A 52,081-nucleotide genomic window follows, 5' to 3' on the forward strand; every position below is an offset into this window, starting at 1 on the left:
GAACGATTAAATACATGCTATGCCATTTAGTTTTTTAACATATCTACAACCCACCCATTATTTTCGCTTAGTTATAAACACAGGAAAGACGGTCTTTCCTATTGCAAAAGAATTACCAGATAGGATTTTAGAGCAACTCATGGTAGATACAGACTACAAGTCGAAGGAGGCTCAGGATTATGATCTGTCTTGGCAGGCTGTGCAACAAGGCTATATAGGGGCTGCTGAAACCTATAGTAGCTTTAAAAAGCTTCCCATTAAAGACGAATACCATTTTATTAGAAAACAATTTCATCCGGCCTGGGTGTTTTATGTGTTATTCATGCGTTTGGTGACCTTTCATAACCCGATACAAGAAATTCAAGGCTGGTTGTCAACCACGCATATCAAAAAGCAAGCGAATGATTTAACGCCCATAGCTTACCCGAAATGGGACGCCTATCCTTCTGAACTAATTGCACAAAAACCTCTGGTAACTGTGGTGATTCCCACCTTAAATCGCTATACCTATTTAAGGAATGTCCTAAAAGATTTTGAAAAACAGGAGTATCCCCATTTTGAAATCCTTGTGGTTGATCAATCGGAACCCTTTCAACCTGAGTTTTATAAAGAATTTAATTTAAACCTTCGTGTGATTCGTCAGGAAGAAAAAGCCTTATGGCTGGCACGAAATACAGCTATTAAAGAAGCCAAAGGGACTTTAATAGCCTTATCAGAAGACGATGTACGTATTCAACCCGATTGGTTATCTACCCATCTAAAATGTTTAGATTTTTTTGATGCGCAGGTGTCTGCAGGCGTCTTTTACCCCGAAGGACAAAGCATCCCAAAAGACCGGTCATTTTTTGCTTTGGGGTCTCAATTTGCTACAGGAAACGCCATGCTTTATAAAGATGTTTTTAAGCAGGTAGGCTTGTTCGATAGACAGTTTGAAAAACAACGTATGGGCGATGGGGAATTTGGATTGCGCGTGTATTTAGAAGGAATGAAATCGGTGTCTAATCCGTTTGCCTCCTGTATAGATGTCAAGGCAGGCACAGGAGGCTTGCGAGAGATGGGGTCCTGGGATGCTTTTAGACCTTCTACATTTTTTGCACCTAGACCCATTCCAAGTGTTCTGTATTATTTTAGAACCTATTATGGCAAGGCAGCAGCCCGATGGGCCTTATGGCGCACCATTCCCATCTCTATCTTGCCTTATCAGTTTAAAAAAAATAAACCCATGTTGCTGCTTGGTGTATTCCTGAGTATCTTGCTGACGCCAGTAATCCTGTTTCAGGTGTTTAAGAGTTGGAGATTGGCTGGTAAAAAATTAAAGCAAGGCCCATTAATTGAAAAGTTAGAAGTGAGAGGTGAGAAGTGAAAAGTGAATAGTGAAAAGTGAGAAGTGAAAAATAAACGTATTTTAATAGTGACTTCTGAATTTCCGCCACAACCTGGGGGCATAGGAAACCATGCCTATTATTTAAGCTTGTATTTGGCTAAGAATGGCTTTGAGGTCTCAGTGATTGCCGATCAGCGCGATGTAGATAATGAGGAAGAAAAACGCTTTGATAAGGCTTTGCCTTTTAAAGTCACACGTATTGCTTTAAAACGTTTTAGACCCTTTATGTATCTAAATCGCATCATTAAAACCTTGAAAGCCTTTAAACAAGCCGATTTTGTGATTGCTACGGGGAAGTTTTCTCTTTGGAATGTGGCCTTTTGTTCCTTGTTTTTTAAGCCCAAGACTTTGGCAGTGATTCACGGTTCAGAAGTGAATTTTAAATCGGCTGGCTTAAAAAAAGCTGTTGAACTTTCTTTAAAACGTTTTGATACGCTTGTGGCCGTATCGGAATATACCGCTCAGTTAGTGGCTCATTTAGATCGGGATATCCATGTCATCCCCAATGGGATTGAGCTAAAAGCATGGGATCAAACCCATATAAAATCCAGCTCTTTAGAAGGCAGTCCGGTCTTAACCACAGTGGGTCGGGTTAGCAGCCGTAAAGGGCAGTTACAAGTGATTAAACTTCTGCCTGAATTATTAAAAAGCTTTCCCAAGGCACACTACCATTGTATTGGGATTCCTACCGAAGCTCCTGCTTTTATTGAAGAAGCTAAAGCATTAGGCATTGATAATCGGGTGACTTTTCATGGAGCCCTTCCCGATGCAGATTTAAAAGCGATGTTATTAGCAACCGATATCTTTGTCATGTTAAGTACCGAAAGTATGTCTGGAGATGTAGAGGGCTTTGGGATTGCTATTTTAGAAGCCAATGCTCTGGGTGTTCCAGCCATAGGCAGTACAGGTTGTGGGATAGAGGATGCGATTAACCATGGGGTTTCTGGTTTTTTAATGGAGTCGCATAACGGACAGCTGTTTACGGAACATATTAGGCATATTTTAACGGATAAAGAAACCTTTAAATTACAAGCCAGAACCTGGGCCCAACAGCACGATTGGAACCACATTATTAAACAATATATTTGTCATATCTCATGAGACGTCTCTGCATCATTTCGCATACCGAGCATTATTTATTACCCGATGGGAGCGTGGTGGGCTTAGGGTCTACGGTCACAGAAATCAATGAGCTTCTGGCTGTTTTTGATAGCATTATTCATGTGGGCATGTTGCATAAAACCGAAGCACCACCAGGTGCCTTAGCCTATGTTTCAGATACTATTAGCTTTGTGGGCTTGCCGGCTGTTGGCGGCTCTGGTTTAGCAGATAAAATGACCATCGTTTTTAAAGCCCCTAAAATTATCAGAATTATAAAAAAGGCTCTTGAGCAAACAGATTATTTTCAATTTCGAGCGCCTACTGGCATCGGTGTTTTTGTGATGCCTTTTTTAATGCTGTCCAAGTCTAAAAAAGGCTGGTTTAAATATGCAGGGAATTGGAAACAGGAGCATGCGCCATTAGCCTATAGTTTTCAAAAATGGCTCTTACTAAAGCAAGCCCGACCAGTTACTATGAACGGCTTTTGGGCAGATCTACCCAAACACTGTCTCCCTTTTGAAAACCCCTGTTTAACCGATCAGGAAATTCAAATCGGACAGCAAGTAATTGCCGCTAAAACCTTTCATTTGCCCCTAGAAATTTGTTTTGTAGGACGCTTGGAAGCTGCTAAAGGGCTGGATTTAATTTTGGACGTTTTGGCAAGTTTAGAACCTAAGATGCTTGAAAAAATAGGAGCTGTACATATAGTAGGGTCAGGAAGTCACTTAGAAAGGTATCAAAAACAAGTAGCAACCATAGGGTTACCCGTAGTATTTCACGGATACTTGTCTAGAACTTCTGTACACGATATGTATAAAAAATCTCATGCCATCTTATTGCCATCGGCTTCTGAAGGCTTTCCTAAGGTGATTGCTGAAGCCATGAATTATGGTTGTCTGCCTATAGTATCTCAGGTGTCCTCTATAGGTCATTATATAAAAAATGATGAGAATGGGATTTTAATACCCTCCCTAACGGCCTTATCCTTGGAAACATGTCTTAGCAAAGTTTTGGAGATGGATGAGGCAAACTATAAAGAAATGATTTCGACTCCTTTGCCATTTATTCAACGCTTTTCTTATAGGTATTATAACGAGCGAATTGAGCAGGACATCTTATAAATAGGTTTTTTTTAGAATATGTATCTCCCATTAAAAAAAAAAATGATATTTTTAAACCAAACAAATTCATTCTGACGTCTTTAATGCTACTTAAAAAATTACGCTGGACCTTCAAGCGACACCCTTTCTTGTATATGACCCGCTTTCGGTTGTTGTCTAAAAACTCCAGTGTGGACGCCATTAATGCCATGTCTTATAATACCTGGAATAAAAAAGAAGAGATACCCGGTTATTTTCAGGAGATGAATGCTAAAATCTTTAAAGATGGGCAGCCAGATTCAGATTTAGAACTTGTAAAACATTTAGTATCCTGGTTGTATGCGCACACAAGAGTAGGTCCGGGTTTAAGTGAGCCCTCAGATATAGCTTTAAAAACCATGGTCTATGGGAAAGGAGGGGTCTGTTCGGATATGGTACAGATTTTTAATAATTTCTGTGTGATTAACGATATTCAAGTGCGGGAATGGGGTACCACCAGCGCGCCCTTTAATCGAGAAAATGGTGGACATTCCTTTAATGAGGTCTATATCACTGAATTGCAAAAATGGTTGTTGATAGATCCCTCTTGGGGCATGTTGTTTTACGATGAACAGGAAACCCCGTTATCGGTTGTTGAGCTATACCAGAGGCTTCGTGCCGGAAAAAAAATCCAGTACCGGTCTTTTATTAAAGACAAACAGATTGATGCTTACCAGGTAGATAAAAATTATTTAAATGCCGATATCATCCCTTTTTTAATTTGCGACTATCGGAATAAAACCTATGATGCCTATTTAAAACTGGCAAGACCTCATGTGCCGGTTTTTATCATCCATTTTGTGGTGTATGTCTTTGGTAGAAGTTATCATTATAAGTTTCCCTTAGACAATTATAAAAAAATATTTTCCTAAGAATTTAGTTGTTATTTTTTTTGCAACTGAATGATTAATTTTATACTACCTTGCAACCTCATATGAACTTTAAACTTCAATACATTCTAGTTTGAAAACCAATATCACCTACATCTCTGCTGTTGGCTTCCATATGGCTTTGGGGTTTTTGATTTATTTAAATGAAAGTCTGGCAAAGGTCTATTTTTTTATTGCGGTCTTTTATTTTATGTACCGGATTATTTCGGTAGCAGACTCCAAAAAAACCTATGAGGTTTTAACAGCCTGTGCCTATTTTGTAGGGGCAGAAGTGTTTTTTAGAACCACCAAAGGCGCCATTTCCTATGAGGCAGGAAAGTATATGGTGATTGTGTTTGTTTTGATGGGGATGTTCTATAGGGGGTTATCCGGGAAGGGCTATCCCTATTTTATTTATCTGATGCTGTTAGTGCCTTCTATCTTTGTGGCTTCTACCACCTTGAGTTTTGATGCCAATTTCAGAACCAATATTGCCTTTGTACTAAGTGGTCCCGTATGTTTGGGCTTATCCGCCTTATTTTGTTATGACAAAAAAGTGACATTTAATCAGATGTCCCAGATTTTATTATTTATGCTACTTCCTATCATAAGCCACGCTGTTTATATTTACTTTTATGTTCCTGAATTAAAAGATATTTTAACTAGTGCTGCTTCTAATAGGTCAGCGGCAGGAGGCTGGGGTGCCAATCAAGTGGCGGCAGCATTAGGTTTAGGAATGTTTATTATGACTATTAGATTGTTCACAAAATCTCCAAGTGCAGCTCTTAAAATATTTAATGCAATTATATTAGGTTTTATTTCTTTTAGGGCTGTTACCACCATGAGCCGAGGAGGTGTTTTAGCTGCAATTCTAGCAATTTTGATATTTTTGTTTTATTATTATAATAAAGTTAATTACTCAAAAAAGAATGAAGTAATTATGGTTTTGGCTCTAGTGTTTTCAAGTTTGGCTATTACTTGGGTAATAGGAGTCAATAAAACCGATGGGTTAATTAATTTGCGTTATGCTAATAAAGACCATTTAGGACGTGAAAAACAAAGTTTGACAACCGGGCGAGCAGAACTTTTTGAAGAAGAATTGGAAGGGTTTATTGCAAACCCATTTTTAGGAATCGGCTCGAGTAGGGCTAAAGATCAACGTATTGAAGTTGATGGGCAGGGCGTTACCTCCCATAGTGAATTTAGTCGCACTTTAGCAGAGCATGGTTTACTTGGAGTGGTTATTTTATTAATTCTTATTTTTAAACCCTTAGAGATACGTTCTGGGAATAAAGGGAATTACTACTTTTATGCCTTTTTGGCCTTCTGGTTTTTAACCATCAATCACATGTCCATGCGTATTGCCATGCCAGCTTTTATATATGGACTCGCTTTATTAAATGTCACACATGAAAAACCTCCTCTACATAGGAAACCACTTAAAGCAACAGACAGCTAATATCTCGGCCATTGGCATCCTTGGTCCCAAGTTGGAGCAGGAAAGCTATATACTAAGGTATGCGTCTTCCAAACCCCATAAAGTGGCTAGACTGCTGGACATGCTTTGGTCATGCTTTAAACATAGAAAGTTAACAGATTTGGTGTTGATAGATACTTACAGCACTCAGAACTTTTATTATGCTCTTTTGGTGACTCAGCTATGTCGGTTTTTAAATTTAAAATACATTCCCATACTTCATGGCGGGAACTTGCCCCAACGCTTAAAAACCCACCCCAGGTTTTCCAAAGCTATTTTTAAGCATGCCTACAAACTCGTGTCGCCTTCCATCTATTTAAAAGAAGCCTTTGAATCTTTTGGCTATAAAAATGTGGTATATATCCCTAATAGTTTAGAGATGTCGCAGTATCCCTTTCATGAGAAACAATTAGATGAGGTAAACCTATTATGGGTACGGTCGTTTTCGAAGATTTATAATCCCCTGTTGGCTGTAAACCTTTTGAAGGCATTACAAGATCAGGGCATAAAATCTAGTCTGTGTATGGTGGGCCCAGATGCAGATGGCTCTTTAGAAGATGTAAAACAATTGGCTAAGAACTTAAATGTTTCTGTAACCATTACCGGAAAACTCCCTAAACAAGACTGGTTGGCTTTATCCAAAGACTATAACATCTTTATCAATACCACCAATTACGATAACATGCCCGTAAGCGTGATAGAAGCCATGGCCTTAGGCCTGTCTATTGTTTCTACCAATGTGGGTGGCTTACCATACTTATTAAAACATGAAAAAGATAGTCTCTTGGTGCCACCAGATAACACAGAAGCTTTTGTGGCAGCCATTAAGAAGCTTCTTGATAACCCCGAAGCCACCTGTGAAATGGCAGTTCAGGCTAGAAAAAAAGTAGAACTATTTGATTGGGAGCTGGTCAAGCATCAATGGTTTGAGCTGCTTTCTTAATTTTTGTTTTTAAGTATATTTGAAGCAAATACCCCTTTCTTTACCTTCGTTGATACTTTATAAATGGAATAGCAGATTTCATTGCTATTCTTCAAACTCCGTCTGTCCACGCCTTCGCGCCAACTCGCACCTTCGCTAAAATAGTCCACAGGACTATTTTTATATGCTCGGTCGTAACTAAAGAGGGGAGCCGTGTAGTTATTATTCATTTCTATATGTATATTAATATTAACAATCTAAGGCTCCTCCCTTCAGATGAAGGGAGGTGGCTAGACTGACGCAGGAAGTCTAGACGGAGGGTTTGAAAGTAGTCCAGACATAAAAACAAACTCCCCTTTCTTTACCTTCGTTTCTCTTCGGTAAATTTTGCCAACGCGCCAGCTCGCACCTTCGCTAAAATAGTCCACAGGACTATTTTTATACGCTCGGTCGTAACTAAAGAAGGGAGCTTGGTGTAGTTATTATTAATTGAAGTTTGGAATTTGTTTTAAAGTGTTCAAGAATTAAAATTATCCCGTATTTCTTTTAAAACAGAAGATAGGAAATCAAAAACCATGTTATTTTCAAACCGGATGACTTTATAGCCCTGATTTTCTAGATAGCTACTTCGTTTTCTATCATATTCTTGAGCTTCAGGCTTGTTATGTACCTCTCCATCCAATTCAATAATTAATTTTTCAGAAGCACAATAGAAGTCTACTATAAAATGTCCAATGCTATGTTGTTTAGTAAATCGTCTGTTGTCTAGTTGCCTAGATTTTAATTGTGTCCATAAATAGGCTTCTGCAGGAGTTAAATTTTTGCGAAGTTGTTTTCTACGTTCCTGAAATTCTTTTTTGTTATGTAAGTTTTGTTTGGACATGTATTAAAAATAGGCAATATTTTAATACATATAAAAAACAATAACAATCTAAAGCTACTCCCTTCAGTTGAAGGGCGACCAAGCGTAAAGAAATAGTCCTGTGGACTATTTTAGCGCAGGGGCGAGCTGGCGCGTGGGCATTTAAGCGAAACGCAGAGAAGATGAGACGGAGCCTGCCCGAATGCCGAACAGAATGTGGAGGCAGGCAGGGGTTTGTCTTGTTATAATAAGATTGTTTATTACTTCTTCAAATAAAAATTACCCCGTACGTCTTTTAAAACAAAAGTCAGATAGCATTTGCGAAGGCGGAACCGAAAACTGACAACCGCCCATGCCCGTCCGTAGCAATAGCGAAGGCAGAACTGATAACTGAGAACTGATAACTGAGAACCGACAACGGATAACCCACCCCTCACAACCAATTAAACCAAAAATACTTGCATAAATTACTTAACTTATTATCTTTATCACATAATTAAAAGAAATGCCCAAATACGATATTCATTTTAATATTTCTGAGCGTAAGATTTTATTAAGACTGGTAGATATCTTAGCTATTCTGGGCATGCTATACCTGGTAAGTTCCACCTTTGCATTCGATTATTTTAGCGTGACTCATGAAAACTGGACCTGGGTATTGGTGCTTATTATTTATGTGACTGTTTTTGGAACCGTATTTGAACTCTACGATTTGCAAAAAGCCTCCCTGCAATATAAGGTGCTCAGTAATATTGTGTTAACAGCCTCTATAACGGTGCTGTTCTATTTATTAACCCCGTTTTTTACTCCTTTGCTTCCTAATAACAGGATGCAGATTGTCTATTTTTATTTGGCTATTATTACGGCTCTTGTAATCTGGAGATTGATTTATATTCAGTTTATTGCGTCTCCTAGGTTTTATAAAAAAGCGCTTATTATTGGGGAAACATCCAATATCGAAACCATTGTAGATGCTTTTAAACAGGCAGATCCTAACTATAAGATTATCGGGTTTATTAACTGCGAAACCCCTCTTCATGAAACGGTAAAATACCAGGGGATTCCAGAATATGATTGTAAGGATTTACACCATCTCATTGCTAAAGAAAATGTATCCGAAATAATTGTGGCAAGTTATAATGCTGAAACCATTACTGCAGAGATTTATAACAATTTAATCCAGCTTTTAGAACGCGGATTCCCTATTAAGGAGTACACCCAAGCTTTTGAAGACATGACCTATCGGGTACCTGTCCAGTTTGTAGGAAAAGATTTTTATAAGTACTTCCCTTTTAGCCGAAGCAATCACAACAAACTCTATCTGTTTTTTCATCGCTTATTCGATCTTCTGTTTTCTTTTGTCGGACTTATAATAGGATGTGTTTTTGTCCCGTTTGTACTCTTAGGCAATCTCATAGCCAATAAGGGCCCCTTGTTTTATTATCAGGATCGGGTGGGAAAGAATGGCAAGCTGTTCTCTATTGTAAAATTTCGAACCATGGTGGTCGATGCCGAACAAAATGGTGCTGTATGGGCACAAAAGAATGATGTGCGTGTTACACCGTTTGGAAGGTTTTTAAGAGGCTCTAGAATCGATGAGTTTCCTCAGTTTCTAAACATTTTAAAAGGGGATATGAGTTTGATAGGTCCCAGACCCGAACGTCCACATTTTGTAAACGAACTCTCGCAGGTAATACCCTTCTATGAAACCAGACATATTATCAGACCAGGCTTAACAGGATGGGCTCAGGTAAAAGTGCGTTACGGCTCGACAGTTGAAGATAGTCTGCTAAAACTACAATATGATTTGTATTATATCAAACACCGAAGTTTCTTTTTAGATGCCAATGTGATTGTAAAGACCTTAAGTACCATGTTGTTTTTTAGGGGGCAGTAGGTTGTCGGTTGTCGGTTAACGGTTTTCGGTTTTTAAAAAAGAAACTTTTTATTATCAAATATAATTTTTAAATTTCACTCACAACTCACAACTCACAACTCACAACTCACAACTCACAACTCACAACTCACAACTCACAACTCACAACTCACAACTCACAACTCACAACTCACAACTCACAACTCACAACTCACAACTCACAACTCACAACTCACCTAGAATAATACCAAATCAAAAACACATACCTCAATCCCAAGGCAAGAAGTAGTGGGAGTAGGGCGGTGGCAAACACTTGAATGCCTACAAGCCAATGGAAGCTCATGAGACACAACATAATCACTAAGAATTTCAGGTATTTAATAAACCACAACTTAGGAGTTGGTTTAATAAGCTGTCCAATAACAAAAAGGTTTAAAACAAAGGCCCAAAGCAGGTTGTAATTTTGCGCTGTTGCGTCGTGGTCTGTGGCAAACCAAAGCAGTAAGATAAGCACTCCAATAAGTCCGGTGATTGAAAATATAAGGATATCTAGAAGCCTGGTTCTACGTTGGTTTTTATAATCTAAATAGGTGATACTAACGATGATAAGGCCCAGAATACTAAATATCACATAGGGACTAAACAAAAACTGGTTAGAAACGGGCATCTCTCTTTTTTCAAATACCACACGATTTTGTTGTACCAGACTCTGGTTGCTATTAGCTAATGTGGCTTCTCCAAAGAAGGTGTGAATATATTCAGGTAGGAACATATGTTCTTCTGGAGTTGCCGGTCTGTCTATCACAGAGCCTAAGGCCAAATCGATACCAACCCCACCCCAGGAGTTTGTAGGAACTTTTTCGCGAATCAGGCGCCTAAAGGTTTGTGGTTTAAAGTCTTTAGGAATATTAAAGACAACTTCAGAGTTACTGTTTTTTACTAAAACGTCTTTGATTCTCGTGGCACAATTGTCATAGAAAAAATCGTAGAGATAGGCTCTGTTTTCTGGCTTGATATTGTTTAATAAATAATCGTAAAGCTGTTGTTTTTCTATTTGAGTCAGGTTGAGTGTTTGCTCTTCAATGGTTCTGTTTTGATAGACATAAGCATTATAGAAATCTTCGTAAGGATTCTTTCCTATTAAATAATGCAATTTCCCCTGTGCAAATTTCAGATAAAAATTAGGGGTGTTAAAGTCGTAAATACCATAGTTATAGACGTCATCTATTCCAAAACGTCGGTCTTTAATTCTGAAGCCACTATGTCCGAAAGCATCGTTTAAGGAGGTTCCTGGACCAATAGTTAAGACGCTAATCTCAGCATCTGGCGAGAGACGTCTTGTTTGTGAAAATGAGGAAAGAACAACAAAAAGGCATGCACTGAAGGCTAAAACAATTTTTTGCATAAGGTGGTTTTATTTGCTTCAAATTTAGTGAAAACTATGTGATTTGATGAAGCTTGTTTGAGTTCTTTGTACTGCTTTATTTCAGAGTTAGGGAGGGGGGCTTTTTTTCGGTGTGATATGTATTTGAAACAATTGTTTTATATGTTCATTTTTTCCATTGATGAAAAAACGAACCAAAAAAATCTAGGCTGATTTTAATTTTCTTGAAAACCACGTAAAATCTCTATCATGCGGATGGCAATCGCTTCGCTAGGACATCCTCCTTCATCCACCGCTTCAGATTTCACCTTGTTTTACTACGAAAATAAAAATAGGCCGTTTGTCAGTTAAAGAAGCAAGAGCTTTATTTTACCATTTGAATAGATATAATAAATAGTAATTATCTAGGCTTGTTGTTTTAAGAGGGGGAGCCTAGTAAGGTTAATGTTAATTTCCTTTTTATAAATCTTAGAATTTATCTAAAAACACTAAAATCTATTTTTAAAGAAAACACATTGGAATACAAGGCAATACTTTGGTCGCCAATATCTGTAAAGGCATAATCTACTTGAATGCCTTTGTATTTAAAACCAACACCCATGCTGGGTTGGAAACTCACACGCTCGTTATTGTCTATTTGTAATTCGTTTTGAAAGTTCCCGATGCCTGTTCTTAAATAAATCATATCAATATAACCAAATTCCAAACCTAAAGCAGGATTGATACTAGCAAAAGAGGTGGAGATAATATCGTTGTTTTCTTCAAAGCGAATGTTTAAATCTACTTCGGCTAACAGGGAATAATCGTATCGAATAATAAACTTTTTAGAGACTCCAAATTGTAGTTTTGGAATGGTAAGCTCGGTTGTTTCTGGTAGTTCCTGGTTTTCTCCTTCTACAGCATCTTGTATGGTAGCAAAGGCTTCTTCGTTAATAGCCCAGGTATTAAACGTGGTGGTAATATCTCTTGCCATAATCCCAAACTTCCACTCGTCTCTGGTTTGAAATTGAACAGCTGCATCTAGTCCAAAACCCCAGGAAGAGGCAAAGTCGCCAATGACACGACGAATGACTTTGGCATTAATGCCATAGTTTAAACCATCTAAGGGTAATTTTCTGGCATAGGAAAAGGTCACGCCATAATCGGCTGTTGAAAACAGACTGATTCTATCGTAGTTGATATTTCCTTCGTCGTCTATAAGTTGTGTGGTATTTAAAATATCATCGACTGCAAATCGGATGAGAGAGATTCCAATCGCACTTTTGTCGTCTATAGGCATGGCAAAACCAATATAATCGTAGTTGGCAATGCTTTCAAAATAACTGGAGTGCATTAAGGCCAATTGTTTGTCTTCCAGATGCACTAAGCCAGCAGGATTCCAATATCCGGAATTTACATCTGCTGTGTGAGCCGTTACGGCATTACTCATGCCTAATGCAGCAGCATCCACCCCAATATTCATAAATTCGTTGGAATATTTCCTGGCTTGTCCAAAGACTGCCATAGTAATTAATAGAAGTAAACTTGTTAGTTTTGTTTTCAAATGTGAATTTATTTCTGCAAATATGCTATAATTTTTCAACATATTAAACTTCAAAATACGGTACTTATTGTGTATTTGTAGTCCTTTGCCATATAAATGTCAAAATAATCGTTGAAAGTTGTTTTTGTTTCGCTAAAGCTACTTCGTCAGTTGTTGGTATTTGGATTGTTAATATTAGAATTTTAAAAATGGTTCTTAAAATCTGTTTGGTGACATATAAAGGCACAAAATACACTCGAACAGACTAAGTTTTTATTCATCATTTTAAAACACATATGGTATTAGACAAAAATAGTTTGCTATTTTTACATCACAAAAGCATTATTTAATGAAAAAACAGATTCCAAATATCGTTACCTTATTAAATTTATTCTCTGGTTGTATAGCCGTTTTATTTGCTGTAAACAATCATTTTATTGCAACAGCAGGCTTTGTTGCCTTAGGTATTTTCTTTGATTTCTTTGATGGCTTGTTGGCTAGAAAGTTAAACGTGCAAAGTGCCATTGGAATTCAATTAGATTCTTTGGCAGATATGGTTACCAGTGGTTTGGTGCCAGGGATTATCATGTTTAAATTGTTGGTGATGGCCAGTGATACAGAAGATTTAATCTCTTTTTCTAACGATTGGAACAGTGCCATGCATTGGCAGGAATTTCAATTTGCACCTATAGCCCTCATAGGGTTTTTTATCACCTTGGCTTCGGCCTATAGATTGGCTAAATTTAATATAGATGAAGATCAGCAGTCTTATTTTAAAGGCTTGCCAACTCCTGCAAATACCTTAATGATTTTGTCCTTGCCACTCATCATGGAGTTTCAAAACAACGATGCTATGAATTCAATGATTTTAAATCCATGGTTTTTAATTGTTCTAACTTTTGTAAGTGCTTATTTAATGGTGTCGCCCATAAAGTTATTTGCATTAAAATTTAAAGATTGGAGCTTTAAAAATAATGCCATGCGTTATATCTTTATCATTTTATGTGTGGTCTTATTAGTTGTGTTGCAGTTTGCAGCCATTCCTTTGATTATCTTGATTTATATTTTGTTGTCATTGGTTGGACAGAATGGGATTAGATAAGTTTTCTTGCAAAGAGCTTATTTTTCTCGAAGGTCTCAAATGCATCTATTCTGTCAGTCTGAGCCTGTCGAAGACCATATAATTAACCATTTTTAATACATCATTTGATTTTTGGATAGCACTTCGACAAGCTCAGTGTGACAAAGATTATGTTTTATTGAAATTTTGAAATTGGATTTTCTTTTTTTAAATATTGAATAATAAATATAAAATAATAAATAAACGATGGCATCAGGATTTTTTGCATTACTAGACGACATTGGCGTCCTTATGGACGATGTTGCAGCTATGAGTAAAATTACCACTAAAAAAACAGCTGGTATTTTAGGAGACGATTTAGCAGTGAATGCGGAGAAGGCTTCCGGTTTTGTCTCTTCCAGAGAGCTGCCTGTTCTTTGGGCCATTACCAAAGGCTCTTTTTTAAACAAGCTGATTATTTTACCAGTCGCATTTTTATTCAGTGCTTTTTTACCCTGGGCCGTAACCGTTATTTTGGTGTTAGGTGGTATTTATCTGGCTTTTGAAGGCGCTGAAAAAGTTTATGAGTATTTAGTACCACATAAAGATGTTACAGCTACTTTGGAAGCTGAACCTCTTTCGGAAAAAGAAATTCTAGACCAGGAGAAACAGAAAATTAAATCGGCTATTCTAACCGATTTCATCTTATCGGTTGAAATTGTCATTATTGCTTTAGGAACCGTAGTAGGTAGAGATCTTTTATTTCAAGTATTGGTGGTATCTGTTGTCGCCATAATTGCCACCGTTGGGGTGTATGGTATTGTAGCTTTTATCGTTAGAATGGACGATTTTGGTTTGCGCTTAATACAATTAGGAAATGGGAAGGGGTTTTTAAGATGTATTGGAAACTTTTTAGTGCAGGCCCTGCCTAAAGTGATCAAATCGCTTTCCGTGATAGGAACCATTGCTTTATTATTGGTTGCTGGAGGTATTTTTTCACATAATATAGAATTCCTACATCATGTTTTGGAATCTTGGCCAAGTATGCTAAAGGATTTTGTAATTGGACTAGCAGTTGGATTTATAGCCCTTTTGGTTTTTAAGCTTATTATGAAAGTTGTGGGAATGATTCGTGGATGATGTTCTTATTTTCACGCAAAGACGTAAAGGTTTTTTTATCTTGTAGGTTTGTTATTAGTTTACAGACTAACTGTTGTAGTTGTAGTTTAAGTTGTTTTTTTCGGAAACCTGGCTACTGTCAGGCGGGCGGACAGCCCCGCTAGAACACACTTTTTCGGCACAGGTAAGCAGTTGTAAATTGGTTTCGCAGAGTTGCACGGAGGCATTAAAGAGTTGCACAGAGCGTATTGCTAATTGAGGATTTTCCTAGATTATGATATAAGGTCTTTGCTATGGTAAGTTCCTAAAACCTATTACCTCATTCCTAATGCCTATTAGAAGAAAGCTTACTCTCTAATCTTCTTTTTACGCAGTTCAAAATTCTGACCTAAATAGACCTTTCTCACCATCTCATCATTAGCTAATTCTTCTGGCTCTCCTGCTTTAAGAATGCTCCCTTCAAACATTAAATAGGTTCTATCTGTAATGGCTAAGGTTTCTTGAACGTTATGGTCTGTAATAAGTATTCCAATATTCTTCTTGGTTAGCTGGGCTACAATACGCTGTATGTCTTCAACAGCTACTGGATCGACCCCGGCAAAAGGTTCATCCAATAAAATAAAACTGGGATCTGTCGCTAAAGCTCTCGCTATTTCGGTACGTCGTCTTTCTCCACCAGATAATAAATCGCCACGACTTTTACGGATATGCCCCAAGCCAAACTCGTCGATTAAAGATTCCATTTTATCTTGCTGTTCTTTCTTTGTTAATTTGGTGAGTTGCAGCACACTTAAAATATTGTCTTCGATACTTAATTTTCTAAATACGGAAGCTTCTTGCGCCAAATATCCAATCCCATTTTGAGCACGTTTGTACATGGGATACTTGGTAATATTTGTTTTGTTTAGATGAATACTACCTCCATTAGGTTTAATTAAGCCAACAATCATATAAAAGGAGGTTGTTTTTCCTGCCCCATTAGGGCCTAAAAGTCCAACTATTTCACCTTGATTGACTTCCAGGGAAACATCTTTTACTACTTTTCGTCCACTGTAGGACTTCATTAAATTATCGGCTCTTAACTTCATATCATCAGGTAATAGGTGCTAAAATAGTAAATTAGCTAGACACTCTAAAGATTCTACTTTTATTTATTATAAGTTTAACGGCAATCCTGTTAGACACATATTTTGTATACTCAAAACTTTTAATTCTTTCTTTTTTGCATTGCCCAAAAAAGAAACAAAAAAGTCTAGGCTTACGAAGCTTTATCTAAATTGATCATTCGACACCTAAATTTTAGGAACTCGCTTGAAAAATCTTTATAAATTAGAGATCTTGCTAGCTCAAACAGCCTAAAATTTCACGGCGTTTTCATTTCCAATTTTACAATAAATCTTCGATAGGCCGAAATTATGAGTTTTTATAAACAACTATAAAATATTGAACCTATTGGAACACCAATAAAGATTATAGATGTAAAGAGGATAAGGGTGTGTTAGGTTTAACGTGCCTCCTCTAAAGCGTCCCAAAACTCGTAGGCACGACGTAAATGAGGAATTACAATGGTGCCACCAACCAAGGTTGCAATGCCTAAAGCTTCTACCACTTCTTCTTTCTTTAAACCTATTTTATGACTGGTTTCCAGGTGATACTTTATGCAATCGTCGCAACGCAACACCGTAGACGCTACCAAACCTAATAATTCTTTGGTTTTAACATCTAGAGCCCCTTCTTGGAACGCATTGGTGTCTAGATTAAAAATACGCTTGATGATTTTATTATTATCCGCTAAGATTTTATCGTTCATTTTAGAGCGATAATCATTGAATTCGTTAATTATGTCTGACATCTTTTTTCTCTTGTTTTTCTTTTTTCTTTTGATTTCTGACTACTATTTTAGAAATATAGATACTCACTTGATAAAGTATTAATATAGGAATAGCCACGATAACCTGACTCGCAATATCCGGAGGTGTAATAACGGCTGAAACAATTAACACGATAACCAGTGCGAACTTTCGATATTTTTTTAGAATTTGTGGGGTTACCAATCCTATTTTTGTTAAGAAATAAATGATAATTGGTAATTCGAAAATGAGCCCAGAAGCTAATGCCGATGATCTTACTAAGGAAATATAAGAACTGATATCAATTTCGTTTGAAATTTCGCTGCTCACACTATAGGTCCCTAAAAAGTTAATAGATAAAGGAGTGACGATATAGTATCCAAATAACACACCTAAAAAGAATAAAAATGAAGAAATAATGATAAACCCTCTGGAGTGTTTACGTTCATTAACATGAAGTCCAGGACTTAAAAACTTCCAAAACTGATAAATAACATATGGAAAAGCTATAACCAAACCGGCATAAATAGACGTCCAAATATGAGCAGAAAACTGTCCTGCCATGGTTCTGTTTTGAATTCTAAAAGGAAACTCGTCTAAACAAAAGCTGGTGTCCACCCCAATAAATTGCGACATACGGCAAAGCCACTTATAGGTTGGGAAATCCATTCTTTTAGGACCGAAAATAATGGTATCGAAAATAAAATCTGAAAATATAAACGCGCCAGCTCCACAAATTAGAATAGCCATGGTGGCACGAATTAAATGCCAGCGTAAATCTTCCAGATGATCGAGGAAAGACATCTCGTTCACATTCTTTTTTGTCATTATAAAATGCCTTCTTTAATTAAATCGTGTACGTGAACCACTCCAGCATAACGCCCTTTTTTCTCTACAAGTAGTTGCGAAACACCATGCTTTTCCATCAGTTCCATAGCATCTACAGCCATGGCATTGGAGTCAATTCGTTTGGGGTGTTCGCTCATAATATCTTTGGCCGTCAGTTTTGTAAAGTCGTCTGTTTTACTTAACATACGTCTTAAATCCCCATCTGTAATAATTCCTATTATCTTTCCATTTTCGACTACAGCTGTTACTCCCAGCATTTTTTCGGTAATCTCAACGATAATATCTTTAATCCCAGTTTCTAGGCTGACACTTGGTTTTTGGTTTACCTCAGACATGTCGCTAACACGTAAGTATAATTTTTTCCCTAAAGCTCCACCTGGATGATACTTGGCAAAATCTTTACTTGAAAAACCTCTTAATTGTAACAAACAAATAGCTAAGGCATCACCTATAACTAATTGTGCTGTGGTGCTGGTAGTTGGAGCTAGGTTATTAGGACAGGCTTCTTTTTCAACATAGGCATTTAATACATAATCTGCCTGTTGCCCTAGAAAGGAGTCGATATTACCTGTAATGGCAATCATTTTGTTTTTGGCATTCTTAATAAGAGGGACTAAAACTTTTATTTCAGGAGTGTTTCCACTTTTAGAAATACAAATAACCACATCATTTTCAAGAATAAGCCCTAAATCGCCATGAATGGCGTCTGCAGCATGCATAAAAACAGCAGGTGTTCCTGTAGAGTTTAAAGTGGCTACAATTTTAGTAGCAATAATGGCACTTTTACCAATTCCGGTAATGATGACACGTCCGGTAGAGTTGTAAATTAACTCCACTGTAGCTGCAAATTCTTCGTTAATATAACTGGAAAGGTTAAAGATGGCTTTGCTTTCCATCTCAATCGTTTGTTTTGCAGTAGCTATAATAGAATTCTGGTTGTTCAAAATTTATTATTTTTTTGGGTTGATGCTTTTAAAGAATTTATTATCTTTAAAGTTATTCAAACTCACGTAAGTTTTTATTTGTTTAAATATGCTACAAAGCTAACGAAAAAAAATTGTGGGTTTCTAAATACATTAGGATAATTAATAGCATTTAATTTTAATGTATGATATAATAGTGTAAATTAAAATTAAAAGATTCATGTCTATAATTGAAAAAGACTTACATAAGGCCTTAAAAACATTTTTTGGATTTAGTAAGTTTAAAGGATTACAAGAAGAAGTGATTTCAAGCATTTTGTCTCAAAACCACACATTTGTAATTATGCCAACAGGGGGAGGTAAATCTTTATGTTACCAACTACCTGCCCTCATGCAAGAAGGAACAGCCATTATTGTTTCTCCATTAATAGCTTTAATGAAAAATCAGGTAGATGCCATAAGAGGTATTTCTAAGGACGAGGGAATTGCTCATGTTTTAAATTCGTCTTTAAATAAAACTGAAATAAAACGTGTCAAACAAGACATTGTAGATGGGGTTACTAAATTGCTCTATGTGGCACCAGAATCGTTAACAAAGGAAGAGAATGTCGAATTTTTACGTTCTGTAAAAATTTCCTTTATGGCTGTGGATGAAGCCCATTGTATTAGTGAGTGGGGTCATGATTTCCGACCAGAATACCGAAATTTAAAACATATTATCCAACGTATTGGCGATAATATTCCAATTATTGGCTTAACGGCAACGGCTACTCCAAAAGTTCAGGAAGATATTTTAAAGAATTTAGCTATTCCTGATGCCAAAACGTTTAAAGCGTCATTTAACAGACCTAATTTGTATTATGAAATACGTCCTAAAACCAAACAAGTAGATGCCGATATCATTCGTTTTATAAAACAAAATAGTGGAAAATCGGGGATTGTATATTGTTTAAGTAGAAAACGTGTGGAAGAACTGGCGCAGACACTTCAGGTAAATGGAATTAAAGCGGTGCCTTATCATGCAGGTTTAGATGCAAAAACAAGATCGAAACATCAGGATATGTTCCTTATGGAAGATATCGATGTGGTTGTTGCCACCATTGCTTTTGGTATGGGTATAGATAAACCAGATGTGCGTTTTGTTATTCATCACGACATTCCTAAAAGTATTGAAAGCTATTATCAAGAAACAGGTCGTGCCGGACGCGATGGAGGAGAAGGGCATTGCCTTGCTTTTTACGCCTATAAAGACATAGAAAAATTAGAGAAATTTATGTCTGGAAAACCTGTGGCTGAGCAGGAAATTGGTCAGGCCTTATTACAAGAAGTTGTAGCCTATGCCGAAACCTCTATTTCTAGAAGAAAATTTATTCTTCATTATTTTGGAGAAGCCTTTGATAATGAGACGGGTGAAGGTGGTGATATGGACGACAATATGCGTTTTCCTAAAAAGAAACGGGAAGCCAAAGACGATGCCAAACTGGTTTTAGAAACGGTTGAAGCCACCCACGAAAAATATAAGGCTAAAGATTTGGTACATGTTATTGTAGGAAAAGCCAATGCCTTAATAAAATCTCATAGAACAGATGAACTATCCTTTTTTGGAAAAGGAAAAGATAAAGATAAAAGCTACTGGATGGCTTTGGTTAGACAGGTGCTTGTAGCCGGCTATTTAATGAAAGACATTGAAACCTATGGGGTGATAAAAATCACTAAAAAAGGAAAAGACTTTATAAAACACCCGGAATCTTTTATGATGACTGAAGATCATGTGTTTGATAGTTCTGGTAACGAAAACATCATTACTTCCAGCAAAGGAGGTGGCGCAGTAGCTGATGAGGCTTTAATGAACATGCTTAAAGATTTACGTAAAAAGAACGCTAAAAAACTGGGGGTGCCCCCTTTTGTTATCTTCCAAGACCCTTCTTTAGAAGATATGGCTCTTAAATACCCATTAACCTTAGAAGAGTTGAGTAATGTTCATGGCGTAGGAGATGGAAAAGCTAAAAAGTACGGACAAGATTTTATCAAACTAATTTCTAATTATGTGGATGAAAACGAGATCATTCGTCCAGATGATATGATTGTAAAATCTACAGGAACCAATTCCTCTTTAAAACTCTATATCATTCAAAATATTGATAGGAAATTGCCTCTTAACGATATTGCTTCTGCCAAAGGCATGGAGATGAAAGATTTTATAAAAGAAATGGAAGCCATTGTGTTTTCTGGAACCAAACTGAATATCAATTACTGGTTAAATGATCTTTTGGACGAAGACCAACAGGAAGAAATCCACGAGTACTTCATGGAAGCACAAACCGATAAGATAGACGAAGCTATTGATGAGTTTGATGGCGATTATGATGATGAAGAACTGCGTTTGTACCGTATTAAGTTTATTAGTGAAGTAGCGAATTAGATGGATTAGGCATTAGGGGTTAGGTGTAAGAATTGACGTGTTAGGTGTGAGGGGATTAGGTTTGTGATTGGAAGGAATTTTGAACGTTAAGGACCTTATTTTCTAAAAACCTTTTAGAGATAGTTAATTTTTATAGAAGTCTGTCTCAGTCTATCTCATTAAGTACTAACATTATTAATTTTTAATTATTCATTCTTAATTCCATTGATTATCTTTGCACTTTCATTAAAAATATAAAAAATGCAAGACGGTTTATACGCAAAATTCAACACCAATAAAGGAGAGATATTAGTTGCTTTAGAGTTCAAAAAAACACCTGGAACAGTAGGTAATTTTGTGGCTTTAGCAGAAGGAAATATGGAGAATTCCATAAAACCTCAAGGCAAGCCTTATTACGATGGGCTTAAGTTTCATAGGGTAATTCCAGATTTCATGATTCAAGGTGGATGCCCTCAAGGTTCTGGAACAGGAAATCCAGGCTATAAATTTGACGATGAGTTTCATCCAGATTTAAAGCACGATGCGTCAGGAATTTTATCTATGGCTAATGCTGGACCTGGAACCAATGGTTCTCAATTTTTTATTACACATGTTGAAACTCCTTGGTTGGATAATAACCATACAGTTTTTGGAAAAGTTATTGAAGGACAAGACGTGGTGGATGCTATTGCTCAGGGAGATGAAATAGAAACTCTTGAAATTATTAGAGTAGGAGCAGATGCAGAGGCATTTCATGCCATAGAAGCTTTTAGAACGTTTGAAGGAGCACGTGAAAAACGTATTACAGAAGAGCGCGAAGCTAAAAGAGCAGAATTAGATAAGTTAGCAGAAGGTTTTGAAGAAACTAAAAGTGGTTTACGCTATCAAATTTTACAAAAAGGTACAGGAACAAAAGCCGAAAAAGGTAAAACCGTATCTGTACATTATAAAGGACAATTAGCAGATGGAACCGTATTCGATTCTTCTTACAAACGCAAACAACCTTTAGAGTTCCCAATAGGTATGGGACAGGTAATAGCTGGTTGGGACGAAGGGATTCAGTTATTACATGTTGGAGATAAAGCCAGATTGGTAATTCCTAGCGATTTAGGTTACGGAAGTGCTGGTGCTGGTGGTGTTATTCCTCCAGATGCGACATTGATTTTTGATGTGGAATTAATGGATGTTAAGTAAAAGAGAATATGAGATAATAGCGTTTATAAAGCAAAAAGCCTTGAAGTTTTAGATTTCAAGGCTTTTTTTATTATGTGTTTTTATTCTTTTTTACCCTTTTGGGAACATCAATACAAATTGTGCTCTAAAGCCCCAGTCTGCAGTGTTTCCGTTTCCATAAGGAACTCTAGGACCTACAGCTATTTGTGCAGGTTGTTTCCCCATTTTTATAACTTTAGCTCCAATGAGATGAATATTACCAGAAGTAGAATTGTAATCCCAGCTTTGAGTAAGTTCGGTATTTAAGGCTAAGCTATAACCTCCTTTAAAGTTTTTGGCAATAAAGGGCTGAACAAAAGTGCTGTTTACATCGGCTCTATCAGAAGCGCCTGCAACAGACCATATATGGTTTACTAGGGCTCCTATAGTTAATTGCCCAACTTGTTTTAGAGCTACAGCGGTAGGACCAACACCAAACTTGCCTGAGCCCAATAGATTATCCGTGCTAGTTGGCACAAGTAATACTGGCCCAGCTCCCCAAATAAGACCTCCAGACGTAGGAGCCTTAGGAGAGAAGAAAGCACTAACTACAGCATCTCCGAGCCCTGTTTGATTGCCACTATCTCCAAAGACATCCGATTGAGAAATGATAGGTAAAATTACACGAGCAATTAAATTCCAGTCTTCACTAATACTTAAAGGTATGACTGGTTGGACGTTTAGTGTAAATCGCGTGCCATCTGCTGCACCAATTCCAAAATCTGTATTTGCTTGGAAAGGAACACTAATAAGGCTAGCGATTGGGTTTAAAAGTTGTTTTGCCAATTGATCAGAACCTGAAGTTTCTTCCTGTTGTAATTCAGCTTTATCACTAGTAGTTATTTGAGCATTAGCCAAAGTTGTTACTAATACGAATAGTAAAATTAGCTTTATTTTTTTCATTTGTAATTATTTAGTTGGTTTCTCCATGAGGAGCTGTTTCTACGTCTTGATGTTTTTTGTTTTTTCCACTACCAATTGGAATACCAACGCCTAAATATATGGATCTGTTATATTGCTTTCCTTCAACTGGGTTTTTATTGATATTAACCAAACCGTAATAATATTTTAGGTTAATATTCATTCCCATTTTAGACATTAACTTGTAATTAATACTTCCCATTAATCCGGCATCTAGTGCCGTGGTTTGGTCTTTTATGTCTAACTTATAGCTTAAATCCTCTTTATCAATCACTCTGTTAGTAAAGAGATCATGTGCTTTGTACCTTAAGCCAAGCATGGTTCCAGCTCCTAAATAAAAGCGGTCTCCAAACTTTCTCTTAATAACAAGAGGGACATTAAAATAATTAATTTTACGTTGTACAGAACCCCCTTCGAAAGCAGCATCTAAATCGGGATTGTTTAAGCTGTAAACGGCAATATCTTCAGCTCCCATAGTGGATTTTACAATCACACCTGTATTGAAAATCCAATCGGGACTTTTCTTGATATTCATGTCGAAGTAAAACCCTAAATAAAAATTGGGACCCATATTAGAGGAAATCCCCTCTAAGCTAGAGAAATCTGCTCCTCCATCTAAACCAAATTCAATGTATTCCGAATTTAATTTATCTCCAAATAACAGAGATATTAATACTTGTGATTGAGCCTGGTAGCTTGCTAGTAAACATAGGGAAAGGAGAATAAAATATCTCTTCATTTTATTAAGATCTTTTTAGAGGGTATATTAAACTTCATGGCTTGAATGAGGTATTTTTTTAGCCATAAATAATTATGTACAACCTAAACAAAAGTAATTTTATTTTAATATAAATTAACCATTAAGATGTTTTTTTTAGATTGAATTGTTGTCATGGATTAATAATTATAGTTTGTCGTTTTTTTTTAGATAGATAATTCTACCTTTATACTTTAAGACATCCTAAATGATCTATACATTTATTGAGCACATGATAACAGCTATAACTAAGACTTTTTTTGTGAGTTTGATTTATAGAAAGACACGTTTTTTATTTCCCTGTCTGTTTAGCTTATATCTTATGCTTCCTTTAAGCCTTTTTGCTCAAGACGACATTCAACCTCAAGTAAATAAAAAGCCTAAGGTCGCCTTAGTTTTAAGTGGAGGTGGTGCAAAAGGCATTGCTCATATTCCTGTTTTACAAGCTTTAGACAGCTTGGGAATTGTACCAGATTTAATAGTTGGTACCAGTATGGGGGCTGTTGTTGGAGGCATGTATGCCATGGGGTATACTGGAGATAGTATTGCTAAAATTGCTAGCCAGGCAAAATGGGGCGAACTTTTAGGAGGAGATGTGTCTTTAAAAGATGTAGGTGTAGAAGAGAAAAGTGAATTTGGACGTTATTTGGTTAATTTAGATTATATCAATGGAAAACCTAAAATTAAAGCCTCTCTTTTAAAGGATCAGAATCTTAGAGAATTTTTGTCAACCGTTATGTACCCTGTTTATAATGTGACGGATTTTGACGATTTAGCCATCCCTTTTCGAGCGGTAACTACAGATCTTGTCAACGGTCATGCAGTGGTTATTAAAGAGGGATCGCTTGCTCAAGCTATTAGAGCCAGTATGTCTATTCCAAGTGTGTTTCAGCCTGTGCCTTATAATGAAACCTTATTGGTGGATGGTGGTGTAGTAGATAATTTTCCAACAGGTATTGCCAAAGAATTGGGAGCAGACATTATTATAGGAAGTAATGTTGGAGGAGGCTTACAACCCAAAGAGAAATTAGATAATATAGCGACTATTTTGTTTCAAATGTCTATGTTGACTAGTAATCTGAAAGACCCTGCAAATAAAGCCTTATGTGATATTTTAATAGACCACGTTGGAAACTTAAGTTACTCTACACAGGATTTCGAAAAAAGTGATGCTATTTATAAACAAGGTTTAATAGCAAAATCTGCCAGTATTGATTCATTAGCTATTTTGGCAAAACAGCTAAACACCTATAAACAAAGAGAACATGCATTGCCCGAAATGAAAAACAACATTGTTTTCGATAGTATTCAATATCACAACATAAGCAAAGAAAACTTAAACCTGTTAAAGGCGAGAATGCAAGTTTTTGCTCATAAAAGGTATGATATCAACGAACTATTAGCGGCTACAGACAGAGCTATGGGGACAGAACTTTTCTATCAAATTAACTATCATGTTGAAGTCGTTGAAGGTAAAAATATCCTGCATTTAAATGCTGTTGAAAAAGCAAAAAATCAAATAAGTGGCGCCTTACATTATGATACCCAGCAAGGGGTAGGTTTGGTGGTTAATTATACAGGAAGAAATATATTAGGCTATTATTCCAGATTGTTAATTGGTTTAGATATTGCCGAACAACCTAAATTTAGGATCCAATATCAGCAAAATGTTGGAGACACTAAAAGCTGGTGGTGGCGGGCAGAAACTTTTGGGCAGCGCGTGAAACAGAACTTCTATTTGCAAGGGAATAAAGGGGAAGAATTAAAAAACAGCTATTTTCAAATGTATGGACAGATAAATAAAAACCTGTCATCTATATACAATTATATAGGTCTAGATTTAATTTATAGTTATACCAAATTAAAACCATCTGTAGATCCTTCTTTTAACGACAATGTTTACGATTTAAGAAAGTACACCTATGGTAATTTGGAGGTAAACTTACAGTTTCAGCACAACTCTATGAATCAGGTTTTCTTTGCAACTTCCGGAACATATTTTAATACAAGAATAGGTAGAACCTTAGCAAGTAAGGTGGAGGTATCTTTAGATGTTAATTCCCAAAATGATGTAGAGGGAATAACAAACGGATTTTCGAAATTTAGTTTCTTGTTTGAAAAACGGATGCCCATAACCGAAAAAACATCACTTATTACAGGACTAAGTACTGGGTTTATGTTTATGGACGATGTAGATGCAAACGACATATCTGTTTTAGAATACGGACCTACAGCTAAATATTTTTTAGGTGGAAATTTAGTAAGACCTATTAGAGATGCCATAGTTTTTCAAGGCCTGAAAGATTCCGAATTAATCGCTTCGCAGTATATGAAATTGCATATCGCAACACAATTCAATCCATTAAACAACATCTATTTAACACCTTATGTTAACTTGGCTTCCGTTGGATTTGGTGATTTTGACGATTATATGACAGATGCCTTTTCACCTAAGGGAAACTGGGTTAATACTACAGATACAAGTCTACTTTTTTCAGCAGGAACTACCATTTCCTATAATTCTATTTTAGGACCAGTAAATTTTGATATGGCTTATATAAATGATTTAAATAAAGTGAAGCTCTTTTTTAGTGTTGGACTAAAATTGAGTATTCCATATTAATTGATAAGTTGTTTTTTATATAAACTTTTAGTCTTCGACCTCCGACGTTTCTGGGTCTTTTTTACTTGCTAAGCGTAAAATGATATAGCCTACAATTCCAGAAACTAAAGAACCGATGATAATTCCCACCTTCGAGGAGTTTATAAACACCAGATTGTTACTAAAAGCCAAGTTGGCAATAAAAATAGACATGGTAAACCCAACACCTGCAATGCAGGCAATACCTACTATTTGTTTAAAATTGATGCCAGAAGGGAGTTCGGTTATTTTTAGTTTAACGCCTAAATAGGAGAAGAGACTAACACCTACTAGTTTCCCAACAAACAAACTAATAGCGATATAAGTAATTAAGTCAAAATTTAAATCGGAATCCGTACTTAATACCACTCCTGCATTAGCAAAGGCAAAAACAGGCAGAATAAAATAGGCTGTCATGCTATGGAGTTTATGTTCTAAATGCTGTAATGGCGATCTGACTTCAGAAATTAAATCGTCTAAATCATCTATATACTGTACTTCCTCTTTTGTTAATAAGTGATGATCGTTGTCGTCATACTCTTCTAAGATGTTTTTTGAAACAGAGGTCAGGTTTACCGAAAAGGAGTTGATGTTAATTCTTCTTTTAATAGGAATAGTGAAAGCTAGTAGCACCCCAGCAATGGTTGGATGAATTCCCGATTTTAAAAATAAAAACCAGATAATAACAGCCAATACTATTCCAATTTCAAAGGAATAATGTTTTTTATGATATAGGGTTGCTAATAAGCCTATTAATCCCAAACCAATAAGGATAAATGTCCAATTGATATCGCTGCTATAAAATATAGCTATAACCAGTACTGCCGCAATATCGTCTATTATAGCAAAAGCTGTAAGGAATATTTTTAAACTTAAGGGGACTCTTTTTCCTAAGGTAGCAAGAATAGCCAAGGCAAAGGCAATGTCTGTAGCCATAGGTATTCCCCAACCACCTGTTGTATTTGGGTCTTGATTTAAAAAGAAATATAACCCAACAGGAGCCAGAACACCTCCTAAGGCAGCTACAAATGGAAAACTTGCTTTTTTAAGCGTATTAATTTCACCTGTTAATAGTTCCCGTTTTAATTCTAAACCAATTAAAAAGAAAAATATAGCCATTAGACCATCGTTAATCCAAAGGATTAAGGGTTTTATTAATTCAAAATCTTGAAATGTTACCCCAATCTGAATTTGCCATAAGCTTTCGTATGTTGAACTATAAGGGGAATTTGCCCAAATAAGAGCAATTATTGTAGCGCCAAATAGTAAATTTCCAGCGAGGCTTTCAAATTTTATAAACTTTTGAAATGGAGAAAGAAGGACTTTTTTTATCATTAATTATATGTTCTAGGTTGTTAAAAGTAAACAGCCTTCATAACATGAAAACAAGTGCCTACTAGCTAAAAGAATCATTCAAAAATAATATTTCTACTTTTAAATTCATACGAATTAAAAAAAAAGAATTAGTTGTTTTTAAAAATGTAGCGCAAGTCCTAAATTAGAGGGTCTTAGCTGGGATTTATCAATTTTTATTTTTAAACTATTCAAAATCATTGCCATATATCAGATCCAGGAATTCTGATTTTGTAAGCTTTCCAAAATAGTCTTCAAGAGACAAACTTTTTAGTTTTTTGTCAATTTCGGTTTTATCATAGGCGACACCTATTAAAAGATTTTCAATATCTGCAACAGGTTTTTTGCCAAAAAAGTCACCAAAAATAGTTGCTTCTGTAATATGTCCCTTTTCCACAAAAATGCGTAAATCTATTTCTCCAACAGAAAAACGCTTGTTGCGTTGGATGTTAAATTTAGGCGAACGTCCAAAATTCCAATCCCATAAATCGTATTTCTCAGCCTTTAATTGGTGCACGCCTTGCCATTCGGCTTCAGTTAATTTATAGGTTTCAAAAGGTTCACTGGCTTCGTATAAACCATGAAGGAGTTGTTTTTTGAAATCGGACATTGTTATTGGCGAACTTAAAAACTCACTAATGTTAGCTACGCGACTTCTAACAGATTTATGACCTTTAGAAGCTATTTTGTTCATTTTAACTTGTAGGGCTTTCACTACTTCACTCATGTCTGTGTCTAAAAGTAAGGTGCCATGACTTATCATCCGTTTTCCAGTTGAAAATTGGGCTGTACCAGAAATTTTCTTGTCGTTAACCAAAATATCATTTCGTCCTTTCAATTCAGCTGAAACCCCCATGCTGTTTAATACCCTAATTACTGGTGCCGTAAATTTTTTAAAGTTACTAATGCTTTTCCCATCATGGTTGGTTATAAAACTAAAATTTAAATTCCCTAAATCGTGATAAACAGCGCCACCACCAGAAATTCTACGGACAACATGAATGCCTTTTTCGTCGACATATTCATAATTAATCTCCTCTAATGTGTTTTGGTTTCTGCCAATAATAATAGCAGGTTCGTTGATGTAAAATAAGAGGTAATCTGTGGTTGCATCAAAATGTCTCAGCGCATATTCTTCTAATGCCAGATTTAATTTTGGATTGGTGTGGCCTTCATTATCTATAAAAATCATTGGGATGTCTTGTTTAGTCTTTTACAAAGATAAAAAAATGGAATGGAAGCTATTTGGTTCTTGATAAAAATTCCATTTCAACCATTATTAGTTTTGGAGGTCAATTTAACTACCGCTTTTACAACTATGTTCATACATGACACAGCATGTCATACACTAAACTAATGATGTGAATTATATTTGTACCATGAATTAGAAACATATATGATTTCTAAATAAAAGTTTTTTAAGTGTTATAATAAAAGTAAAGCCAAGTTTGATTAATAGCGTTTTTTAGATTTTTGGTTATTTTTTAAAGGGTCTTGCAGCAATGTGAGACCCTTTTTTGTTTAGCAGGATATTATTGATTTGGTATATTTAATTTTTTATTTACGTTAAGTATTCGATCTAAGATTATTTTAAATGAACAATGTGCTATTTAAAATGATAGGTTTTTATGTCTTTATAGTGAGAAAGTAAAACGCATGTGTTTTAAATTTGACAAAATACATCTAAAGGGTATTCTGTTAAAAATCAATTACTTAAAAAAATATAGGTTTTATTTTTATAACTTGTAGTTTAATCTAATTTCGAAGCTCATGAAAATAATTACTTTTTTACTTGTCTTAGTAACTTTTGGAATACAAGCTCAGACCTTTCCAAGTCCATACTGCAGCATGGCAGATGCTGCAAGTACTACGGTTGAAGAATTTACGGCCCTTCATTTTGCAGATTATGGCATCACAAATACAGATACCTCTTCCGTGCTGATAGATAAAACCACGACCGTAATTGATGTGACACGAGGTACGGTTTATTCGTTTGATGCAAGTGGAAACACTTATGGTGATTTTGATAATAATATCGTTGCCTTTATCGATTGGAACCACAATGACGTTTTAGATGATGCAGGCGAAATCTATGAGGTAGGAACCCTTACCAACTCTTCAGGAGATGATGGTGTCTACGTGAGCATGAATATTTCAGTACCACCAGATGCTGCTATTGGAAGCACCAGAATTAGAATAACCAAGGTATATACAGATGATTATACGACAGCAGTAATAGATCCGTGCGCGATTTCTATGGAAATTCCTGGCTATGGTATTTTTCCAGGCTATGGACAAGCTTTAGATTTTATTTTGGAAGTCAATGGGAATTTTCCAAGTCCGTATTGTGCAATTATTAATGCTACCGATGTGCCTGTTGAAGAGATTACAACCGTTAATTTTGCCGGAACTAGCATTTCGAATACCATCACATATACTGTTTTAATAGACGAAACGGCTAGTGTTGTTGATGTGGCAGGAGGTGAGACCTATACTCTAGAAGTATCTGGAAACACTCATGGGGATTCAGAAAATAATATCGTTGCTTTTATTGATTGGAACCAAAACTATATTTTAGATGATGCCGGTGAAATATACGACATAGGAACTCTTAGCAACTCCACCGGAAGTGATGGCATTTCTGTTTCTTTAGATATTACAGTGCCCACGGATGCCGTTTTAGGAACTACACGAATTAGAATCATAAAATCAGATACAAACGAGACATATCCTATAGATTTTGATCCATGTAATATTTTCTTGGGAACTGGACCAGGTTATGGACAAGGTCTAGATTTTACCTTGAATATCATGCCATTAAGTATCGAAACGTTTGATATACATGCCTTATCCGTTTATCCAATTCCTGTAAATGATGTTTTAAATGTTAAATACAAATCTGCTTTGAGTGCAGTAAAAATATACAATCTGTTAGGTCAAGAAGTTTACGTAGAAAATGCAGCAGCCTCTCATTTGCAAGTAGATGTGTCTTCGCTTCGTGCTGGGGCATATATAGTGAAAGTATATGTTGAAGAAGCGATTCATAGTTTCAGGATTCTCAAACAATAGGTAAATAATATTTCATTTTAAAATACATCTAAACTGAACAAGAGGTCTATTTTGTTCAGTTTTTTTGTTTCAAAAAGTTTCATTTAAACTGGGTTAAAGAATTATAGTAGTAAATGAGATCGTCATAGACTAACTACTTTATACATATTAGATGAAAGTAAACTGTATGACAAACTAACAATAAACATCTTGAAGCATTTTTCTTGTTACAAACAACAACAGTGTTCTAAATCAGAAATTAACAGCATAAAAGTGACTCCGATTGTCTTTTTAGAATATGAGAATATTATGTTAATTTGGTTTTTGCTTTAGCAACTTTATTCTAATTTGCAGATATCTCACTTTTTACAGACATACATCCTATATGTAATTAGCGATTATTTTTAAAACTAAAAATTCTGATATTATGGCCATACTCGGAAACATTATCAAAGGTGTTATTGATATAAAAGATTCATTTTCTTCAGAGATAGTACCTGTTGAAGCTCAAAAAAAGGTCTTAAAAGAACTGCTTGATAAAGCAAAAGACACACAGTTTGGACAACACTACAACTTCCAATCTATTTTGGAGTCTGAAGATGTAGAGAAGGCATTTTCAAAGCAAGTTCCGTATTTCGATTATAACAAGATCCATGAAGCATGGTGGTTTAAACTTCAAGAAGGCGAAGAAAACGTGACTTGGCCAGGACATCCTAATTACTTTGCACTAAGTTCAGGAACCACAGGAAAAACCAGTAAGCGTATTCCGGTAACCGATGAGATGATTGAAGCCATTAAGCAGGCTGGAATCAATCAAGTGTTTTCTCTAAGTCATTTTGATTTTGAAGCCAATTTTTTCGAAAAGGAAATCATGATGCTAGGTAGTTCTACCAATTTACAAGAAAAAGGCAATCACTTAGAAGGAGAAATTAGTGGCATTACAGCAAGTAATATTCCTTTTTGGTTTCGAGCTTATTATAAGCCAGGCGAAGATATTGCTAAAATTGACGACTGGGATGAACGCGTGCTACACATTGCAGAAAACGCTAGAAATTGGGATATTGGTGCCTTAAGTGGCATTCCATCATGGATGGAGTTGATGATGCAGAAAGTGATAGCGCATCACCAATTAAATCACATCCATGAGATTTGGCCTAATCTTCAAGTTTTTACCTCTGGAGGGGTTGCTTTTGGCCCATATCAGAAAAGTTTTAATGCGCTTTTGGGGCATCCCATCACTGTAATTGATACCTATTTGGCGTCAGAAGGTTTTTTGGCATTTCAGGCAAGACCAGAAACAGATGCCATGCAATTAGTAACAGATAATGGGATTTATTTTGAATTTGTGCCTTTTAAACCAGAATATATTCGTGAAGATGGCTCCTTAGTTGCAGATGCACCTTCAGTTTCCTTAAAAGACGTAACATTACATCAAGATTATGTTTTAATCATTAGTACCGTTAGTGGCGCTTGGCGCTATGAAATTGGCGATACCATCGAGTTTACAGATGTGGAACGGGCAGAAATTAAAATTACCGGTCGCACCAAGTTTTTCTTAAACACCGTTGGCTCGCAATTATCTGTGAATAAAATGGATGATGCCTTACAAGTATTAGAAAACAAATTCTCAACCAAAATTCCTGAATATACTATTTGTGCCAAACGTTGCGAAGATGATGAATTTTACCATTGTTGGTATCTTGGTACTGAGGATGATTTAAACTCTGAAGAAGTTGCCCAAGCCTTAGATGGATTTTTAAAGGAAGCCAATAAAAATTATAAAGTAGCTAGAAGTAAGGCTTTAAAAGGAGTTCGTGTGAAATTAATTTCACCAAACCTGTTTCATGAATGGAATGGAGCAAATAAGAAAAAAGGTGGACAGGTTAAAATGGAACGTGTTATGAACGAAGAGACATTCCAGCAATGGGAAGATTTTGTCAATTTAGAGAAGTAGTTTCAGCTGCTTCCGGAACTTCGCCATCACGTTTGTTAACAATATCCATAATTTCTTCGGGCGATAAATAATACTTCTCAATCCGAAGTTTATACGAAGGGGTGATTTCCGAATTATTGAGAATAAAATCCTTAGTTTTTAAAATATAAGATTCCATCCCTTGGGCAACAGCAAAGGTGTCTGCAGCACGTTCCGCTTCAATAATATGAGAGTCTGAAAGCAGGTATTTAATTCCGAAACCAATCAGATTCATATTGCTACGGTTTTGATAATCCATAATATGCCCAAACTCATGACCAATCCAGCCAATTAAAATATCTGAAGGGATATCTTTTGTAGAAAATTCCTTATCCGAAATTTTAAATTTCTCACTAATTAAAATAATATATTCCCTGTTCGTTTTAGATTTGAAGAGACTGCCAAATTTAGGCTGTGCCTGCATGGTCGATTTCTTGATGTTTTTCTTAAACTTAATTTCAATGTCCACATCCTTTAGCTTTGGATAAAAATCTAAAGCAGTTTTTACTTCTTTTTCAATAGAATTAGGAAATTGTACCTGAGCGTATTCGTTCATGGAGTTTGTAAATAGAATTAGAAATATGATGCGTTTCATAGTCTATACAGTATAATAATTTTTTTTTAGACTCTTGTAGACTTTGGAGAATAATTAACATTCTTGCATTGGAAGCTGCCATGCAAATTGCAAGAGTCTATAAAGGAAAAGCTATGTCTTAGAATTTACTTTCGTTTCATTATTAGGGTTAGCATCTGTAGCTTGTCAACCCTATAGATGGCTTCATCTAAAAACAATTTTTATTAGGAACTAATTTTTTGTTGCTGGTGTAATCATAATATGCGAACGATGGGTGTTGGCGTCCATTAACCAGGGCATTCCAGGCAATCCAGGTTGGGTAGGTAAACCGGTTTCTTCCCCTGTCATATATGGACGGTATAAGACATATCTAATCTTACTGTTTTTTAATTCTCCATTTTCAAAATTATAATCTTTCTGGCTTCCAGTAACCACATAAACAGCAGCTGGTTCTTTTGGCATAACCAAAGTACCTGCATCGATTTCTATTTTACGAATGTTTCGTTTTTCTACTTCCGAGTTTCCGTTGGCAAGAAGTTCACGACCTCTAGCCATATAGGGTTCTAATTTGTCACTATAGCAAGACACACTTATACCATCTTTATTAGGGTTGTCTGCTAAACAGATCATTTCGTTTGTACCTTCACGTAACGTTATAAGCTCACCTTTTTGGTTATATCCTAATATTTTTGCGCCATTTTGATACATGTCAGGGCAAGCAAGAACTGCTGTTTTTATCTGACTTTCGGCAGAGGGAATTGGAGACTGTCCCATGACAGAAGAAAAACAAATGAAGAATGATAAAAGAAATAAATGTTTCATAATGGTTGTTTTTAAATGGACTGCTTAAGATACAAAATTTATAAGAAATGGGGGAGTGTTTAAAGGAGTATCTTGCTTATTCTTCCTGTGAAGTGCTCATGCTAAAATTCTTCTAAACTAGAAAAGAGGATGCCATTCTTTAGCTTAAAAATCTTTTTAAATCCTTATATTAGTCTCAATTAATCAGTTGATTTTTAATAATACTTGACAACGTATTCTGAAAATAAATCTATCCATTTAAATGAATAAATAATATGCGCAACATACTTGTTTCCATAATCCTTAATCCTAGTAAAAATTATTGCTATGAGCATGTTTTTTAGAAAAAGTATTCTAGCTGCTACAGGATTGTTTCTATGCATTTTCCTGTTGGTTCATTTGTCGGCAAATGCTCTCTTATTACTGCCTGAAACTACAGCCCGAGGTTTGTATAATGGGTATTCCACAACCTTAAGAGAAAGTTTAGTTATTAAAATAGTTGCTTATTTATTATATCTGTCCCTTATTTTTCATGTAGTATATGCAGGCATTGTCACATATAAGAATCGCCAATCTAAAGGTAATCCCTATGTTATGAACCATAAGACTGAAACCAGTACTTGGGCGTCTCAAAACATGGGAGTTTTGGGAATGCTTATTTTGATTTTTATTGTGGTCCATCTCGTCAATTTTTGGGCGAGAGTAAAATTAGGAATAGGTGAAACAGTGAGGACGGATGTGGCTGGGAATTTAGACGTCTATGAAGTGACTTATACCTTGTTCCATAATATCTATTACGTGCTTTTTTATTCTGTTTTGATGCTTCCCCTGGGTTTTCATTTGCATCACGGATTACAATCGGCTTTTAAAACATTGGGCTTTTATCATAAAAAGGGATTAGCTGTACTAGCTAAAATATCGCTTATTTATGCCATTATTATGAGTGTAGGTTTTGCAATTATTCCCATAATCGTTTATTTCAAATAGCTAAAACATGACATTAGATTCAAAAATTCCAGCAGGTAGATTGGAGGATAAATGGACAAGTTATCAGGCAAAATCCCATTTAATTAATCCGGCTAATAAAAAGAAACTCAACATCCTTGTTGTAGGATCCGGATTGGCAGGAGCGGGGGCTGCTGCAACCTTAGCAGAGTTAGGCTATCAGGTTCAATGCTTTTGCTATCAAGATTCTCCACGAAGAGCGCATTCTGTGGCCGCCCAAGGAGGAATAAATGCTGCAAAAAACTATCAGCATGATGGGGATAGCGTTTGGCGTATGTTTTACGATACCTTAAAAGGAGGAGATTTTAGATCCCGAGAAGCCAATACCTACCGACTGGCAGAACTATCTGCACCTTTAATAGATCATTTTGTGCAACAAGGCGTTCCTTTTGCTCGAGAATATGGAGGCGTATTGGCTAATAGAAGTTTTGGTGGGGTACAAGTTCAGCGGACCTTTTATGCCAGAGGACAAACGGGACAACAATTATTATTGGCGGCTTATTCACAATTATCAAAAATGATTCGCGCTAAAAAAGTGGCGATGTTTGCCCGGCATGAAGTCTTAGATATTGTGGTTATTCAAGGCAAAGCCAAAGGCGTGATTGCCCGAGATTTGGCTACAGGAGAGATTAAACGGTTTGCAGCCGATGCTGTGGTACTTGCCACTGGCGGATATTCGCGGGTGTTTAGATTATCCACTTTAGCCATTGGCTGTAACGGGAGTGCTATTTGGAAAGCACATAAAAGAGGGGCTTATTTTGCAGCACCTAGCTTTACGCAAATTCACCCAACAGCTTTACCACAAACCAGTGAGTCGCAGTCCAAACTGACATTAATGTCCGAGTCTCTTAGAAACGATGGACGTATTTGGGTTCCTAAGAAAAAAGACGATAACAGACAAGCAAAGGACATCCCCGAAGAAGAGCGGGATTATTATCTAGAAAGACGCTATCCGAGTTTTGGAAACCTGGCACCTAGAGATATTGCATCGCGTGCCGCCAAAGAACGTATAGATGCCGGTTATGGCGTAGGACAATTAAAAAATGCCGTGTACTTAGATTTTAAGCATGCCATTAACAAACTTGGGAAAGATGTGATTCAAGATAAATATGGGAACCTGTTTAGCATGTACGAGAAAATTACTGGTATCAACGCTTATGAAGAGCCGATGAAGATTTCGCCAGCAGCACATTTCTCCATGGGAGGGCTGTGGGTAGATTACGAATTAATGACCAGCATTCCAGGTTTATATGCCATAGGGGAGTGTAATTATTCCGATCATGGGGCTAACCGATTAGGCGCAAACTCTTTACTGCAAACCAGTATCGATGGGTATTTTATTCTGCCCAATACCATCAATAACTATTTGGAAGGAGAATTGAAAGAAACCCGTCCAGACGTTAATCATCCAGAATTTGTAAAAGTGGAAGATGAGGTTAAGTCGCAAATCGGTAAAATACTAGCTATTAATGGACATCGTACGACAGACGATTTTCACCGGGAATTAGGAAAAGTGATGTGGCAAGAATGTGCTATGAGTAGAAATAAAAAAGGGTTGGAAAAAGCGATTCTTCAAATTAAAGAAATTAAAGACGCATTCTGGAAAGAGGTTAAGGTCACAGGACATGATAATGAAATGAATCCCGAATTAGAAAAAGCTTTACGCCTGGCAGATTTTATTGAATTAGCCATTCTTATGTGTACAGATGCCTTAGAGCGCAACGAATCTTGTGGGGCTCATTTTAGAGAAGAATATCAGACGGAAGACGGAGAAGCGATGCGTAATGATGAAGATTATAAGTATGTATCTGTTTGGGAGTACGATGCTGGAGACTTTAAGTTGCACAAGGAAGTTTTAGAGTTTGAATATGTTCAGCCAACGGTAAGAAGTTATAAATGACAAGAAGATAAAACGAGCGTGTTCGAACTATTAATATTGCAAGGAATCGGGTGGGTAGCGAATAACCTATGACCATTAAAGAACAAGTAACAAAAACACATGAAAATAACATTTAAAATATGGAGACAGGAGGGAGCCAATAGCGAAGGTTCTTTCAAAACCTACGATATCGATGGGCTTACAGAAGACATGTCTTTTTTGGAAGCCTTAGATCATCTCAATGAAAGGCTGGTTTTGAAAGGTGAAAAAGTTGTGGCCTTCGATCACGATTGTCGCGAAGGTATTTGCGGCCAATGCGGGGTGTTTATTAACGGTCGCGCTCATGGGCCTCACGACCATATGACCACTTGCCAATTACATATGCGAAGCTTTAAAGATGGCGAGACTATTGTGGTAGAGCCGTATCGAGCAGGAGCCTTTCCTGTTGTAAAAGATTTGGTAGTAGATAGAACTGCATTCGATAGAATTATAGAACAGGGTGCCTATATTACCGCAAAAACGGGTACAGCTGCAGAAGCCAATGCCATTCTTATCCCTAAAGAAGTCGCTGATAACTCCATGGATGTTGCAGCCTGTATAGGTTGTGGAGCCTGTGTGGCCACTTGTAAAAATGCCTCTGCAGCCTTATTTACTTCGGCAAAAATAAATCATTTAAATAAATTACCTCAAGGTCAGCCAGAAGCTCATAGACGTTTGGTGGGCATGACAGATCAAATGGCCATAGAGAATTTTGGCAGCTGCACCTTTACGGCAGCTTGCGAGGTGGAATGTCCAGCAGAGATTTCTATCAGCAGTATTGCAGAAATGAATGCCCGATATGTAAAAGCAAAACTGTTTGGTTAGTTGTTTTAACTATTGTTTAGGCAGGTTGGTGTATAGATAGGTTGCGTACTGACAGGTTGAGATTTGTTCCTACAATAAATACTATTCTTTAAACTAATTTGAATGTTTGCAGGAAGCATATTTCATATAAACGGCTTCTATTATATTCTATATTCAGTTTCGACATATTTACAGGTTTTAGGCTGATATATGTCATGGTATTTTGAGAGTTAAAGGTTTAGTTTTACATTTGAATAATAAATGAACAATATGATGAGACATCACATTTTATTACCCACCGATTTTTCAGACAATGCATGGCGTGCAGCCCAATACGCTATAAATTTATATGCCAATGAGTCCTGTACATTTTATTTTTCACATGCATGGACGTTTTTAAACACAGGTGCTAGAACACATGTTCCTGAAAGTTATTTACAACCTCTGAGAGATGAAGCGAAAGAAAAATTAATGTCGCTTAAAGATTTGGCTAAAAAGGAGAGTCAAGATAGGGACCATACATTTGAAACACTATTTTGTATTGGGTCCTTAATGGATTCTATACAAATTGCGATTAAAAAGAAACAAATAGACCTAGTTGTTATGGGTACCAAAGGAGCTACTGGAACCCAAGAATTTCTTTTCGGAAGTAATACCGTAGCTGTTATTAATAAAATGAGACAACGTCCGGTGTTATTAGTTCCAAGTAAAGCAAGGTATGAAACTCCTACTAGTTTAGTCTTTCCTACCGATTTCAATAGGTTTTACGGGGAAGAATTAAAGTCCATAAAACAATTAGCAGACTTACATACATCTAAAATTGAAATCCTTCATATTAATAAAAAAGAAGAGCTCAGTGATACACAGAATGCTAATATGGAAATGTTGGATAGCTATTTAGAAGGCTATGAGCATCATTTTAATTGGGTAACGGATAAAAAGAAAAAGGAACGAGCTATTACCAGATTTATTAAGGAAAATAATATCAATATCCTTACGATGATTAATTACGAGCATAGTTTTGTTGAAAATTTAATTAAAGAGCCTGTTATCAAAAAAATGGGCTATCATTCCATAGTGCCATTTTTGGTAATTCCACGTGTAGATTAATATCGGTTAATTTATTCTTTGTAGTAGATTCTTTAATATTTACCATAGAAAAAGTCCATTAGACAACTCGTGTTTAATGGACTTTTTTAATGTGAATATACTTTCTAAATACTAGAAATAAAGACTTATTGGACTTCTGTTATTATTTTTTGGTCACAGGAAATCCTCTGTCCCTCATTAAGGCATCAATTTCTGCATCGCGACCTCTAAACTGTCTATACGCATCGGCTGGATCCATAGCATTTCTTGGCGCAAATAAATATTTAACTAATTTATCTGCCATCTCTTTATCGTAAAAGCCATTTGGAGCATCTCTAAAAGCTTCAGAAGCATCTGCGGTCAATACATCGGCCCACATATAACCATAATAAGCTGTGGCATAACCTTCGCCAGAAAACACATGTCCAAATTGAGGCGTTCTATGACGCATTGGTAATTCTTTAGGCATGCCTAATTCGTCAAGCGTTTCACGTTCAAAAGCAGCAATGTCTATGTCTGTTGGATCTGCTAAATGTAATTTCATATCTATTAAAGCAGAAGCTAAATATTCTGTGGTTCCAAAACCTTGATTAAAGGTAGAAGCCTTCTTAATCTTCTTAACTAATTCTGCAGGAATAGGTTCTCCCGTTTTGTAGTGAACTAAGTATTTATTGATAACCTGATCTGTAGATAACCAGCGTTCTAATAACTGCGATTGGAACTCGGTATAGTCTCTAACGCCACCATTTAGAGATGGGTATTTTACATTGGAAGAAAAGAAATGCAGCGCATGTCCAAACTCATGAAAGAAGGTTGTGGCATCATCCCAGGATACTAAGACCGCTTCTCCGGGAGCTGGTTTTACAAAGTTAGAATTGTTAGAAGCCAGAACATTGGTTTCTCCTTCAAAAGAAGAATAACTTCTATAGGTAGTTGCCCAAGCTCCAGAGCGTTTTCCTACACGAGAAAACGGATCTAAATACCATAAACCAATATGTTTTCCGGAGTCTTTATCTGTAACTTCCCACACTTTTACATCTTCGTGAAACACGGGAACAGAGCCTTCTGCCACTGGTGTGAATTTATAATTAAACAATTCGCCAGCCGTAAAAAACATCGCCTCAGTTAGTTTGTCTAATTGTAAGTACTGTTTGACTTCGTCGCTATCTAAATCGTAGGTTTTTTTGCGCACTTTCTCTGCATAATATCTGTAATCCCAAGGTTCAATCGTTATCTTATCGCCAAGTTCGTTAGCTACTGTTTGCATATCGGCTACTTCTTCTTTAACACGTGCTGTTGCAGCTGGCCAAACAGCCATCATTAAATCCATAGCGTTCTCTGGAGTTTTTGCCATACGGTCTTGCAAGCGCCATTCTGCATAATTATTGTAGCCCATTAATCCCACCCGTTCTTTACGTAGTTTTAATATTTCTGCAATAATTTTTTTATTATCATACTCGTCGTTATTATCTCCTCTGGAATAGTAGTTTTCCCAAACTTGCTTACGCAATTCACGTTCTGTAGAATAGGTTAAAAACGGATCCATAGAAGAGCGTGTATTGGTAATGGCATATTTTCCGTCTTGTCCTTTGTCTGTGGCCATTTTAGCAGCCGATTTAATAAAGCTATCAGATAGACCACCTAATTGTTCTTTGTTTAAATAGGTGATATAGTTCTCTTCGTCGTGCAATACATTATTAGCAAAATCGGTATAAAGCGTCGAAAGCTCTTTGTTAATTTCGGCATAGCGTTTTTTCTTTTCGGCATCTAAATTTGCGCCATTCATTTCAAATTGCTTATAGGTTAAATCTACCACACGTTGCGCTTGTGGCTCTAAAGGATTTTCCTGAGATGCTTCGTAAACGGTTTTTATGCGTTGGAATAATTTCTCATTCTGAGAGATCTTAGACCTGAAATCTGAAAGTTTAGGAGCCAGTTCTGATTGCACCGCTCTAAATTCTGGTGAAGACTTATTACTGGACATGATACCATAATAAGTAAATACGCGATCGAGTGTTTTTCCAGCACGTTCCATAGCCACCAAAGTGTTTTCGAAGGTTGGAGCATCTGGATTATTTGCAATAGTTTCAATTTCAGCAAGTTGTTCTGTCATGCCTTCTTCTACAGCAGATTTTATGGCATCTACAGTCATCTTATCGAAAGCAGGAACGCCTTCATAAGGACCGGTCCACTCTTGAGTTAATATGTTTTCCTTCATTGTTTTTTCAGGGGTTTTAGGGTCTTCTTTACAGCTTGCAAATAAAACCAGACTACATAAAACAGTTGTTTTTATGCTTTTAGAAATCATAATTATAGGTTTTTAATGTTTTAAAAAATAGGACGTATTTAAACAAGAGAGCAAGATAAGGAAATTAAAAGGAAGTGTCTTTATTCTTCCAAAGGAGAACGTTTGTTTTTAGATGCTGGTTGCTTCATTAATTATTTTTTTATAAGACAGATAAAATAGACGGTAATTTTTGTTTCATATTATATTTGGATATGTAAACAAGGATAAAATAAATAATGACTAAGAGTCAGTTTAATCCTTTTTTTATTCTCTGAATCCTCAATAATCCGTAATTTTGACCAAATAAAAACTAAAATATTATGAAACAACTATTACTCAACTTTATAGCAACTATTTGTGTTGTTGCAACGGTTTCGGCTCAGGGTTATACTACGCCAGATACCGGGATGACATATTCTTTGGATGATTTAGTTGCAGCCAGTCCTACAACTATTTCAGTATCGGGAACGACCTATACTCTAGTAGACGATTTGACTATTTCAGAAACAGATATCTTTCAAATACAATCAGATGTCACATTGGAAATTGGAGCAGATATACGCATCACTATTTTTGGAAGCTTTCATGTGGATGCAAATAATGTAATTATTACGGCTATCGATCCAGCTGCACCTTATGATGGTTTTCGTTTTGAAGAGTTTTCAGATATCAACATTCAAAATGCAACCATAGAGTATGGTGGTGGTTTGCGAGTGTTAACAGAAACCTTCACCATTAATAATAGTACTTTAAGTAATAATGTGTCGGGAGTTTCAACAGGGGGAGTTATATCGCTTTCCCGAGGTATGGCTCAGATTACCAACAATACTTTTACGTTTAATCAGACGCCAGCCGTTAGTTCTGGTGCTAATAGTGGGGTGTCTCCATATATCTATAACAATTATATGGAAGGGAATAATCAAGCCAATTCCAACCGACCTCAAATAAACATGGGTACAACGATGGTTGCAGAACCGATTCAAATAATTCAGAATACCATTATAGGAGATCGTGCTTTAGATATGGTAGGGGGTATTGCCGTGGCGAATTTAGTAGGAGGTAACGTCAATGCTATTATTGATGATAACATTATTAGAGACAACCGCTATGGCCTTACAGTCGTAGGGAATAACTCTTTTGCTTATATTAGAAATAACATCATAGAAGATAATGATACACAAGGAAACCCAAATTTGGGTGGCAGTGGAATGTCATTAAACACCTCTTCTGCAGGCATGGAAGTGATTGCAAGTGGGAATCAAATCCGTCGTAATCTGTGGGGGATTACCGTTATTGGACAAGCCTCTATCAACTTGGGTGATGGTGCTGGGAACATTGGGGAAAATGTATTTTCTGAAAATGGAAACGGAGGAGTTACTTATGCACTTTACAATAATACAGGAAACGATTTAATGGCGATGAATAATTGCTGGGATGAAACCAACTTGCCTAATACGCTTGCAGATGCTGAAGGCGTGATTGTGCATCAAAACGACATTTCAAGTTTAGGTTTAGTCACTTTTGATCCTGTTAATTGCGGATTTTTAAGTGTTGAAGAGCAGCGTTTGAATGAAGTAGCAATTTATCCAAACCCTACTAACGGACAAGTGAAATTGACTAATAACACTTCGTTTCAGAAAATGAATGTTTATAGTATGGATGGAAAATTAGTCTTAGAGAAAAGCCTTCAAAGTGGCACCAATGACATGTATCTGGACCTGAGTGCTGGTATTTATGTTTTAGAATTGCATGGTAAAAACTCAAGAGCTATTAAAAAACTAGTGATTAAGTAGTGTTTAACAACTTATTAATATTAAAAAGCTCCATCAAAAGATGGGGCTTTTATTTTTATAAGTATAAGGATATGCCTTTAGAGGTGTTCCTGTTTATATCAGTACATTCAATTTTAATGATTAAAAAAGGATTTGTTTTTCTAATATAGACATTCAAAAATTACTTATTTAAAATAAAAAAGTAATAATTGTCTAAGCTATAGTAATTGAGTTTATTTAAATAAGTCGTATGTAGATTAAATTTAACGCAGTTCAAACAGTCTGGTAGAGAGTGTAAAATTAATTAGTTCTCCTACAGTTTTAAGATTGAGTTTTTTTCTGATATTTTTTTTATGCTGCTCAACAGTATTGGTAGATATGTTTAATAATTCTGCAATCTCTTTACTTAGTTTTCCGCTTGATAAGACGATTAAAATTTCTTTTTCTCTAGAAGTTAGTAAGTTTAATTTAACTGTATTTTCCTCACTTTTATTAATGTTATTAATGTCTTTTTTAAAATTTAAAAGGGCGAGATTAATAGTAGCAATTAATTGATTATTATTATAGGGTTTTAAAATAAAGGCAAATGGCATTGTCTTTTCAGCTCTTTTTATAATATCCTTATCAGAGTATGCAGTTAAATAAACAACAGGTGTTTTTTTTATTTTAGAAAACTCTTCTATAATATCTATACCATCTTTATGGCTGTTTAAATTAATATCTGAAATAATTAAATGATAATTATTCTGGAGGTAATAAGTTAATGCTGTTTGATAGTTTTTTGCAATATCTACTTCAGCATAATTGTTTTTGCCAAGTAAGGTCTTAATATCTTTGGCAATAATAAATTCATCTTCAATAAGAAGTATATTTAACATTTAAGTTTGGGTATAAATATATGCTTCTAAGGTATAAGTTAAATTGGAATATTTAAAATAATTTCGGTACCATTATTTGAATTAATAAATATTGTGCCCTTTAATTGATCGACCATTTCGCTAACAAGTTCTAAACCAAGAGATTTTTTATGTTTAATTTTGGTTTTATCATAACCCTTGCCATTGTCTTTTATTACTAATTCTATTATTTTATCTTTCTTACTGCAGCTAATATGTAATCTGTTTTCTGGATTAAAATCATCGAAAGCATATTTTGTTGTATTTGTAATGAGTTCATTTAAAATTAATCCAACTAGTGTTGTGTCGACATTCTTAATAGCTATTTTCTGTAGATTATAAACGACTTTAAATTTTAGATTTTCATCATCAGATAAAGCTGAAATAACACTATTACTTATATCTCTAATAAACGTATTTAAATCTATTTTTTCCTTCTCATTGGCAATTTTATTCTCTATTTGTGAAATGGTTAAGATTCTATTTTTAGAAACTTTCAACGCGTTTATTGCTAGGTCATTGTCGATAGAGTTTGCTTGAATATTTAATAAGCTTGAAATTATTTGAAGATTGTTTTTAACCCGATGCGTTAATTCACGCATTAAAAACTTAATGTTTTTTCGTTGTTCATCGGCTTGATTATAAGCAGTTTCTAAATCTTTGTTTTTTTGACTTATTTCTTGTGTTCTTTCGTAAACAAGGCGTTCAAGTTTTAGATTATTGCTTTTTAACTTTTCTGTTTTATACTTATATAATAAAGGAACACTTAATAATAGTATAAGAATAACAATAATCCTAAAAACCCAAGTTTTATACCATGGGGGGATAATTATTAGTGTTAGCTTGACTGGACTTTCGTTCCATACTCCAGCATCATTACTAGCTTTTACTTTAAAAGTATAGGTTCCGGGATCTAGGTTTGTGTAAGTCGTACTTCTGTTTTTAGTTATTGGTCTCCAATCAAGATCAAAGCCTTCCATTTTATAGGTGTAATTACATTTTTCTGAATTTAAGTAATTTAGTGCTGCATAATTAAAAGTGATAACATTTTCATGACTTTCGAACTTGAGGGTGTCTTTAAAGATTTCGTTTTTTAGAATGGGTGTATTGAATAAATCTACTGATTCTATATAGGTTTTTGGAACAAAAGGGTTTTGCTTTATTTTATTAGGATTAAAAACATTTATCCCAGAAATCCCTCCAAAATAAAAATTGCCGAAGTCATCTTTTAAAGCCGCTTTACCATTAAACTCATTATTTTGCAATCCATCACTGGCTGTATAATTTGTAAATGAATTAGTGATAGTATTTAAAACAGAGAGTCCGTAATTTGTACTCACCCAAATGTCTTGATTGTTAATTAGGATGGTGTAAATAAAGTCGTTTGGTAAGCCTTTTTGCTTTCTGTATAATGTAGTTGTGTTTGTGTTAACATCCAGTTTGGTAAGGCCAGTACTGGTTCCAATCCAAATGTTATTATCATTATCCTCTTTGATGCTAAAAATTCTATTGCTGGTAATTTCTCTGTTAGTTTGATCATTTTCATGATACCGAGTAACCGATTTATCCTCAGCTATTTTATAAACACCTTCATCTGTTCCAAGCCAAATATTCCCTTGATTATCAACAAGGGACGTTCTTGCCCGATTAAGACGTTTGTCTTCAATTAGTTTTTCTTTAAATGTGTCTTCTAAGATGTTGTACTCATGAATCCCTCCAGACCATGTGCTCACCCAAAGCGTGTTTTTATCGATTGGAATAATATCTATAACATCATCATCAGGAAGGCCAGATATTTTTAGAAATTGATCTTGGTCTATATCATATTTTAATAAGCCAGTGGTAAAGCCACCCGTCCATACCGTATTATTTTCATCTTTAGTAATGGTATATATTAACTGGTCTTTTGTTGTTTTATACAAATGAAATTTATTTGTTAGATAGGAATATTTTACCAAACCATATTTGCTGCCAATCCAAAGCGTAGAATCTTTTCCTTTTAAAAACTGAAACGGATTTGCATTGTCAAGATTAGGATACTCGCTTAAAGCAATTTTCAGGGTTTCGAATTTTTTTTGATAGGTATTGTAGTGTATGAGACCATTCCCATCGGTTGCTATCCATACATTCCCTTTATTATCCGCAATAATTTTGTTTATCTCTATGGTCTTAAGCACATCATTATTTTGTGTTTTTATGACAATTGGAGTCATTGTATTTTTTTTATAATTAAAAATATAGAGACCGATTTCTGAACCAATATAAAAGGTATTGTTATTTAATTTATAAAAGCAATTAACACTTACTTTTAAAGGTGTTTCTGTAAATTTTTTGGTATGTGTGTTATAAATCAGTAACCCTTGTTTGGTGCCGATATAGATCTGATTTTGATGACTTAAAAAAATAATGTCATTATTATCAGTTAGTAATTTTTCATTGCTAATTTCTAATGTTTCTAGATCTAATTTTAAAATCCCTGAAGTAGAAGTTCCAAGCCAGAAGGTATTATCATTAAGACTCAATGCATCTGTAATATAGGTTTCTAATTGCGAATTAGGTAATGCTATTCTCTTAATGGATTTAGTATGTCTATTAAAGATTATAGCATGGTTTTTTACAGCGAATAAAACATATTTATTTGAAAGCTCAAAAATATTGTAAGCCGTATTTAGGTGGTTCAACCTAGGGTCTTTTATAAGTTTGAAGAATCTATTTTTAGAGGGAATGTAGCCATTAATACCTTTAGAATTAGTTGCAAACCATAGGGTGTCTCTTACAAAATAAAGATCTCTGATATGATCGTCTTCTATACTAGTAGAATCTTCTGGGTTATTTAAATAATATTTAAAATCATACCCATTGTATTTATGTAGTCCATCTTCTGTTCCAGCCCATAGATAATCCATGTCATCTAGAGTAATACTTTTTACATTTAATTGAAGCAGCCCTTGTTTTTGGCCAATATAATTACCGTGAATAGTGTCTTGAAGTATGAATTTTTGACTAAAAGCAAATTGCACAGACAGTAAGCAAAATATAAATAAAATCTTTTTATTAAAATATGCTTTCATGGGCAACATTAGTTTGCTAATCTAGCTTTGTAAGGTATTAAAATTTAAAGACTAAAAAAATACCAACTATTTGGTATTGTTTCGTGTCTCTAAAGCAAATAGATTTACAGAGCTATTAATTAGTTCTTAGGGAGAATTACTATAAGTAAGTGCTTATGCTTAATAGCGTAAGCACTTTTTGTTATAGACAGAATATAAAACTCTCACATACATATCAAGAATTTGGTATCGAACTCACTAAAAAACACTATCAAGATGAATAACTTTCTACTAAAGTACACGCTATTACTTATTTTTCTTATTCCTTCAGTAAATAACACAATGGCTCAAACAGTATCCATTCCAGATACCAATTTCGAGCAAGCCTTGATAGATCTAGGTATTGATACCAATGGATTAAATGGCAATATTTTAGAAACTGATGCGCTTGCTGTCACATCATTAAATGTTAATGATAGCAACATATCCAGTTTAGAAGGTATTGAAGGCTTCGCTAATCTAGAGGTTTTATTTTGTCAGCGAAATCAATTGACAAGCATCGATATTACACAAAACTTGGCTTTAGAAGAATTAGAATGCGAATCTAATCAATTTTCCAGCCTAGATGTTAGTCAAAATACAGCCTTACGAGTATTAGGTTGTGCACTAAATAATTTAACGAGTTTAGATGTCAGTAATAATTTGCTGTTAGAAGCTATTTGGTGTACAGATAATAATATAACTAGTTTAAATTTAGATTTAAATACTGCATTAAATGTTTATGGTTTATCTAACAACCCATTATCAGATTTGTCAATTAAAAATGGTAATAATCATAATACTGTGTATTCAGTTATGGAGAATTTACCAAATTTATCTTGCATAACTGTAGATGATGAAACGGATACGGCTACTCATGCTATATTTAATACGGATGCTGGAGTTATTTTTAGTAATAATTGTAATAACCTACTTAATGAACAACTACTAGAAAGAGAAGCTTTAATAGCTTTATATAACAGTGCAGATGGACCAAATTGGACCGATAATACTAACTGGAATACAGCAGAACCCGTGTCCACTTGGGCTGGAATAACGGTTGTAAATGGACATGTAACAAGAATCGATAAAAATAGAGGAAACTTAGTTGGTACCTTACCAGTGGAATTACAAAATTTAACCCACTTAGAATATTTACAACTTTCCAGAAATAATTTATCTGGAAGCATTCCAGATTTAACAGGGTTGACCAATTTAAGTTTTTTTAATATCAATCTCAACGATTTTCAATTTGCAGATTTTGAAAATGAGTTCGCTTCATACAACAGTAATGTTGCTAATTTTTATTGTACAGTTATGAATAAAGTGGAATTGGAAAGTGACGTTGATTTAGTAGTAGGACAAACCTATGCCATGAACATGCCAGTAATTAATGGAACTGGAGTTACTTACCAATGGTATAAAAACAATGAGCCAATTGTTGGAGAAACGGGTTTAACCTATACCATCACAAATGCCCAAGAAGGAGATGCAGGAAATTATACCTGTAAAGCCTCAAGTTCAATTGTTACAAGCTTAGAGATTGAGAGAGAAACGGTTCATATTTATCGCGAATTATTGGCTTCAGATAGAGCAGCTCTTGTGGCTTTATATAATGCAACTAACGGCCCAAGCTGGACTACTAACACCAATTGGAATACAGCAGCCCCAGTTTACCAATGGCATGGTGTAACAGTATCCGATAACCGTGTTATAGAAATAATTTTAAGCTCTAATAATCTAGTTGGTACGTTGCCAACCCAAATAGGAGATTTAGATGCACTTGAAAAAATAAACCTTAGTTTTAATCAATTAACAGGCAATATTCCTGTTGAATTAGGAAATTGTACCGGTTTAACCGAATTAACTTTATGGAATAATAATTTATCTGGGACTATTCCTTCTGAGTTAGGGAATTGTACATCGTTAATTATTTTTAGTTTAGAAGATAACCAGCTTACAGGTAATATCCCTACGTCTTTTTCTAATATAACAACCATGTTTTCTTTTTGGGTCAATGGAAATCAATTGTCAGGAGATGTACCAGATATATTTGCAAGCTGGCCAGATTTATATTATTTCTCGATAGGAGATGCTAATGGTTCAGGTTCTTATAACAACTTTACTGGAACTGTTGACTTGAGTAATAATCCAGATTTAAGAGGTTGTTGGGTAGATAACACCAATATTTCATTTTTAAATATACAAAATGGTACTAACGAAACTATCAACGTTAATCAATTAATTGCGACTAATACGCCAAATTTAACTTGCATTCAAGTGGATAACTCTGCTTATAGTGCCTTAAACTGGACTCATGTAGATCCAACTGCTAGTTTTAGCACAGACTGTAGTAATACCACAACCATTGCCATTCCAGATGCTAATTTTGAGCAAGCCTTAATCGATTTAGGCTTTGATACCAATGGCTTAAATGGCAACATTTTAGAAACCAATGCATTAGGTGTTACTCTACTTAATGTTATTGATCCAATAAATAATGAGAATCTTCCAAATGTAAATGCAGCAATCACCGATTTAACAGGAATCGAAGGCTTTACTAACCTTGTTAGTTTATATGCTAGTGATAATAGTATTAATACTATAGATGTTTCTCAAAATACTGCATTGGAGTATCTGTATCTTGCAAATAATCAGTTAACGGGATTAGATATATCAAATAATTCAAATCTTATACGATTAGTAGCTAATGATAATGCAATTACCACTTTAGATGTTACTCAAAACGTAGCTCTAGAACGACTTCAAATAGAAAATAATCAAATTTCTACTATTGATGTTACAAATAATACAGCGTTAATATTATTATATTTAGAAAATAATTTATTGACTTCAGTTGATGTGAGTCAGAATACGAGTCTTTTAAATTTGGCAGTTGGTTTTAATCCAATAACAAGTTTAGACATTACCATGCTTCCTCAATTACCTATTCTAACCACAGAAGGCACTTTAATTAGCTCATTAGATTTAAGTAACAATATTAACCTTAAACAACTTTGGGTAGCAGATAATCCAAACTTAACGAATATAGATTTATCTAATAATCCATTACTTTTTAATTTAGGAGCGTATAATACACCTATAGAAAGTTTAGATTTATCTAATAACGCGATTACTAGGTTATATGCTAACGATATGCCTAATCTTTATAGGTTAGATCTGAGTAATGGAAACAATACCAATGTTACAGACATCTTTTTAACAAATAATCCAAGTTTAGTGTGTATTTCTGTTGATGATGTAGCTTATTCTACAGCTAATTGGACAGATGTAGATGTTACTGCTTCTTTTAGTGAAGATTGTAATGGCGTATGGACTGTCTATACGCCAGATGAGAATTTCTCTGATGCCATGTCAGATTATATCACTATTATTGATGGAGATAATGATGGGGTGATTACTTACGAAGAGGCGTCGAGTTATACAGGCACTTTAGATTTTAGTAATCAAAGTATTGAAGACATTACAGGATTAGAAGCGTTTACTAGTGTGACTGAAATAAACCTTCAAGGAAATAGCATTACAGATTTAAGTGGACTTATAGATAGTGATGCTTTAATCTTAACCAGATCAGGAGAGTTTAAAACGGTTGAAAGAAGGAATTTTACTGCCCTTCAAGTTTTAAATTGTAGTAATAATAACTTGACTAGTTTAGATGTCAGTATTATAGAAACCCTTACCTCTTTAGATTGTTCTAACAACCAGCTTGAGGTGCTTAATGTAAAGAATGGTAATAATATCAATTTTACAAACTTTGATGCCTCAGGGAATCCTGGTCTATATTGTGTGTTGGTTGACGATGCTACAGTGGCAGCAACCAACTGGACAGCTATAGATGTACAATCTCAATTTAGCGACACAGATTGTTATGCGAAATTACAACCAAAAGTGTTTTTACAGGGAGCTATGCTTAACCCTGTTTCAGGAGAAGAGCATTTAATGAGGGATGATTTAAGGTCTTTAGGACACCTCCCAACAACCAGTCCATATTCAGATGGTTTAACCTGTGATGTGTCTGTATTTAATGTTACAGGAGATAATGCCATTGTAGATTGGGTTGAAGTATCCTTAAGAGATGCTTCTAATATGGAGGTTATTTTAGAATCTCGTTCAGCCCTATTACAGCGTGATGGTGATGTGGTAGATGTCGATGGTGTTTCAGGGGTAGCTTTCACCCAATGGGCTAAAGTTTATTATGTGTCATTCCATCACAGAAATCATTTAGGAATTATGTCCAACGATTCTAGTATTTTAAATTTTGTTCCAGAGGTTTATGATTTTACAGATGGAAGCATTGCTGCCTATGGTAGTCATGCACAAGTGACTCTCGATTCTGGAAATGCAGCACTATGGGCTGGTAATGTAAATGGGGATGGCCGGACCCGTTTTCAAGGCTCCGAAAATGACACGAATGTTATTAAAGACCTGGTATTGACACATCTTAATAATACATCAAATAATAACCTGTTCTTTTATTTTGGTTATGATAATGCTGATGTTGATATGGATGGAAGAATTCGTTTTCAAGGGTCTGGAAATGACTCTAATCTTATAAAGGATATCATTCTATCACATCCGGATAATACCGTTTTGAATAACCTGTTTTTTATATTAAGTCAGATTCCAAACAATTAAAAACATATCACAATGAAAAAAACTATAACAACTCTATTCGCACTACTCATATCAATGGCTGTATTTAGTCAAGGTTATGAATATAGTTTGAATTTTTTAGGAGTAAATGCAAATACAGGTAATTACCAAATAGCTTTAGTTGCAACTCCAGATTTTGAACAGGTTACGCCAGCAGCCACAGCCGATTTAGGAGCGTCTGTTTATTTACCATCAGAATTATCCATTGATAATTTTGAAACAGCAGATTCAAATTTACAATTTTTTGAATGGCAGGTAAATCAGGAAGCATCTTTCGATGGAGGGATTACAGATTTACTTTTATTGATACGTTCAGATGTTGTTCCTAATAATTTTACTCATGCAGCAGGAGAAGCCATAACACTTATTAATTTCGATATTATTAATGAAATAGAACCTGGAGTACTTCCAACGTCTGGTGAATTAATTTTTGCTGAAAATGATGATCCTATCGTAATAGATAATTATCATGAAACCTGGTTAAATATTAATTTATGGAATGGTGCTGGTACACAGAACTATTATTCAGG

The 52,081-nt window shown here is 35.4% G+C and carries 38 protein-coding genes (1 of these 38 only partly in view); 22 read left to right on the forward strand and 16 right to left on the reverse strand.

The genetic code is table 11. The annotated features are described in order from the left end of the window. From OS191_RS00835 to OS191_RS00865, 7 genes are all read left to right on the forward strand, one after another. Positions 1 to 10: the 3' portion of a glycosyltransferase family 4 protein gene (locus tag OS191_RS00835; protein WP_267153813.1), read on the forward strand. Its footprint begins 1,049 nt before the window's first position; only the last 10 of its 1,059 coding nucleotides appear in the window; the start codon falls outside the window, past its left edge; the stop codon is at positions 8 to 10. Between the two features lie 9 nt (positions 11 to 19). Further along, positions 20 to 1,363 carry a glycosyltransferase family 2 protein gene (locus OS191_RS00840; RefSeq protein ID WP_267153814.1) on the forward strand — a complete coding sequence of 448 codons (1,344 nt, stop codon included), beginning with the start codon at positions 20 to 22 and terminating at the stop codon, positions 1,361 to 1,363. A gap of 24 nt (positions 1,364 to 1,387) precedes the next feature. Continuing rightward, complete coding sequence (locus tag OS191_RS00845; protein ID WP_267153815.1) at positions 1,388 to 2,485, forward strand: glycosyltransferase family 4 protein; 1,098 nt, start codon at positions 1,388 to 1,390, stop codon at positions 2,483 to 2,485. Then, positions 2,482 to 3,606, forward strand: a complete 1,125-nt coding sequence (locus tag OS191_RS00850; protein ID WP_267153816.1) for a glycosyltransferase — start codon at positions 2,482 to 2,484, stop codon at positions 3,604 to 3,606. Before OS191_RS00845 ends, OS191_RS00850 begins: the two co-directional genes overlap by 4 nt. A gap of 134 nt (positions 3,607 to 3,740) precedes the next feature. Further along, the gene (locus OS191_RS00855; protein ID WP_267153817.1) at positions 3,741 to 4,496 is read left to right on the forward strand and encodes a transglutaminase domain-containing protein; all 756 of its coding nucleotides are present in this window, start codon (positions 3,741 to 3,743) and stop codon (positions 4,494 to 4,496) included. 91 nt (positions 4,497 to 4,587) lie between these two features. Then, positions 4,588 to 5,952, forward strand: a complete 1,365-nt coding sequence (locus OS191_RS00860; protein WP_267153818.1) for an O-antigen ligase family protein — start codon at positions 4,588 to 4,590, stop codon at positions 5,950 to 5,952. Continuing rightward, positions 5,903 to 6,913: a glycosyltransferase family 4 protein gene (locus OS191_RS00865; protein WP_267153819.1), complete on the forward strand. Its 1,011-nt coding sequence runs from the start codon at positions 5,903 to 5,905 to the stop codon at positions 6,911 to 6,913. The genes OS191_RS00860 and OS191_RS00865 overlap by 50 nt, the downstream gene beginning before the upstream one ends. 496 nt (positions 6,914 to 7,409) lie before the next feature. Here OS191_RS00865 and OS191_RS00870 read toward each other — a convergent pair whose 3' ends face one another. Next, positions 7,410 to 7,775 carry an endonuclease domain-containing protein gene (locus tag OS191_RS00870; RefSeq protein ID WP_267153820.1) on the reverse strand — a complete coding sequence of 122 codons (366 nt, stop codon included), beginning with the start codon at positions 7,773 to 7,775 and terminating at the stop codon, positions 7,410 to 7,412. 484 nt (positions 7,776 to 8,259) lie between these two features. Here OS191_RS00870 and OS191_RS00875 point away from each other — a divergent pair, with 484 nt between their 5' ends. Continuing rightward, a complete protein-coding gene (locus tag OS191_RS00875; RefSeq protein ID WP_267153821.1) occupies positions 8,260 to 9,651 on the forward strand; it encodes a sugar transferase in 1,392 nt (463 codons plus the stop codon). A 211-nt stretch (positions 9,652 to 9,862) separates the two neighbouring features. Here the strand turns inward: OS191_RS00875 and OS191_RS00880 are convergent, their stop codons facing one another. Beyond that, positions 9,863 to 11,035, reverse strand: coding sequence for a lipoprotein N-acyltransferase Lnb domain-containing protein (locus OS191_RS00880; protein WP_267153822.1), 1,173 nt, complete (start codon positions 11,033 to 11,035; stop codon positions 9,863 to 9,865). A 454-nt stretch (positions 11,036 to 11,489) separates the two neighbouring features. After that, the gene (locus OS191_RS00885) at positions 11,490 to 12,557 is read right to left on the reverse strand and encodes a putative type IX sorting system protein PorV2 (protein WP_267153823.1); all 1,068 of its coding nucleotides are present in this window, start codon (positions 12,555 to 12,557) and stop codon (positions 11,490 to 11,492) included. A gap of 328 nt (positions 12,558 to 12,885) precedes the next feature. On the opposite strand from OS191_RS00885, the gene OS191_RS00890 reads away from it, so the two are divergent. Together OS191_RS00890 and OS191_RS00895 are read left to right on the forward strand one after the other, a co-directional pair. Next, entirely contained in the window at positions 12,886 to 13,638 is a 753-nt protein-coding gene (locus OS191_RS00890; protein WP_267153824.1) for a CDP-alcohol phosphatidyltransferase family protein, read from the forward strand. 225 nt (positions 13,639 to 13,863) lie between these two features. Further along, on the forward strand, positions 13,864 to 14,736 hold the full coding sequence (locus OS191_RS00895) for a DUF808 domain-containing protein (protein ID WP_267153825.1): 873 nt from the start codon (positions 13,864 to 13,866) through the stop codon (positions 14,734 to 14,736). Between the two features lie 326 nt (positions 14,737 to 15,062). On the opposite strand, the gene lptB is transcribed toward OS191_RS00895, so the two are convergent. The 4 genes from lptB to OS191_RS00915 form a co-directional block, all read right to left on the reverse strand. Next, positions 15,063 to 15,803 (reverse strand): LPS export ABC transporter ATP-binding protein, encoded by a 741-nt coding sequence (gene lptB, locus OS191_RS00900; RefSeq protein WP_267153826.1) that lies wholly within the window; start codon positions 15,801 to 15,803, stop codon positions 15,063 to 15,065. A gap of 416 nt (positions 15,804 to 16,219) precedes the next feature. Further along, positions 16,220 to 16,567: a carboxymuconolactone decarboxylase family protein gene (locus OS191_RS00905; RefSeq protein ID WP_267153827.1), complete on the reverse strand. Its 348-nt coding sequence runs from the start codon at positions 16,565 to 16,567 to the stop codon at positions 16,220 to 16,222. Further along, complete coding sequence (tatC, locus tag OS191_RS00910; protein WP_267153828.1) at positions 16,551 to 17,393, reverse strand: twin-arginine translocase subunit TatC; 843 nt, start codon at positions 17,391 to 17,393, stop codon at positions 16,551 to 16,553. Before tatC ends, OS191_RS00905 begins: the two co-directional genes overlap by 17 nt. Next, complete coding sequence (locus tag OS191_RS00915; protein ID WP_267153829.1) at positions 17,393 to 18,358, reverse strand: KpsF/GutQ family sugar-phosphate isomerase; 966 nt, start codon at positions 18,356 to 18,358, stop codon at positions 17,393 to 17,395. Before OS191_RS00915 ends, tatC begins: the two co-directional genes overlap by 1 nt. A gap of 199 nt (positions 18,359 to 18,557) precedes the next feature. Here OS191_RS00915 and recQ point away from each other — a divergent pair, with 199 nt between their 5' ends. Both recQ and OS191_RS00925 read left to right on the forward strand, forming a co-directional pair. After that, the gene (gene recQ / locus OS191_RS00920) at positions 18,558 to 20,759 is read left to right on the forward strand and encodes a DNA helicase RecQ (RefSeq protein ID WP_267153830.1); all 2,202 of its coding nucleotides are present in this window, start codon (positions 18,558 to 18,560) and stop codon (positions 20,757 to 20,759) included. A 240-nt stretch (positions 20,760 to 20,999) separates the two neighbouring features. Then, the gene (locus OS191_RS00925) at positions 21,000 to 21,932 is read left to right on the forward strand and encodes a peptidylprolyl isomerase (RefSeq protein ID WP_267153831.1); all 933 of its coding nucleotides are present in this window, start codon (positions 21,000 to 21,002) and stop codon (positions 21,930 to 21,932) included. Between the two features lie 90 nt (positions 21,933 to 22,022). Here OS191_RS00925 and OS191_RS00930 read toward each other — a convergent pair whose 3' ends face one another. Together OS191_RS00930 and OS191_RS00935 are read right to left on the reverse strand one after the other, a co-directional pair. Next, complete coding sequence (locus OS191_RS00930; RefSeq protein WP_267153832.1) at positions 22,023 to 22,853, reverse strand: hypothetical protein; 831 nt, start codon at positions 22,851 to 22,853, stop codon at positions 22,023 to 22,025. Positions 22,854 to 22,863: 10 nt separating this feature from the next. Then, on the reverse strand, positions 22,864 to 23,610 hold the full coding sequence (locus OS191_RS00935) for an outer membrane beta-barrel protein (RefSeq protein WP_267153833.1): 747 nt from the start codon (positions 23,608 to 23,610) through the stop codon (positions 22,864 to 22,866). Positions 23,611 to 23,950: 340 nt separating this feature from the next. Here OS191_RS00935 and OS191_RS00940 point away from each other — a divergent pair, with 340 nt between their 5' ends. Then, positions 23,951 to 26,251: a patatin-like phospholipase family protein gene (locus OS191_RS00940; protein ID WP_267153834.1), complete on the forward strand. Its 2,301-nt coding sequence runs from the start codon at positions 23,951 to 23,953 to the stop codon at positions 26,249 to 26,251. 27 nt (positions 26,252 to 26,278) lie between these two features. Here OS191_RS00940 and nhaA read toward each other — a convergent pair whose 3' ends face one another. Together nhaA and lplA are read right to left on the reverse strand one after the other, a co-directional pair. Next, entirely contained in the window at positions 26,279 to 27,604 is a 1,326-nt protein-coding gene (gene nhaA, locus OS191_RS00945) for a Na+/H+ antiporter NhaA (protein ID WP_267153835.1), read from the reverse strand. A gap of 205 nt (positions 27,605 to 27,809) precedes the next feature. After that, entirely contained in the window at positions 27,810 to 28,814 is a 1,005-nt protein-coding gene (gene lplA, locus OS191_RS00950; protein WP_267153836.1) for a lipoate--protein ligase, read from the reverse strand. A 578-nt stretch (positions 28,815 to 29,392) separates the two neighbouring features. On the opposite strand from lplA, the gene OS191_RS00955 reads away from it, so the two are divergent. Together OS191_RS00955 and OS191_RS00960 are read left to right on the forward strand one after the other, a co-directional pair. After that, complete coding sequence (locus tag OS191_RS00955) at positions 29,393 to 30,691, forward strand: T9SS type A sorting domain-containing protein (protein WP_267153837.1); 1,299 nt, start codon at positions 29,393 to 29,395, stop codon at positions 30,689 to 30,691. Between the two features lie 406 nt (positions 30,692 to 31,097). Beyond that, complete coding sequence (locus OS191_RS00960; RefSeq protein WP_267153838.1) at positions 31,098 to 32,624, forward strand: GH3 family acyl-acid amido synthetase; 1,527 nt, start codon at positions 31,098 to 31,100, stop codon at positions 32,622 to 32,624. Here the strand turns inward: OS191_RS00960 and OS191_RS00965 are convergent. Next, positions 32,608 to 33,237 (reverse strand): hypothetical protein, encoded by a 630-nt coding sequence (locus OS191_RS00965; RefSeq protein WP_267153839.1) that lies wholly within the window; start codon positions 33,235 to 33,237, stop codon positions 32,608 to 32,610. The genes OS191_RS00960 and OS191_RS00965 overlap by 17 nt on opposite strands. 210 nt (positions 33,238 to 33,447) lie before the next feature. Beyond that, entirely contained in the window at positions 33,448 to 34,038 is a 591-nt protein-coding gene (locus OS191_RS00970) for a hypothetical protein (protein ID WP_267153840.1), read from the reverse strand. Between the two features lie 306 nt (positions 34,039 to 34,344). On the opposite strand from OS191_RS00970, the gene OS191_RS00975 reads away from it, so the two are divergent. The 4 genes from OS191_RS00975 (at position 34,345) to OS191_RS00990 (ending at position 38,854) form a co-directional block, all read left to right on the forward strand. After that, complete coding sequence (locus tag OS191_RS00975; RefSeq protein WP_267153841.1) at positions 34,345 to 35,004, forward strand: succinate dehydrogenase cytochrome b subunit; 660 nt, start codon at positions 34,345 to 34,347, stop codon at positions 35,002 to 35,004. Between the two features lie 7 nt (positions 35,005 to 35,011). Further along, on the forward strand, positions 35,012 to 36,922 hold the full coding sequence (locus tag OS191_RS00980) for a fumarate reductase/succinate dehydrogenase flavoprotein subunit (protein ID WP_267153842.1): 1,911 nt from the start codon (positions 35,012 to 35,014) through the stop codon (positions 36,920 to 36,922). 99 nt (positions 36,923 to 37,021) lie between these two features. Further along, a complete protein-coding gene (locus OS191_RS00985; RefSeq protein WP_267153843.1) occupies positions 37,022 to 37,765 on the forward strand; it encodes a succinate dehydrogenase/fumarate reductase iron-sulfur subunit in 744 nt (247 codons plus the stop codon). Positions 37,766 to 38,017: 252 nt separating this feature from the next. After that, positions 38,018 to 38,854: a universal stress protein gene (locus OS191_RS00990; RefSeq protein WP_267153844.1), complete on the forward strand. Its 837-nt coding sequence runs from the start codon at positions 38,018 to 38,020 to the stop codon at positions 38,852 to 38,854. A gap of 142 nt (positions 38,855 to 38,996) precedes the next feature. Here the strand turns inward: OS191_RS00990 and OS191_RS00995 are convergent, their stop codons facing one another. Further along, a complete protein-coding gene (locus OS191_RS00995; protein ID WP_267153845.1) occupies positions 38,997 to 41,141 on the reverse strand; it encodes a M3 family metallopeptidase in 2,145 nt (714 codons plus the stop codon). A gap of 299 nt (positions 41,142 to 41,440) precedes the next feature. Here OS191_RS00995 and OS191_RS01000 point away from each other — a divergent pair, with 299 nt between their 5' ends. Further along, positions 41,441 to 42,913 (forward strand): T9SS type A sorting domain-containing protein, encoded by a 1,473-nt coding sequence (locus OS191_RS01000; RefSeq protein WP_267153846.1) that lies wholly within the window; start codon positions 41,441 to 41,443, stop codon positions 42,911 to 42,913. A 242-nt stretch (positions 42,914 to 43,155) separates the two neighbouring features. On the opposite strand, the gene OS191_RS01005 is transcribed toward OS191_RS01000, so the two are convergent. After that, positions 43,156 to 43,770, reverse strand: coding sequence for a response regulator (locus tag OS191_RS01005; protein ID WP_267153847.1), 615 nt, complete (start codon positions 43,768 to 43,770; stop codon positions 43,156 to 43,158). Positions 43,771 to 43,808: 38 nt separating this feature from the next. After that, on the reverse strand, positions 43,809 to 46,859 hold the full coding sequence (locus tag OS191_RS01010; protein ID WP_267153848.1) for a ligand-binding sensor domain-containing protein: 3,051 nt from the start codon (positions 46,857 to 46,859) through the stop codon (positions 43,809 to 43,811). Between the two features lie 255 nt (positions 46,860 to 47,114). Here OS191_RS01010 and OS191_RS01015 point away from each other — a divergent pair, with 255 nt between their 5' ends. Continuing rightward, positions 47,115 to 51,533: an immunoglobulin domain-containing protein gene (locus OS191_RS01015; RefSeq protein ID WP_267153849.1), complete on the forward strand. Its 4,419-nt coding sequence runs from the start codon at positions 47,115 to 47,117 to the stop codon at positions 51,531 to 51,533. Between the two features lie 12 nt (positions 51,534 to 51,545). After that, positions 51,546 to 52,081: hypothetical protein (locus tag OS191_RS01020; protein ID WP_267153850.1), on the forward strand; the 536-nt coding region annotated here is incomplete at its 3' end.

It is taken from the genome of Xanthomarina sp. F2636L, from assembly GCF_026410195.1.
GTDB lineage: Bacteria > Bacteroidota > Bacteroidia > Flavobacteriales > Flavobacteriaceae > Xanthomarina.

Excerpts from the sequence above, each read along its gene's own strand:
- OS191_RS00840 (WP_267153814.1), top strand. The coding sequence starts at position 20 with ATGCCATTTAGTTTTTTAACATATCTACAACCCACCCATTATTTTCGC.
- OS191_RS00850 (WP_267153816.1), top strand. The coding sequence starts at position 2,482 with ATGAGACGTCTCTGCATCATTTCGCATACCGAGCATTATTTATTACCC.
- OS191_RS00855 (WP_267153817.1), top strand. The coding sequence starts at position 3,741 with ATGACCCGCTTTCGGTTGTTGTCTAAAAACTCCAGTGTGGACGCCATT.
- OS191_RS00865 (WP_267153819.1), top strand. The coding sequence starts at position 5,903 with ATGAAAAACCTCCTCTACATAGGAAACCACTTAAAGCAACAGACAGCT.
- OS191_RS00870 (WP_267153820.1), bottom strand. The coding sequence starts at position 7,775 with ATGTCCAAACAAAACTTACATAACAAAAAAGAATTTCAGGAACGTAGA.
- OS191_RS00875 (WP_267153821.1), top strand. The coding sequence starts at position 8,260 with ATGCCCAAATACGATATTCATTTTAATATTTCTGAGCGTAAGATTTTA.
- OS191_RS00880 (WP_267153822.1), bottom strand. The coding sequence starts at position 11,035 with ATGCAAAAAATTGTTTTAGCCTTCAGTGCATGCCTTTTTGTTGTTCTT.
- OS191_RS00890 (WP_267153824.1), top strand. The coding sequence starts at position 12,886 with ATGAAAAAACAGATTCCAAATATCGTTACCTTATTAAATTTATTCTCT.
- OS191_RS00895 (WP_267153825.1), top strand. The coding sequence starts at position 13,864 with ATGGCATCAGGATTTTTTGCATTACTAGACGACATTGGCGTCCTTATG.
- lptB (WP_267153826.1), bottom strand. The coding sequence starts at position 15,803 with ATGAAGTTAAGAGCCGATAATTTAATGAAGTCCTACAGTGGACGAAAA.
- OS191_RS00905 (WP_267153827.1), bottom strand. The coding sequence starts at position 16,567 with ATGTCAGACATAATTAACGAATTCAATGATTATCGCTCTAAAATGAAC.
- tatC (WP_267153828.1), bottom strand. The coding sequence starts at position 17,393 with ATGACAAAAAAGAATGTGAACGAGATGTCTTTCCTCGATCATCTGGAA.
- recQ (WP_267153830.1), top strand. The coding sequence starts at position 18,558 with ATGTCTATAATTGAAAAAGACTTACATAAGGCCTTAAAAACATTTTTT.
- OS191_RS00925 (WP_267153831.1), top strand. The coding sequence starts at position 21,000 with ATGCAAGACGGTTTATACGCAAAATTCAACACCAATAAAGGAGAGATA.
- OS191_RS00930 (WP_267153832.1), bottom strand. The coding sequence starts at position 22,853 with ATGAAAAAAATAAAGCTAATTTTACTATTCGTATTAGTAACAACTTTG.
- OS191_RS00935 (WP_267153833.1), bottom strand. The coding sequence starts at position 23,610 with ATGAAGAGATATTTTATTCTCCTTTCCCTATGTTTACTAGCAAGCTAC.
- OS191_RS00940 (WP_267153834.1), top strand. The coding sequence starts at position 23,951 with ATGCTTCCTTTAAGCCTTTTTGCTCAAGACGACATTCAACCTCAAGTA.
- nhaA (WP_267153835.1), bottom strand. The coding sequence starts at position 27,604 with ATGATAAAAAAAGTCCTTCTTTCTCCATTTCAAAAGTTTATAAAATTT.
- lplA (WP_267153836.1), bottom strand. The coding sequence starts at position 28,814 with ATGATTTTTATAGATAATGAAGGCCACACCAATCCAAAATTAAATCTG.
- OS191_RS00955 (WP_267153837.1), top strand. The coding sequence starts at position 29,393 with ATGAAAATAATTACTTTTTTACTTGTCTTAGTAACTTTTGGAATACAA.
- OS191_RS00960 (WP_267153838.1), top strand. The coding sequence starts at position 31,098 with ATGGCCATACTCGGAAACATTATCAAAGGTGTTATTGATATAAAAGAT.
- OS191_RS00965 (WP_267153839.1), bottom strand. The coding sequence starts at position 33,237 with ATGAAACGCATCATATTTCTAATTCTATTTACAAACTCCATGAACGAA.
- OS191_RS00970 (WP_267153840.1), bottom strand. The coding sequence starts at position 34,038 with ATGAAACATTTATTTCTTTTATCATTCTTCATTTGTTTTTCTTCTGTC.
- OS191_RS00975 (WP_267153841.1), top strand. The coding sequence starts at position 34,345 with ATGAGCATGTTTTTTAGAAAAAGTATTCTAGCTGCTACAGGATTGTTT.
- OS191_RS00980 (WP_267153842.1), top strand. The coding sequence starts at position 35,012 with ATGACATTAGATTCAAAAATTCCAGCAGGTAGATTGGAGGATAAATGG.
- OS191_RS00985 (WP_267153843.1), top strand. The coding sequence starts at position 37,022 with ATGAAAATAACATTTAAAATATGGAGACAGGAGGGAGCCAATAGCGAA.
- OS191_RS00990 (WP_267153844.1), top strand. The coding sequence starts at position 38,018 with ATGAGACATCACATTTTATTACCCACCGATTTTTCAGACAATGCATGG.
- OS191_RS00995 (WP_267153845.1), bottom strand. The coding sequence starts at position 41,141 with ATGATTTCTAAAAGCATAAAAACAACTGTTTTATGTAGTCTGGTTTTA.
- OS191_RS01000 (WP_267153846.1), top strand. The coding sequence starts at position 41,441 with ATGAAACAACTATTACTCAACTTTATAGCAACTATTTGTGTTGTTGCA.
- OS191_RS01005 (WP_267153847.1), bottom strand. The coding sequence starts at position 43,770 with ATGTTAAATATACTTCTTATTGAAGATGAATTTATTATTGCCAAAGAT.
- OS191_RS01010 (WP_267153848.1), bottom strand. The coding sequence starts at position 46,859 with ATGAAAGCATATTTTAATAAAAAGATTTTATTTATATTTTGCTTACTG.
- OS191_RS01015 (WP_267153849.1), top strand. The coding sequence starts at position 47,115 with ATGAATAACTTTCTACTAAAGTACACGCTATTACTTATTTTTCTTATT.